This window comes from Rhizobium sp. CBN3 (assembly GCF_030518245.1).
GTDB lineage: Bacteria > Pseudomonadota > Alphaproteobacteria > Rhizobiales > Rhizobiaceae > Rhizobium > Rhizobium aethiopicum_A.
The window spans coordinates 52,798-109,345 of the sequence record NZ_JAULSE010000006.1 but is presented as its reverse complement, the minus strand read 5'-3'; the positions used below and the strand labels follow the sequence as shown (position 1 = coordinate 109,345).

55 protein-coding genes (2 of these 55 running past the window's edge) are annotated in these 56,548 nt (G+C 62.8%); 42 read left to right on the top strand and 13 right to left on the bottom strand.

Annotated features, from left to right (window positions below; all coding sequences use genetic code 11):
- The 6 genes from QWJ46_RS11730 to QWJ46_RS11705 all read left to right on the top strand — a co-directional run.
- Positions 1–120, top strand: partial view of a dihydroorotase family protein gene (locus tag QWJ46_RS11730; protein WP_302751262.1) — the 3' end only. It extends 1,260 nt beyond the left edge of the window; only the last 120 of its 1,380 coding nucleotides appear in the window; its start codon lies beyond the left edge, outside the window; it ends in the stop codon at positions 118–120.
- Positions 117–1,397, top strand: a complete 1,281-nt coding sequence (locus QWJ46_RS11725) for a Zn-dependent hydrolase (RefSeq protein WP_302751261.1) — start codon at positions 117–119, stop codon at positions 1,395–1,397. The genes QWJ46_RS11730 and QWJ46_RS11725 overlap by 4 nt, the downstream gene beginning before the upstream one ends.
- Positions 1,378–2,475 (top strand): DUF917 family protein, encoded by a 1,098-nt coding sequence (locus QWJ46_RS11720; RefSeq protein ID WP_302751260.1) that lies wholly within the window; start codon positions 1,378–1,380, stop codon positions 2,473–2,475. Before QWJ46_RS11725 ends, QWJ46_RS11720 begins: the two co-directional genes overlap by 20 nt.
- Positions 2,476–2,478: 3 nt before the next feature.
- Positions 2,479–2,808 (top strand): TfoX/Sxy family protein, encoded by a 330-nt coding sequence (locus QWJ46_RS11715; RefSeq protein ID WP_064800414.1) that lies wholly within the window; start codon positions 2,479–2,481, stop codon positions 2,806–2,808.
- A gap of 68 nt (positions 2,809–2,876) precedes the next feature.
- Positions 2,877–4,538, top strand: coding sequence for a urocanate hydratase (locus tag QWJ46_RS11710; protein WP_302751259.1), 1,662 nt, complete (start codon positions 2,877–2,879; stop codon positions 4,536–4,538).
- Positions 4,539–4,590: 52 nt separating this feature from the next.
- On the top strand, positions 4,591–4,833 hold the full coding sequence (locus QWJ46_RS11705; RefSeq protein WP_302751258.1) for an antitoxin: 243 nt from the start codon (positions 4,591–4,593) through the stop codon (positions 4,831–4,833).
- 36 nt (positions 4,834–4,869) lie between these two features.
- On the opposite strand, the gene QWJ46_RS11700 is transcribed toward QWJ46_RS11705, so the two are convergent.
- The 3 genes from QWJ46_RS11700 to QWJ46_RS11690 are packed head-to-tail and all read right to left on the bottom strand — an operon-like array spanning position 4,870 to position 7,421.
- Entirely contained in the window at positions 4,870–5,256 is a 387-nt protein-coding gene (locus tag QWJ46_RS11700) for a VOC family protein (RefSeq protein ID WP_302751257.1), read from the bottom strand.
- Positions 5,253–6,482: an MFS transporter gene (locus QWJ46_RS11695; RefSeq protein ID WP_302751256.1), complete on the bottom strand. Its 1,230-nt coding sequence runs from the start codon at positions 6,480–6,482 to the stop codon at positions 5,253–5,255. Before QWJ46_RS11695 ends, QWJ46_RS11700 begins: the two co-directional genes overlap by 4 nt.
- 33 nt (positions 6,483–6,515) lie before the next feature.
- Positions 6,516–7,421: a LysR family transcriptional regulator gene (locus QWJ46_RS11690; RefSeq protein WP_302751255.1), complete on the bottom strand. Its 906-nt coding sequence runs from the start codon at positions 7,419–7,421 to the stop codon at positions 6,516–6,518.
- 124 nt (positions 7,422–7,545) lie between these two features.
- Here QWJ46_RS11690 and QWJ46_RS11685 point away from each other — a divergent pair, with 124 nt between their 5' ends.
- Entirely contained in the window at positions 7,546–8,310 is a 765-nt protein-coding gene (locus tag QWJ46_RS11685; protein WP_302751254.1) for an SDR family oxidoreductase, read from the top strand.
- 308 nt (positions 8,311–8,618) lie between these two features.
- Complete coding sequence (coaBC, locus tag QWJ46_RS11680) at positions 8,619–9,827, top strand: bifunctional phosphopantothenoylcysteine decarboxylase/phosphopantothenate--cysteine ligase CoaBC (protein WP_302751253.1); 1,209 nt, start codon at positions 8,619–8,621, stop codon at positions 9,825–9,827.
- 36 nt (positions 9,828–9,863) lie between these two features.
- Here the strand turns inward: coaBC and QWJ46_RS11675 are convergent, their stop codons facing one another.
- The gene (locus QWJ46_RS11675; protein ID WP_302751252.1) at positions 9,864–10,676 is read right to left on the bottom strand and encodes a class II glutamine amidotransferase; all 813 of its coding nucleotides are present in this window, start codon (positions 10,674–10,676) and stop codon (positions 9,864–9,866) included.
- Between the two features lie 505 nt (positions 10,677–11,181).
- Between QWJ46_RS11675 and QWJ46_RS11670 the strand changes: the two genes are divergently transcribed.
- From QWJ46_RS11670 to QWJ46_RS11640, 7 genes are all read left to right on the top strand, one after another.
- On the top strand, positions 11,182–11,859 hold the full coding sequence (locus tag QWJ46_RS11670) for a FadR/GntR family transcriptional regulator (RefSeq protein WP_302751251.1): 678 nt from the start codon (positions 11,182–11,184) through the stop codon (positions 11,857–11,859).
- On the top strand, positions 11,856–13,145 hold the full coding sequence (locus tag QWJ46_RS11665) for an MFS transporter (protein WP_302751250.1): 1,290 nt from the start codon (positions 11,856–11,858) through the stop codon (positions 13,143–13,145). The genes QWJ46_RS11670 and QWJ46_RS11665 overlap by 4 nt, the downstream gene beginning before the upstream one ends.
- A 104-nt stretch (positions 13,146–13,249) precedes the next feature.
- Positions 13,250–14,782, top strand: coding sequence for a S10 family peptidase (locus QWJ46_RS11660; RefSeq protein WP_302751249.1), 1,533 nt, complete (start codon positions 13,250–13,252; stop codon positions 14,780–14,782).
- Positions 14,783–14,792: 10 nt separating this feature from the next.
- Positions 14,793–15,194, top strand: coding sequence for a GFA family protein (locus QWJ46_RS11655; protein ID WP_302751248.1), 402 nt, complete (start codon positions 14,793–14,795; stop codon positions 15,192–15,194).
- Positions 15,195–15,814: 620 nt separating this feature from the next.
- Positions 15,815–19,351 carry a DUF5801 repeats-in-toxin domain-containing protein gene (locus tag QWJ46_RS11650; protein WP_302751247.1) on the top strand — a complete coding sequence of 1,179 codons (3,537 nt, stop codon included), beginning with the start codon at positions 15,815–15,817 and terminating at the stop codon, positions 19,349–19,351.
- An 82-nt stretch (positions 19,352–19,433) separates the two neighbouring features.
- Positions 19,434–21,158, top strand: coding sequence for a type I secretion system permease/ATPase (locus QWJ46_RS11645; protein WP_302751403.1), 1,725 nt, complete (start codon positions 19,434–19,436; stop codon positions 21,156–21,158).
- An 18-nt stretch (positions 21,159–21,176) separates the two neighbouring features.
- Entirely contained in the window at positions 21,177–22,514 is a 1,338-nt protein-coding gene (locus QWJ46_RS11640) for an HlyD family type I secretion periplasmic adaptor subunit (protein ID WP_302751246.1), read from the top strand.
- 30 nt (positions 22,515–22,544) lie between these two features.
- Here QWJ46_RS11640 and QWJ46_RS11635 read toward each other — a convergent pair whose 3' ends face one another.
- Entirely contained in the window at positions 22,545–24,128 is a 1,584-nt protein-coding gene (locus tag QWJ46_RS11635) for a peptide chain release factor 3 (protein ID WP_302751245.1), read from the bottom strand.
- A gap of 90 nt (positions 24,129–24,218) precedes the next feature.
- On the opposite strand from QWJ46_RS11635, the gene dut reads away from it, so the two are divergent.
- From dut to QWJ46_RS11615, 4 genes are all read left to right on the top strand, one after another.
- Entirely contained in the window at positions 24,219–24,689 is a 471-nt protein-coding gene (gene dut, locus QWJ46_RS11630) for a dUTP diphosphatase (protein WP_302751244.1), read from the top strand.
- Positions 24,690–24,701: 12 nt separating this feature from the next.
- On the top strand, positions 24,702–25,496 hold the full coding sequence (locus QWJ46_RS11625) for a hypothetical protein (protein ID WP_302751243.1): 795 nt from the start codon (positions 24,702–24,704) through the stop codon (positions 25,494–25,496).
- A gap of 12 nt (positions 25,497–25,508) precedes the next feature.
- Positions 25,509–26,312 carry a hypothetical protein gene (locus QWJ46_RS11620; protein WP_302751242.1) on the top strand — a complete coding sequence of 268 codons (804 nt, stop codon included), beginning with the start codon at positions 25,509–25,511 and terminating at the stop codon, positions 26,310–26,312.
- Positions 26,313–26,477: 165 nt separating this feature from the next.
- Entirely contained in the window at positions 26,478–27,377 is a 900-nt protein-coding gene (locus tag QWJ46_RS11615) for a GNAT family N-acetyltransferase (protein WP_302751241.1), read from the top strand.
- A 19-nt stretch (positions 27,378–27,396) separates the two neighbouring features.
- Here the strand turns inward: QWJ46_RS11615 and QWJ46_RS11610 are convergent, their stop codons facing one another.
- Positions 27,397–27,861, bottom strand: coding sequence for an Lrp/AsnC family transcriptional regulator (locus QWJ46_RS11610; RefSeq protein ID WP_184458015.1), 465 nt, complete (start codon positions 27,859–27,861; stop codon positions 27,397–27,399).
- A 111-nt stretch (positions 27,862–27,972) separates the two neighbouring features.
- Here QWJ46_RS11610 and QWJ46_RS11605 point away from each other — a divergent pair, with 111 nt between their 5' ends.
- The 3 genes from QWJ46_RS11605 to cysK all read left to right on the top strand — a co-directional run bounded on the left by QWJ46_RS11605 (position 27,973) and on the right by cysK (position 30,709).
- Entirely contained in the window at positions 27,973–28,872 is a 900-nt protein-coding gene (locus QWJ46_RS11605; RefSeq protein WP_302751240.1) for a DMT family transporter, read from the top strand.
- Between the two features lie 113 nt (positions 28,873–28,985).
- Complete coding sequence (locus tag QWJ46_RS11600; RefSeq protein ID WP_302751239.1) at positions 28,986–29,603, top strand: LysE family translocator; 618 nt, start codon at positions 28,986–28,988, stop codon at positions 29,601–29,603.
- 143 nt (positions 29,604–29,746) lie between these two features.
- The gene (cysK, locus tag QWJ46_RS11595; protein WP_302751238.1) at positions 29,747–30,709 is read left to right on the top strand and encodes a cysteine synthase A; all 963 of its coding nucleotides are present in this window, start codon (positions 29,747–29,749) and stop codon (positions 30,707–30,709) included.
- 371 nt (positions 30,710–31,080) lie between these two features.
- Here cysK and QWJ46_RS11590 read toward each other — a convergent pair whose 3' ends face one another.
- The 5 genes from QWJ46_RS11590 to rsmI form a co-directional block, all read right to left on the bottom strand.
- The gene (locus QWJ46_RS11590) at positions 31,081–32,613 is read right to left on the bottom strand and encodes a YifB family Mg chelatase-like AAA ATPase (RefSeq protein ID WP_302751237.1); all 1,533 of its coding nucleotides are present in this window, start codon (positions 32,611–32,613) and stop codon (positions 31,081–31,083) included.
- A gap of 155 nt (positions 32,614–32,768) precedes the next feature.
- A complete protein-coding gene (gene gshB / locus QWJ46_RS11585) occupies positions 32,769–33,716 on the bottom strand; it encodes a glutathione synthase (protein WP_302751236.1) in 948 nt (315 codons plus the stop codon).
- An 87-nt stretch (positions 33,717–33,803) separates the two neighbouring features.
- The gene (locus QWJ46_RS11580) at positions 33,804–34,307 is read right to left on the bottom strand and encodes a cupin domain-containing protein (RefSeq protein WP_302751235.1); all 504 of its coding nucleotides are present in this window, start codon (positions 34,305–34,307) and stop codon (positions 33,804–33,806) included.
- A 119-nt stretch (positions 34,308–34,426) separates the two neighbouring features.
- Positions 34,427–34,795, bottom strand: coding sequence for a YraN family protein (locus tag QWJ46_RS11575; RefSeq protein ID WP_184458002.1), 369 nt, complete (start codon positions 34,793–34,795; stop codon positions 34,427–34,429).
- Positions 34,785–35,702, bottom strand: a complete 918-nt coding sequence (rsmI, locus tag QWJ46_RS11570) for a 16S rRNA (cytidine(1402)-2'-O)-methyltransferase (protein ID WP_302751234.1) — start codon at positions 35,700–35,702, stop codon at positions 34,785–34,787. Before rsmI ends, QWJ46_RS11575 begins: the two co-directional genes overlap by 11 nt.
- A 259-nt stretch (positions 35,703–35,961) precedes the next feature.
- Between rsmI and dnaN the strand changes: the two genes are divergently transcribed.
- The 8 genes from dnaN (at position 35,962) to QWJ46_RS11530 (ending at position 41,911) form a co-directional block, all read left to right on the top strand.
- Entirely contained in the window at positions 35,962–37,080 is a 1,119-nt protein-coding gene (dnaN, locus tag QWJ46_RS11565) for a DNA polymerase III subunit beta (RefSeq protein ID WP_184457998.1), read from the top strand.
- 51 nt (positions 37,081–37,131) lie between these two features.
- Positions 37,132–38,040 carry a DUF72 domain-containing protein gene (locus QWJ46_RS11560; protein ID WP_302751233.1) on the top strand — a complete coding sequence of 303 codons (909 nt, stop codon included), beginning with the start codon at positions 37,132–37,134 and terminating at the stop codon, positions 38,038–38,040.
- 95 nt (positions 38,041–38,135) lie between these two features.
- Positions 38,136–38,735, top strand: coding sequence for a phospholipid N-methyltransferase PmtA (gene pmtA, locus QWJ46_RS11555; protein WP_184457994.1), 600 nt, complete (start codon positions 38,136–38,138; stop codon positions 38,733–38,735).
- Position 38,736: 1 nt separating this feature from the next.
- On the top strand, positions 38,737–39,318 hold the full coding sequence (locus QWJ46_RS11550; RefSeq protein WP_302751232.1) for a histidine phosphatase family protein: 582 nt from the start codon (positions 38,737–38,739) through the stop codon (positions 39,316–39,318).
- Between the two features lie 6 nt (positions 39,319–39,324).
- Positions 39,325–40,032: an orotidine-5'-phosphate decarboxylase gene (gene pyrF / locus QWJ46_RS11545; RefSeq protein ID WP_184457991.1), complete on the top strand. Its 708-nt coding sequence runs from the start codon at positions 39,325–39,327 to the stop codon at positions 40,030–40,032.
- A 30-nt stretch (positions 40,033–40,062) separates the two neighbouring features.
- Positions 40,063–40,350: a DUF1330 domain-containing protein gene (locus tag QWJ46_RS11540; RefSeq protein WP_302751231.1), complete on the top strand. Its 288-nt coding sequence runs from the start codon at positions 40,063–40,065 to the stop codon at positions 40,348–40,350.
- Between the two features lie 111 nt (positions 40,351–40,461).
- Positions 40,462–41,442 (top strand): complex I NDUFA9 subunit family protein, encoded by a 981-nt coding sequence (locus QWJ46_RS11535; protein ID WP_302751230.1) that lies wholly within the window; start codon positions 40,462–40,464, stop codon positions 41,440–41,442.
- A gap of 316 nt (positions 41,443–41,758) precedes the next feature.
- Complete coding sequence (locus QWJ46_RS11530) at positions 41,759–41,911, top strand: hypothetical protein (RefSeq protein ID WP_041678526.1); 153 nt, start codon at positions 41,759–41,761, stop codon at positions 41,909–41,911.
- 233 nt (positions 41,912–42,144) lie between these two features.
- On the opposite strand, the gene QWJ46_RS11525 is transcribed toward QWJ46_RS11530, so the two are convergent.
- Complete coding sequence (locus QWJ46_RS11525) at positions 42,145–42,942, bottom strand: undecaprenyl-diphosphate phosphatase (protein WP_302751229.1); 798 nt, start codon at positions 42,940–42,942, stop codon at positions 42,145–42,147.
- A gap of 258 nt (positions 42,943–43,200) precedes the next feature.
- Between QWJ46_RS11525 and QWJ46_RS11520 the strand changes: the two genes are divergently transcribed.
- The 9 genes from QWJ46_RS11520 to QWJ46_RS11480 all read left to right on the top strand — a co-directional run bounded on the left by QWJ46_RS11520 (position 43,201) and on the right by QWJ46_RS11480 (position 53,365).
- Positions 43,201–43,893 (top strand): glutathione S-transferase family protein, encoded by a 693-nt coding sequence (locus QWJ46_RS11520; protein WP_064707706.1) that lies wholly within the window; start codon positions 43,201–43,203, stop codon positions 43,891–43,893.
- A gap of 12 nt (positions 43,894–43,905) precedes the next feature.
- Positions 43,906–45,063 carry a tRNA epoxyqueuosine(34) reductase QueG gene (gene queG / locus QWJ46_RS11515; RefSeq protein WP_302751228.1) on the top strand — a complete coding sequence of 386 codons (1,158 nt, stop codon included), beginning with the start codon at positions 43,906–43,908 and terminating at the stop codon, positions 45,061–45,063.
- Complete coding sequence (locus QWJ46_RS11510; RefSeq protein WP_302751227.1) at positions 45,063–45,932, top strand: SDR family oxidoreductase; 870 nt, start codon at positions 45,063–45,065, stop codon at positions 45,930–45,932. The genes queG and QWJ46_RS11510 overlap by 1 nt, the downstream gene beginning before the upstream one ends.
- A gap of 408 nt (positions 45,933–46,340) precedes the next feature.
- Positions 46,341–46,703: a septal ring lytic transglycosylase RlpA family protein gene (locus QWJ46_RS11505; protein WP_085776661.1), complete on the top strand. Its 363-nt coding sequence runs from the start codon at positions 46,341–46,343 to the stop codon at positions 46,701–46,703.
- A gap of 144 nt (positions 46,704–46,847) precedes the next feature.
- The gene (locus QWJ46_RS11500; protein ID WP_302751226.1) at positions 46,848–48,137 is read left to right on the top strand and encodes an RsmB/NOP family class I SAM-dependent RNA methyltransferase; all 1,290 of its coding nucleotides are present in this window, start codon (positions 46,848–46,850) and stop codon (positions 48,135–48,137) included.
- 163 nt (positions 48,138–48,300) lie between these two features.
- Positions 48,301–49,578: an imelysin family protein gene (locus QWJ46_RS11495; RefSeq protein ID WP_302751225.1), complete on the top strand. Its 1,278-nt coding sequence runs from the start codon at positions 48,301–48,303 to the stop codon at positions 49,576–49,578.
- Positions 49,579–49,624: 46 nt separating this feature from the next.
- Positions 49,625–51,163 (top strand): di-heme oxidoredictase family protein, encoded by a 1,539-nt coding sequence (locus tag QWJ46_RS11490; protein ID WP_302751224.1) that lies wholly within the window; start codon positions 49,625–49,627, stop codon positions 51,161–51,163.
- Positions 51,163–52,263, top strand: coding sequence for an imelysin family protein (locus QWJ46_RS11485; protein WP_302751223.1), 1,101 nt, complete (start codon positions 51,163–51,165; stop codon positions 52,261–52,263). Before QWJ46_RS11490 ends, QWJ46_RS11485 begins: the two co-directional genes overlap by 1 nt.
- 4 nt (positions 52,264–52,267) lie before the next feature.
- Positions 52,268–53,365, top strand: a complete 1,098-nt coding sequence (locus QWJ46_RS11480) for a DUF1513 domain-containing protein (protein WP_302751222.1) — start codon at positions 52,268–52,270, stop codon at positions 53,363–53,365.
- Here QWJ46_RS11480 and QWJ46_RS11475 read toward each other — a convergent pair.
- The gene (locus QWJ46_RS11475) at positions 53,347–54,423 is read right to left on the bottom strand and encodes a DUF2252 family protein (protein ID WP_302751221.1); all 1,077 of its coding nucleotides are present in this window, start codon (positions 54,421–54,423) and stop codon (positions 53,347–53,349) included. The genes QWJ46_RS11480 and QWJ46_RS11475 overlap by 19 nt on opposite strands.
- Positions 54,424–54,665: 242 nt before the next feature.
- On the opposite strand from QWJ46_RS11475, the gene QWJ46_RS11470 reads away from it, so the two are divergent.
- The 3 genes from QWJ46_RS11470 to guaA form a co-directional block, all read left to right on the top strand.
- Positions 54,666–55,115 carry a PaaI family thioesterase gene (locus QWJ46_RS11470; protein ID WP_085776653.1) on the top strand — a complete coding sequence of 150 codons (450 nt, stop codon included), beginning with the start codon at positions 54,666–54,668 and terminating at the stop codon, positions 55,113–55,115.
- Positions 55,112–55,750, top strand: coding sequence for a 5'-methylthioadenosine/S-adenosylhomocysteine nucleosidase (locus QWJ46_RS11465; protein ID WP_184457967.1), 639 nt, complete (start codon positions 55,112–55,114; stop codon positions 55,748–55,750). Before QWJ46_RS11470 ends, QWJ46_RS11465 begins: the two co-directional genes overlap by 4 nt.
- Positions 55,751–55,864: 114 nt before the next feature.
- Positions 55,865–56,548: the beginning of a glutamine-hydrolyzing GMP synthase gene (gene guaA / locus QWJ46_RS11460; RefSeq protein WP_302751220.1), read on the top strand. Its footprint extends 879 nt past the window's final position; 684 of the gene's 1,563 nt are visible here — the first part of the coding sequence; its start codon is at positions 55,865–55,867; its stop codon lies beyond the right edge, outside the window.

The following is a 56,548-nucleotide window of genomic DNA, read 5'->3' as shown; positions in this document are numbered from 1 at the left end:
TCCGCCACCTATCTGCGCGGCGAAAAGATCGCCGAGGCCGGCAAGGTGCTGGCCGCGCCCGGAACCGGGCGGTTCGTCCGGCCGCCGCCGCGCCAAGTCATTTCGGGAGCAGGCGCATGAGCCGCAATCTTCCGGTCAATGCCGGCCGGATCGCTGATGATATCGAGGCGCTTGCCGCCATCACCGAGCCTGGGCGCCCTTGGACACGGCGGGCCTTCACGCCGCTCCTTCTAGACGGCCGGGCCTATATCGAGGCGCGGATGAAGGCGGCAGGGCTGGAAACGCGGATCGATGCCGCCGGCAATCTGATCGGCCGGCGCACCGGCAGGAAGCCCTGGCTCGGCACGATCATGGTCGGCTCGCATTCCGACACGGTGCCGGACGGCGGCCGCTTCGACGGCATTGCCGGCGTGGTTGCGGCGCTCGAGGTGGCGCGGGCGCTGCATGACCACGGCCTCGAACTGGACCATGATCTGGAGATTGTCGATTTCCTTGCCGAGGAGGTCAGCATCTTCGGCGTTTCCTGCATCGGCAGCCGCGGCATGACCGGGCAGTTGCCGGAAGCCTGGCTGTCGCGGGCAAGCGGCGGCCTCGATCTTGCCGGCGGCATCGCCCAGGTGGGCGGTGAGCCTGGTGTGCTGGGACAGCAGAAGCGGCCCGATCTGGCAGGCTTCCTGGAGCTCCATATCGAGCAGGGGCCGGTGCTCGAAGCCGAAAGGGAGGATATCGGCATCGTCACGGCAATCTCCGGCATTACCCGCATCGAGATCACCGTCGAGGGGCGGGCCGACCATGCCGGCACGACGCCGATGGACAGGCGGGCGGATGCTCTGGTCGCGGCCTCGCAGCTGGTGCTCGACATCCGCAATGCCGCCGCCGAGCTTGCCAAGAAGCCGGGGCATTTCGCCGCGACGGTCGGCGAGTTCAGGATCGAGCCGAATGCCGCCAATGTCGTGCCGTCGAAGGTCGTGCTGCTGATCGACGGACGTGCGGAAATCCGCGCCGACATGGAGGCCTTCTGCCGCTGGCTCGAGGGCCATGTCGAAAAGCTGGCAACCGCCTATGGCGTTACGATCGAGCCGCCGAATCGGGTTTCCGACAATCTGCCGACGCCAAGCGATGCCGCGCTGCTTTCGACGCTGGAGACCGCTTGCGACCGCGTCGGCGCAAAATACCGGCGCATGGCCTCCGGCGCAGGGCACGATACCGCCTGGATCGCCAAGGTGGCGCCGGCGGCAATGATCTTCGTGCCCTGCCGGGAAGGCCGCAGCCATTGCCCCGACGAATGGGCCGACAATGACGATATCGCGCTCGGCGCTGCCGTGCTTTTCCAAGCGGTGCGCGAGATGGACAAGGATTCGAAGCGGGAGAAGGCCGATGGGACGCATACTGGTTGAGAAGGACGTGGAAGCCGCCGTCAAAGGCGGCTCCGTCTATGCCGCCGGCGGTGGCGGCTGGGCTGAGCACGGGCGGATGCTCGGGCATGCGGCCGTCACCATCGGCAAACCGGAGCTGGTCTCGATCGACGAGTTGAAGGATGACGACTGGGTCGCCACGGCGGCCGCGATCGGCGCGCCGGCCTCCACCACGCCCTGGGAAATGCAAGGCGTCGATTACGTCAAGGCGGTGCAATTGCTGCAGGAGGCGCTCGGCGAAAGGCTTTCCGGACTGATCATCGGCCAGAACGGCAAATCCTCGACGCTGAACGGCTGGCTGCCATCGGCGATCCTCGGCACCAAGGTAGTCGATGCCGTCGGCGACATCCGCGCGCACCCGACCGGCGACATGGGGTCGATCGGCATGGCCGCCTCACCCGAGCCGATGATCCAGACCGCCGTCGGCGGCAACAGGGCCGAGAACCGTTACATCGAGCTGGTGGTGAAGGGCGCGACGGCGAAGATCTCGCCGGTGCTGCGCGCCGCCGCCGATCAGTCCGGCGGTTTCATCGCCAGCTGCCGCAATCCCCTCCGGGCGGCCTATGTCGGCAAGCATGCGGCGCTCGGCGGCATCTCGATGGCGCTTGCGCTCGGCGAAGCGATCATTACGGCGGAGAAGCGCGGCGGATCTGCCGTCATCGATGCGATCTGCAAAACGACCAGTGGACATATCCTCGCCGAAGGCGTCATCAGCCGGAAGGACGTCGTCTATACCAAGGAGGCCTTCGACATCGGCACCATCGCCGTCGGCTCGGGCGATAAATCAGTGACGCTGCATGTGATGAACGAATATATGGCAGTCGATGATGCGGGTGGCGAGCGGCTTGCGACCTTCCCTGCCGTGATCACCACGCTGTCGCCTGAGGGCGAGCCGCTGAGCGTCGGGCAATTGCAGGAAGGCATGCATGTCTTCATCCTGCATGTGCCGATGGATATCATTCCGCTGTCGGCAAGCGTGCTCGACCCGACCGTTTATCCCGTCGTCGAAAAGGCGATGGGAATCGAGATCGCGCGTTATGCGCTGGCAGCGAAGGCCTGAGCCATGGCACGCGATCCCGGCCTTGAAGAACTGCTGCGTGAGGAACTCGGCGATCGTCCCGGCCTCAGCGAAAAATCCATGTTCGGCGGCCGCGCCTTCCTGCTGAACGGCAATCTGCTCTGCGGCGCGCGCAGTGACGGCATGCTGATCCGTCTCGGCAAGGGCAATGATGATTGGGCGCTGGCGCTGCCGGGCGTAATCCGGATGCTGATGGGCGAGCGAGTCATGCACGGCTGGCTGCGCGCCTCCGCCGAGGCTTACGGCGACGATGCCCTGAGACGGCGTCTGCTCGATGCGGCGCTTGCCTATGTGGAATCGCTGCCGGGCAAGTGACCAATTAGCTTCCCCCTTCTCCCCGGCGGGGAGAAGGAAAAAGCAGAGAACCAAGCGAGGAACCCGTGATGCCGAAGGCCAATCCACGCCATCCGAAATTTCCAATTCCCGGCGGGCCGGAGTTGCGCGCCAAGGGCTGGCGGCAGGAGGCGCTGCTGCGGCTGCTCGAAAACGTGCTCGCCGTCGGCGAGGATCCCGACAATCTGATCGTCTATGCCGCGCTCGGCAAGGCCGCCCGCAACTGGGCGGCGCACAAGGGCATTGTCAAGGCGCTGATGGAGATGGATGAGGACCAGACGCTGCTCATCCAGTCCGGCAAGCCGATCGGCCTTGTGAAGACCCATGCCAGGGCGCCCCTCGTCATCATGGCGAACTGCAACATTGTCGGGCAATGGGCAAAGGCCGAAGTGTTCTACGAGCTGCAGCGCAAAGGGCTGATCTGCTGGGGTGGGCTGACGGCCGGCGCCTGGCAATATATCGGCAGCCAGGGCGTCATCCAGGGCACCTACGAGATTTTCATGCGCATTGCCGAACGTCGCTTCGGCGGCGATCTCCACGGCCGCTTCGTGCTGACGGCCGGCCTCGGCGGTATGGGCGGCGCACAGCCGCTCGCCGGCCGCATGACGGGCGCGGCGATCCTCTGCATCGACATCGACCCGGAACGCGCCCGCAAGCGCCAGCAAATCGGCTATCTCCAGGAAATCGCGCCCGATCTCGATACCGCTCTTAAGATAATCGATGCAGCCGTCAAGACGAAGCGGGCGCTGTCCGTCGGCCTCGTCGGCAATGCGGCGGAGGTCTACCCCGAGATCGCCCGGCGCGGCATCGTGCCCGATATCGTCACCGATCAGACCTCGGCGCATGACCTCGTCTATGGCTACGTGCCGAAGGGCATGAGCCTCGATCAGGTCAAAGGCTTGCGCGACGATGGCCAGGGGCAATTGATGGCGGCAAGTCGCGCCTCGATCGTCGAGCATGTGACGGCGATGCTGGAGTTCCAGAAGAAGGGCTCCGAAGTCTTCGACAACGGCAATCTCATCCGCACGCAAGCCCGCGAGGGCGGTGTGACCAACGCCTTCGACATTCCGATCTTCACCGAAGCCTATCTGAGGCCACTCTTTGCCCGGGCGATCGGGCCGTTCCGGTGGATGGCTCTGTCAGGCGAGGAAAGCGATATCGCGGGGATTGACGACCTGCTTATCGAGATGTTTCCCGACAACAAGATCATCACCAACTGGATTCGGCTGGCGCGCGAGCATGTGCCATTCGAAGGCCTGCCGGCCCGCATCGCCTGGCTCGGTCACGGCGAACGCACGCTGCTGGCGCGGCGTGTCAATGCGCTGGTTGCGAGCGGCGACCTCAAGGGCCCGGTCGCCTTCTCCCGCGACCATCTCGATGCCGGCGCCATGGCGCATCCGAATATTATGACCGAGCGGATGAAGGACGGCTCCGATGCGATCGCCGACTGGCCGCTGATCGATGCGATGATGCTCTGCTCCTCCATGGCCGATCTCGTCGTCGTCCATTCCGGCGGCGGCGGCTATGCCGGCTACATGACGAGCTGCGGTGTTACCGTGATCGCCGACGGCACCGATGCCGCCGACGAACGCCTCGACCACGCGCTGACCAACGACACGGCGCTTGGCGTTATGCGTTACGCCGACGCAGGTTACGAGGAGGCGCTCGATGAGGTGGCGAAGAAGGACGTGCCCTATATCGGGCTTGGTTGAACTGGATCAAGAATTGCTACAATAATTGCCATATCTCATCGGGAGCTATGACATGGAAACGGCAAAGATCTTCTGGTCCGGGCGCTCCCAAGCCGTCCGGCTCCCCAAGGAATTTCGCTTCGATGGCGATACCGTCGCCATTCGGCGCCAGGGGCGCGCGGTCATCTTGGAACCAATTTCCGATGGCTGGGAATGGCTTACCGACGTGACCGGCCCTGTCGACTCCGACTTTGCGACAGCGGCTGAAGAACGCCCCGCTCAGCAGGAACGATCCGGATTCGATTTCTGCAAATGAAATACTCGCTGAATACGGATTCGTCATCCTTGCCGTTCACACGATCGGCTCGGAAACCTCGATGAGATTGCCGTCGGGATCCCTGAAATAGACCGAGCGCAAACGTCCTATCGCGCCGGTACGCTCGACCGGTCCCTCGTCGACCGCGACGCCCGCAGTCTTTAGATGGGCAATCACATCGGCCAGCGGCTTTTCGGCGATGAAGCAGAGATCGCCGGAGCCGGGGATCGGATGTTTCGCCTTGGGTTCGAACTCATGGCCGGCCTCATGCAGGTTGATCTTCTGGCTGCCGAATTTCAGCGCCTTGCGGCCTTCCGCGAAGGTTTCGATCGACATGCCGAGGACGCGGGAATAGAAATCGCAGGTGGCTGCGATATCGGCGACGGTCAGCACGAGATGGTCGAGACGGTCGATGCGGATCATGCCTTTCTCCTTGCGAAGTGGTGCGCGACACAGGCTGACATAAAGGCGAGCGCCAGCATGGCAAGGGTGAAGACGACGACGGCTGCCCAGCCTTCGACCGCCCAGAACCAGCCGCTGGCCGAGCCGATCAGGCTGGAGCCGACGTAATAGGCCAGCATGTAGATCGATGAAGCGTGCCCCTTGTTGCCAAGTGCAAGCTTGCCGACAAGGCCACTTGCGATGGAATGGCTCATGAAAAAGCCGGTCGTCAGCACGATGATACCAAGTATGATCGACGGCAGCGAGGCGAAGAGCGTCAATGCACTGCCGGCAGCCGTCAGGGCGAGGCCGAAGAGAAGCACGGGAAAGTGACCGATCCGGTCTCCCAGCAGGCCGCCGGTCGAGGCGGCGCCGATGCCGAAGAGATAGACGGTGAAGATCAAGCCGAGCTCAGTCTGATTGAGGCCGTAAGGCGGCGCCACAAGACGGAAACCGGCGTAATTGTAGATCGTTACGAAGGAGCCCATCGCCAGGAAGGCGATGGCGAAGAGGAAGGGCAGCGCCGGATTTTTGAGATGACCGAGCCAGGCTTTCGCGTGAAAACGCGGATCGAAGCCCGGCCGGCGGACGAAATTCCTTGACGGCGGCAGAAGGGCGATGAAGCCGATCGCCGCGGCAAGTCCGATGGCGCCGACGAGGAAGAGCGCCGGGCGCCAACCAAAATATTCGGCGAAGATGCCGGTGAGCACGCGGCCCGACATGCCGCCGAAGGCCGTGCCGCCGACATAGAGGCCCATGGTGGCACCAAGGCCGCGCGGATCGATTTCTTCGGCAAGATAGGCCATGGCGACGGCCGGCACGCCGCCGAGAACGAGGCCCTGCAGGGCGCGGATGACGAGCAGCAGATGCCAGTCCGGCGCAAACGCGGTAGCGATCGTCAATAGAGCCGCGCCGAGCAGCGATATCGACATCAGGCTGCGGCGACCGATCCCCTCCGAAACGGCGGCAGCGCAGATGATGGCGACGGCCAGAGAGCCGGTGGAGAGCGATAACGACAGCGAGCTTTCGGCCGGGCTGACGGAAAACTCCTGCGAGAAGACCGGCAGGAGCGGCTGCACGCAATAGAGCAGCGAGAAGGTGGAAAAACCGGAGAGAAAGAGGGCGAGGCTGGCGCGGCGATAGGCGGCAGTGCGGCGCGTCAGGTAATGCTTTTCTCCTGTCTTAGCTGTTTGCGCTGGCGGCGACATATTTTCATCCTGATGGCCCTTCGAATTCATGCGTTAACCCGCTGGATCCCAATAGGGCGGGTCCCCGAAGCTCTTCCTCAAGTGATCTGCGATAGCGCGAAGCTTGGCCGAGGGATTTCGACCCTCGGGATGGGCCATATAGATGAATTCGGCCTCCGGCCTGTGACCGACATCGATTTCGGCAAGCCGCCCCTCGCGGATGGCCGGGCCGGCGATGAAGGCCGGCAGCAGGGCGATGCCGAGACCGGCAATCGCGGCATCGCGCAGCATGTCGCCATTGTTGATGCCGAGGGCCGGTTTGGCGCGGACGACGACCGCGCCCTCCGGCGTCTGGAAGCGCCAGTCGGCAACGCCGCGATTGGTGTAGAAGATGCCTCGATGGCGGTTCAGGTCGGCAAGTGACGACGGCATCCCCAAGCGCGCGAGATAATCCGGCGACGCACAGAGAAGACGGCGGCTCGGCGCGAGCTTCCAGGCGACCAGCCGGCTGTCGGCGATCGGGCCGTTGCGGATGATGGCGTCATAGCCGTCCGAGGACGCATCGACGCGGCGATCATCGATGTCGAGCGTCAACTCGATATCGGGATGGTCGGCAAGAAAGGGGTAGAGCGCCGGGCCGAGATGCATGCGGCCGAACGTGACCGGGGCGGCGATGCGGATCGGACCGGACAGCGTGCCGCGCCGCTCGGCCATGTCGGCGGCGGCCTCGTCAATCTCACGCACGATGCGCGCGGCGCGCTCCAGAAATACAGCCCCGTCCTCCGTCATGGTGAGCTTGCGTGTCGTTCGGTGCAGCAGGACCCCTCCTAGCGACTTCTCCAATTCCGCCAGCCTTTCGCTGACGACGGATTTGGAGAGCCGCAGCCGTCTGGCCGCCTCACTGACCGAGCCTGCCTCCGCCACGGCGACGAAAGCCGCAATGCCTTCTATCCTGATCATCGTTCGGTATTTCCGAATTCGAGTTCCTCAATCTGGAGACTAATCCGAACGAAAAGAAAATGCCATCTTCTGGTCAACGAAACGGACGGCAAGGGCCGCCCGCTCGAACATAGGAGATGGAAGCATGAACCGCTTGAACAACAAGGTCGCGATCGTTACCGGCGCAAGCTCCGGCATCGGCCGCGTCACGGCAAAGCTCTTTGCGGCCGAAGGCGCCAAGGTCGTCGTCGGCGCCCGCCGTCAAGCCGAACTCGACAGCCTCGTCGCGGAGATCGAGGCAGAGGGCGGCCAGGCCATCGCCGTTGCCGGCGACGTCCGCTCGGAAGATTATCATAAGGCGCTGGTCGCGGCTGCCGTCACCAACTACGGCAAGCTCGATATCGCCTTCAACAATGCCGGCATCATCGGCGAAGCCGGTCCGAGCACCGGAGTCTCGGAAGCAGGCTTCAGCGAGGCAGTGGCCGTCAATCTCACCGCCTCCTTTCTCGCTGTCAAACATCAGATCGGCGCGATGACGGAACATGGCGGCGGCTCGGTGATCTTCACCTCGACCTTCGTCGGCTACAGCTTCGCCTTTCCCGGCGTTGCAGCCTATGCCGCCAGCAAATCCGGCCTGATCGGCCTGACGCAGGCGCTCGCCGCCGAGTTCGGGCCGCAGGGCGTGCGCGTCAACGCCATCCTGCCGGGCGCCGTCGATACCGATATGTACCGGGACGTGAACGATACGACGGAGAAACAGGCCGCCATCACCAATATGCACGCGCTGAAGCGCGTCGCGACACCTGATGAAGTCGCCCGCTCGGTTCTCTACCTCGCCTCCGACGATGCAAGCTTCGTCACCGGCACGGCTTCGCTGGTCGACGGCGGCATTTCAATCACCCGCAGTTGAGACGGCGGGGGCTGCCGCCATCGACCGGAAAAGACCCCTCCCCAACCCCTCCCCACAAGGGGGAGGGGCTAACACGTTGCACCACTGAGACAGGCATCGGCCTTTCTGCGGATGAGACGATGGAAGGATATGGGCGGCGCGGCATCCAAGCCCCTCCCCCTTGTGGGGAGGGGTTGGGGAGGGGTCTTCGCCGACGCGACCGGCCGCTAATCTCGAGCAGATCCGATGCATGTCGTCCGCGCGATTGCATGTTCTCCGCCAAAGGCTTAGGGTCGGGGTAGGTCAGAAAAGGCAACGGGTAGAAGGCCATGGCTCTCAGCGGCAAACGCATCCTCCTCATCATCTCGGGCGGCATCGCCGCCTATAAGAGCCTGGATCTGATCCGCCGGCTGCGCGAGCGCGGTGCCAGCGTGCGCCCGGTCATGACCAAGGGGGCGCAGGAGTTCGTTACGCCGCTTGCGGTCGGCGCGCTGGCGGCGGACCATGTCTTCGTCGATCTCTTTTCGCGGCAGGACGAACAGGATGTCGGCCATATCAGGCTGGCGCGCGACTGCGATCTCGTGATCATCGCCCCCGCCAGCGCCGATCTGATGGCGAAAATGGCGAACGGCCTTGCCGATGACCTCGCCTCGACCTTGCTTCTGGCGACGGACAGGCCGGTGCTTGCCGCGCCGGCTATGAACCCTCGTATGTGGGCACATCCGGCGACACGGCGCAATGCGGCGAGGCTCAGGGAAGACGGCGTGCGCTTCGTCGGGCCGCTGGCCGGTGAGATGGCCGAAAGCCGGGAGGCGGGGATCGGCCGGATGGCGGAGCCCCTGGAGATCGTCGCTGCGGCCGAAACCATGCTCGACGAGGGAGAAAGGCCGCTGAAGGGACGCAAGGCGATCGTCACGTCAGGACCGACCCATGAGCCGATTGATCCGGTGCGCTACATCGCCAACCGCTCCTCCGGCCGGCAGGGGCATGCGATCGCCGCAGCCTTGGCCAAGCTCGGGGCCGAGGTGACGCTCGTCTCCGGGCCGGTGACGATCGCCGATCCGGTCGGCGTCAATGTCGTCCATGTCGAGCGGGCCGAGGAGATGCGTGATGCCGTGCTGGCGGCGCTGCCGGCCGATATCGCCGTGATGGTGGCGGCGGTGGCGGACTGGCGCGTAGCCTCGGCCGCCGACCAGAAACTGAAGAAACATCCCGGCGAATCCATTCCGACGCTGGCGCTGACCGAGAACCCCGACATCTTGAAGACTCTCGGACATCACACGATGCGGCCGAAGCTGGTGATCGGCTTTGCCGCCGAGACCCAGGACGTGGAAAGCAATGCCAGGGCGAAGCTCGAGCGGAAGGGCGCCGACCTGATCGTCGCCAATGATGTTTCGCCTGCGACCGGCATCATGGGCGGCAGCCGCAACAGCGTCAAACTCATTCGCCACGATGGCGTCGAACAATGGCCAGACCTGACGAAGGAAGAGGTCGCCGAAAGGCTGGCGGCGCTGATCGCCGGACGCTTCCGCGCATAGTCCACCTCGAAAATCGATCCCGTTTTTCGGAAAGGATTATGCTGAGATAGCCATGCGTTGCGATTTGGCTTTGCTCGGCTTTTCCGGACGGAATTCGGCTACATCGATACCGTTTTTGCCGACGATGACCGCGCTGCCATCAGGAATCTCCGCCCAGGCGTCGACATCGTCGTTCAGCGGTTCGGAGACGAGGCAGTAGCCGGCACCGACGGGCGAGGCGTAGAGCGTCGGCGCCCTGCGATCGGTGGCATAGCGGATCGCATAGAGCGACTTGCCGTCGGAGAAGGCGGCGGTGAAGCGCAGCAGGATCGAGCCGATGGTGTTTTCGGCCAGATCTTCGACGAAGCCGATCATATCAGCCATCGCAGCGATCGGCGCCTCGCGCAGGCCGAACTGCAGCGCCAGCAGGAACATCAGCTCGGAATCGGTCGTGCCGCTGCGGGCATTGAACAACTCGTCGTCAAGCGTCGCCTCCATCGGCCGGCGCAAGCGCTCGAAGCCCGATATCTGGCCGTTGTGCATGAATGACCAAGTATCGTGGGTGAAGGGATGGCAATTGTCCCGGCGCGTGCCGCCGCCGGTGGCGGCACGGACATGGGCTAGAAAGAGCGGCGAACGGATCTGCCGCGCCAGGCTCTTCAGATTGCAATCCGACCAGGCCGGCAGGATGTCGCGGTAGCGGCCGGGTTCGGGCCTGTCGCCGTACCAGGCGATGCCGAAGCCGTCGCCATTGGTCGCCGTCTTGGCGCGGGTGGCGCAATGGGACTGCTCGATCAGCGAATGGGCGGGCGAGGATACCAGCTCCTCGAGGTAGAGAGGGTCTCCGCGATAGGCTGCCCAGCGACACATGGCTTTTGCTCCGGAACCCGCGGCATCGGCGGGCATGCTCTAAATTGTCGAACGCCACGGCTAATAACAGCTTAACGCGCGACTGATTTGCAGGCCGATCATGACGGTTTGGTGACCGGGTGAAACTTCAAATTCGGCGAAAGCCTGTGTTCTTTTGTGAACGCGGGTCCGGCCCAGAGGGATGCCTCGAGTGCAATTTCTTCTTGCATCTGACGCGAATCATCCTACCTTTTCTTTTATCAGCAACAGAACGAAAGGAAGGTGATCCAATGTCTAATGAGATTTCGGACCTCGTATCGGGCATGGAAGTGGTGATGAAAGCGAGGCAGCCCTCGCTCTAAGACCCGCCTTCCTGGGGCTGCTTTGACAGTCCAGGCCAGTTCGAGGCCAAACTCATGGAAAGGGTCGCCGTGGCGGCCCTTTTTATTGCTCTGAATTTCCAGCATTGACGGACGATCGGAGTTCTTCTACTCATAAAGTCATCTGATGACTTTATGAGTAGAAGATGCAGGCGCTCAGCAAGACCAATCTCGCCGATGAGGCGATCGAGGCAATCCGCAGCGACATTGTCGGCAAGCGCTGGGCGGTCGGCGACAAGCTGCCGAACGAGGCCTCGCTGTCGGCCACGCTCTCCGTCAGCCGCGGCACGGTGCGCGAGGCGGTGCGGGTGCTTGTCTCCCAGGGTTATCTCGAAACCCGGCAGGGGTCGGGCACCTATGTGCGTTCGACCAGCGACGCCAGCCGGCCGCTGACCATGGCGCGGCGCGCCAGCCTGCGCGATCAGTTCGAAGCGCGCTGCGCGCTCGATGTCGAGGCGGCACGACTGACGGCGATGCGCAAGACGCCGGAGACGATTGCCGAGCTGCGCCGGCTGCTGAATGAACGCGGCAGTTACGCCGGCGGCGATGAAACCGCCTTCATCGAACGGGACCTCGCCTTCCACAAGGCGGTCATCGCTGCTTCCGGCAATCGGGCGATGATCGAAATCTACGCTTTCTTCTCGGCCTCGATCGCCGACACCATTGCGGCAACGCTCGGCAAGGATATTCCCGAACCCGACATGCAGGCGCATGTCGATATCGTCGATGCGATCGACAGCGGCGATCCCGACCAGGCGGATGCGGCGGTGCGCCGGTTCATGGCCCCCGTTCTTGCCGCACTCGACCGAATGATGCTGTCATGAATACACCTTCCAACGCTGCCGCCGTCACGCTTGACGTGGCCGACGAATTGCTGATCGATGCCGAGGCCGGCAGTCTTCCCGCCCAGCAGGCAACGCCGGTGCGGAATGGTGCGGCCAGTTTGCTGCTCGGCGCGAGCCTCGTGCTGATCGCTTTCAACCTGCGCCCGGTCTTTTCGAGCGCCTCGGCGCTCCTGCCGGAGATCCGCTCCGAACTCGGGCTGGGCGCGCTCGGCGCCAGCCTGCTGACGACGCTTCCGGTCGTCTGCCTCGGCCTCTTCTCGCCGCTTGCGCCTCGTCTTGCCCAGCGCATCGGAACCGAACGCACACTGCTCGGCGTTCTCCTGCTGCTTGCGCTCGGCACAGCCTTGCGCGGGCTTTCCTCCGTGCCGCTGCTCTTTATCGGCACGGCCCTTGCCGGTGCCTGCATCGCCGTCGGCAACGTGCTGCTGCCGGGACTGGTGAAGCGGGACTTCCCCACGCGCGCCGCGCTGATGACCGGCTTCTATACAATGGCGCTCTGCGCAGGTGCTGCCAGTGCGGCCGGGCTGACGCTGCCGATCGAACATGCGCTCGGCGGCTCTCTCGGGCGCGCGCTCGCCGCCTGGGCGCTGCCGGCGCTCGCCGTCGGCCTCATCTGGCTGCCGCAGGTTCTTCGCGGCGGCGCCGGAGCAAGGCGAAACGGCTTTCGCCTCGACGGACTCTGGCGGGACCGGCTGGCCTGGCAGGTCACGCTGTTCATGGGGCTGCAATCGGCGCTTGCCTACTGCGTCTTCGGCTGGCTCGTTCCCATCCTGCGCGAACGCGGGCTCGACGGCGTCACGGCCGGGGCGATCGTTTCGCTCTCGGTGATGGTACAGGCGGCCTCCTGCCTCGTCGTGCCGCATATCGCCGTGCGCGGCCGGGATCAGCGATTGATCAATGCCGGCCTCTGCGGCGTTGCCGTCACCGCTCTGCTTGGATTGCTCTTTGCGCCGCTTTCGAGCGTCTGGCTGTGGGCGGTGCTGCAAGGCATCGGCCAGGGCGGACTGATCGCGGCCGCCATGACGACGATCGTGCTGCGCTCGCGCGACCCCGATGTTGCCGCCCATCTCTCCGGCATGGCGCAATGCGTCGGCTATCTCCTCGCCGCAATCGGCCCGTTGATCGTCGGCCTCATCCGCGGCTGGACCGGAAGCTTTTCCTGGTGTGCCGTTCTGTTCGTCGCGCTCGGGCTCGGAGCCGCGATCAACGGCTGGAGAGCCGGCCGAGCACTTGAAGTGAATGTGCACGCGGTTGAGAAAGTCTGAGCCGCCCGCGGCTCTAAGCTCACTGGCCCATCACCATCTCTTGATGCCGGTCGCCAGCCGCGGATGCTACGCTATCTCAGCCTGCATCCGCCGGAGGACAAATCGTGCGCATACGAACCCTGTTTCTGCTCACCGCGTTGATGGCATCGTTGGGGCCTGCCCTTTCCCCGGCCCAGGAAAGCGGCGGGCGCCAGGCCAATGTCGAGCGCAGTGCACGCGACGGCGTGCTGAAGCTGCTGCCAGCCGACTCCGTCACGGAGCACGAGCTGACGGTCGACGGCCGGAAGATCGCCTATACCGCGACCGCCGGCACTCTTGATCTCTTCGGCCAGGATGGAGCGCAGACCGGCGCGATCTTCTACACCGCCTATGTCGCCAAGGGTGCCGGGCCGGATCGGCCGCTGACCTTTGTCTTCAACGGCGGGCCGGGCGCGGCCTCCGCCTTTCTGCATCTCGGGCTGGTCGGGCCCAAAGTACTCGATTTCGGGCCTCAGGCACGCGACGGCGCCCATGCGAAACTCGTCGATAACGAGCATAGCTGGCTCGACTTTACCGATCTCGTGCTGATCGATCCAATCGGCACCGGCTGGAGCCGGACGGCGAAGGCGGACGACGCCTCCAACTATTACAACGTCAACTCGGATGCGCAGAGCATCGCCAAGGCGATCGCGCTCTATGTCGCGCATAACAACCGCTCCAACTCGCCGAAATATCTGTTCGGCGAAAGCTATGGCGGTTTCCGCGCCGCCAAGGTCGCTTCCACCCTGCAGGAAAGCCAGGGCATTGTCGTCGCCGGCGCCGTGATGCTCTCGCCGCTGCTCGAAGGACAGCTGATGTTCGATGCCGACCAGTTCGCGCTGGGCGCGGCGCTCGAGCTGCCGTCGCTCGCTGCAGCCGAACTCGACCGGCACAATGCCTTTGACGAGGAGAAGCAGAGGCAAGCGGAGCGTTTCGCGCTCGGCGATTATTTGACGACGCTCGCCGGCCCGCCGCCGACGGGCGCCGATGCCGCAGCCTTCTATGGCAGGATCGCCGGGCTAACCGGCATTCCGCAAGATATCGTGGCCCGCAACCGCGGCTTTCTCGGCAATTCCTTCGTCAAGCACTCGAACGGCGGCAGCGGCGAGCTGAAGAGCCCCTACGACGCGTCCTTCACAGCGCCCGATCCCTTTCCGGAGTCGGATTACGACCGCGGCGACGACGCCATTCTCGACGGCTTCGCCCGCGCCTATGGCGGCGCCTTTGCCGATTATGCCCGCAACGAGCTCGGCTTCAAAACCGAAATGACCTATTCGCTGCTCGACAGCGATATCAGCCGGCGCTGGGACTGGGGCGGCGGCCGCGGCGGCGGGTCACGCTTCCAGGCGAGCGCCACCGACGACATCAGGCAGCTGCTCGCCTCGGGCACGGCCTTCCATCTGCTGATCGCGCATGGCTACAGCGATCTGGTGACGCCGTACAGCGTCAGCCGCTATGTGGTCGATCACCTGCCGCCGTCGCTCGCCGATGGCCGCGTCGGGCTGAAGCTCTATCACGGCGGCCATATGTTCTACACGCAAGCCGATCAACGAGCCGCCTTCACGGCGGATGCCAAGGCCTTCTATGCTGCACGCCCGGCCGCACAGCCGGCGGATTGAGGAGTTGCCGATGCATATAACGGGAGGATGTCATTGCGGAGCGATCCGCTATCAGGCGGAAATCGATCCGGAGCGGGTCACGATCTGCCACTGCACCGATTGCCAGCGCCTGACGGGCTCGGCCTATCGCGTCACCGCGCCGGCGCAACCACAAAGCTTCACGCTTGTCTCGGGCGAACCACGCAGCTATGCGAAACATGGCGACAGCGGCGCCCTCAGCCGGCAATTCTTCTGTTCGAATTGCGGATCGCCGCTCTACCGCACGGATGGCGAGGGCGGTGCGATCGGCATCCGTCTCGGCGGCATCGACCAGCGGCGGGACCTGACGCCAAAGAAACAGATATGGTGCCGGTCGGCTCTGCCTTGGGCGGAAAATATTCAGCCGCTGCCGCGGTTTGATGGCGAGGACTAGCGCAAGCAGGACGACTTGACCTGAGGAAGGGAGGCGGTAGGCCGAATTAGGTTATCAGCCACCTGGTCAGCATGTTGAGTGCGGGACCATCACGGTGGTGAGCCGCCTGTGGCGAAAGCGCAAGCCAAAGAGCCGCCCTCTGCGAGCGCCGTTCACGCCTTCCACCGGCCTACCCGGAGTGGAGCGACGTGGGTCCGACCGTCGCGCGAACATCAAAACGAAACCCGTTAATATTGCTCCAATTTTAGCTCGAACTGACTAAGTGCATCTAAGATCAATTTATAGTATATATAACTCGAGGGGAGAATCGCGCATACGTCGCGACGGGCTACCGCAATACTCAAGGGATTTCTGCTGAATTTTACAGCCTTGTATTGCATTTCTGTGGACGTAATCTTCAGGGACTCTATTACGACGGCCTTAGGTTGGGACTTTAGTCGTAACGCGTATAGGGACTTTAGTCCTAATACCCTCCAACTGTGAATGAGCTAGTCCTCTCGATCCACCACAATCGCAGTCGATCGAGAGCTCTAGGTTCAATACGCAAGAGGGTGGGCCCGGGATGCAGTTCGGCATCCGGGCTCTGTGACCCTCTGCGAGCTAGCCGAGGGAGAAGCTCCATGGCACTCGATATCACAACTCAAGATCTCATCATTGACGAGACCGCCGGTCTCGACGACGACGACGTCAACCCGGCGCTTGCGCCGCACAACAATGCGACGGTGCAATATCTGTTGAGCCGTGACGCTGCCGGGGGGCTGACCTCGCCAGAGGTCGCCTACCAGAGCAATTTCGTTGTGGCCTCGGCGAGCGCCGGGGAAACCATCACCTCGGTCGTTCTCACCCAGAACGCCTCCGGCACCCCATACTCCACCACGGATGGCGTCAACAGCGGCATTCGCACGGTCGACGGCAATTACATCTGGCTGTTCCAGGATGCGACGCATCCAAACGTCGTGATCGGCGTCATCGGCACCACCAACGCGGCCACCGAGCCGGCCGAGACCGGGCCGCTCGCCTTCTCGCTGGCCCTCCTCAGCACCAGCAACACCAATGCGGACCTCTACACCGTCCAGTACGTGCCGTTGCTCCATCCCGATGCGAACAACGCCGACGACCGCATCGATCTGACGAACAAGGTATTCGCCTCGGTCACCGGAACCACGGTGGTCAATTTCAGCCAGCTTGGCGATGCCCCTTCCGGGCATAACAACTGGTATATTCTCGACGCCGACGCCGCCAGCCCGCAGAAGATCCTGGTGACGGCGCACGACAATGGCGTGCAGACGGAAGTCAATGTCAGCACCCAGGGCCTCGGCGTCGCCTCTCAAGACGTGCGCGAGGGCCGTGAACTTCAGATCGACCTGATTACCGGCGGCATCCAGAGCGCGGGGAAAAGCTTTACCGACACGCCGACTGCGCCCGACTATGGCTCGCACATCGAGAACGTCTCCAGCGCCGGTTTCTCGGTCTCGCAGTCGACGCCGACCAGCAGCGTCGCCGACATGGAGATCCACGCCTATAACAATAACGACAATGCCGAAGGCGCTGCCTTCCCCACGGACGATAACGATACCGAGATCAACATCACCGGCGCGACGTTCAAGCTGAACGGCGTCACAAAAACAGCCGCGGAGCTCGGCATCACGGTCAATGTCGCCGGCACCGGATTGATCCTCGAGAATGTCGGCGAGGGCGTGACGGTCGATTTCACCACCGCGGGCGGCGTTGGCGGAACATTCGACCGCTTCACCATCAAGAATATCGACACCGAGAAAGACTACTTCGACGTCAAGGAAGTGCATTTCGGCGGTGAGGTGAGCAACGCCTATAATGAAGAAGTCGGGTCCTTCATCAACTTCGACGATGACGGGCCCAGCATCACGGCAACCGGCACTCCACCGCAACTGACAGTCGATGAGACCGTCCTGACCACCAACGCCAGCGCCGACTTCTCGACCTTCTTCACCTCCAATGCCGGGGCCGATGGCGGCGCCGCCACCGCCATCACTTATGCGCTCGGCATCAAACAGGGCAACAATGTCAGCGGCCTCACCGATACCGCAACCGGCCAATCCGTGCTGCTCTTCCTCGAAGGCGGCAACGTGGTCGGGCGCGCCGGATCAGCCGCCGGCGCGGTCGTCTTCACCGTCAGCGTCAGCGCCGCCGGCATCGTCACCCTCGACCAGCAAAGGGCGGTCGTCCATACCAATACCAGCAATCCGGACGACAGCACCACCCTGGCGGCCGCCGACCTCGTCACCCTGACCGCCACTATCACCGACCGTGACGGCGACCACGCCCCGGCCACCCACAATATCGGCCAGAACCTCAATTTCGAGGATGACGGACCGACGATCACGGCAGCCGCCACTGCACCGCAAGTGACCGTCGACGAGACCGACCTGGGGACGAACGGCACCGGCAACTTCACTACCGCCTTCACCTCGAATGCGGGCGCCGACGGAGGCGCCGTTGGCGGCGCCATCTCTTATACGCTCGGTATCAATGCGGGGAACAATGTCAGCGGCCTCACCGACACCGAAACCGGCCAGTCCGTGCTGCTCTTCAAGGAAGGCAGCAATGTGGTCGGGCGCGCCGGATCAGCCATTGGCGACATCGTCTTTACCGTCAGCGTCAGCGCTGCCGGCGTCGTCACCCTCGACCAACAACGGGCAATCATCCATGCCATTACCACCGACCCGGACGACAGCCGCACCTTGGCGGCCGCCGACCTCGTCACCCTGACCGCCACCATTACCGACGGTGACGGCGATCACGCCTCGGCCATCCGCAATATCGGCCAGAACCTTAACTTCGAGGATGACGGGCCGACAATCACCAAGCCGTTCGACGGGGATCCGGTTCTCGCGGGCACTCAGCACGAGACCCTAGCCAACGCGCTCAACGCATCGGCAAGCGGCGACTTCGGCTACAACATCGGCGCGGATGTCCACCCGGCTGCCTTCTATACGAATGGTGGCTCTGACTTTGTCGACCAGGATCTCGTGACGAACGGCGTCCAGATCGGGCTGACCGGCACGATCACTGGCGGCGGCGGCGGTAGCCTTCTCAGTTCGAATGTGACGCTCGGCTCGGAGAGCCTGACCTCCGCGACGTTCAACTTCACCTTCACCTATGACAAGGATCCGGCGGACGGCAACCAGGTCGGAACGGCGGGCGGCACCCTCGTCTTCGACAAGGTGGCCGACACCTATACCATCAATCTGACGGACCCGCTCGAAGGCTTCAGCTTCGACGTTCTTCACACCAGCGAGCTCTTATCCAAGCAGCCGACGAGCAATACCGGCCACCCGCAGATCGTGGTGGAAAAACTGCAGGGGGATGTCGTGGGCACGCCGGCTGACGAAGACTTCTACGTGCAGTTCACCGGCAATCTGATCAACAAAGCCAACCCGTTCCGCTTGACCACCGATGGCGAGGGGTCATCCAATGACTCCACCTTCACCGTCGGCGGTCACGAGATGGTCAGCAACAACAACGAAAACTGGGTGTCTGCAACACAGAGCACCAACGGTGTTGCCGGCGACACGATCCAGAAAGACGAACTGCTCACCTTGCGGTTCTTCAACAGCGATGTCGGCATTGTCAACGAGGCCCTCACCCCAACGGCGACCGCCGGCGCGATGGCGATCAAGTTCGACGGCATCGGCAACAGCGAAGACCTGATGCTGATCCTCGACCTGATCGATGGGAACGGCTCCGCGATCACCCGGGCCATGTATGTGTCGAACGCCGACATCTACAAGGCCGGCCAGGTTCCGGCGCCCTACAGCAGCGAGTTCACGCTCGACAATAATGACGGCCTCGTGATCGTCGAGCAGAACGACTACAACGCCGCTGGCGAGACCTACGTACTGCAAGGCGTGCAAATCATGCAGTCGGGCAACGGGATCACCGGCGATGCTACTGCGATCGACCTCATCAGGGCGACCGGCGCCAATGGCGGCAGCAACGCGACCGCCAATCTGGTGAACTTCGACACCACCGATAACGACGTGCTGAAGATCACCGATATCGGCTTTACCTCGACCGTGACCCAGACGCCGGATGCCAATCTCGACTTCGCCTTCAATGTGGTGGACGCCGATGGCGATCAGACAGCGATGCAGCACATCCTTGTCGACGTCGCCTGATAACTGACGAGACGGGGGCAGCCAAGGCTGCCCCCCACTGTCTTTGCATGCGCGTGTAATCTCGTACTCCAGAGACATTATGATGAAAACAAACCAACAGCCCCCTGCCCTCCAGGTGGTGATGAAGGAAGCCAGACGCGCCATCCGACCGCTTCTCTGGTTCAGCGGCGGCATCAACGTGCTGATGCTGACCGGAGCGTTTTACATGCTCCAGGTCTACCACCGCGTGCTGTCCAGCCACAGCCTGGAGACATTGGCGATGCTATCGCTGATGGCGGCCGGCGCGCTGGTGGCGATGGCGGGGCTGGAGGTGGTGCGCGGGCGCCTTCTGGCAACCGTCGGATCCTGGATGAACGCACGCCTGGCGCCGGTGCTGTTGACCGCATCGGTGGAATATGCCGCCTCGGCGCCCGGCCAGGCCAACGCCCGTCCGCTGCGTGACCTCGACCAGGTGCGGAATTTTTTCACCAGCCCCAGCATCTTCCCGATCCTTGACGCGCCTTGGGCGCCGCTGTTTTTCGCCGCCATCTTCTTCATGCACCCCTGGCTGGGCTGGCTGGCGCTCTGCGGCGGTGGAGTGCTTTTCGTGTTGGCCCTGCTCAACGAATGGCTGACACGCAAGCCCTTGACCGAGGCTGCAGGCGCGCAGTCTCGCGCCTATGTCCAGGCCGAGGCGGCGATCCGCAACGCCGAGGTGGTCCAGGCGATGGGCATGTTGAAGCCCCTGCTGGAAGGCTGGAAGCTGCAGCAGGACGAAGCCAACAAAGGCCAGGTCGTTGCCGCCAACCGCGGCGGTATCATTTCCGCCATCGCCCGCTGTCACCGGCTGGCCCTGCAAATGGGCATATTGGGGCTTGGAGCCTATCTCGTTCTTCGCAACGAAGCCTCCCCCGGCATCATGGTCGCCGCCTCGATCCTGATGGGTCGTGCATTGTCGCCGGTCGAACAGGCGATCGGCACCTGGAAGGCAACGGTCGGCGCGCGGGCCGCTTACCGGCGCCTCACCGCCGTTGCAGGCCAGCACCCCGAGGCAACCCCGGTTCTGGCGCTGCCGCGGCCGACCGGGAAGTTCGAGGCCGACAATATCGTGCTTGCCCGACAGGGCGGCGAACATATCCTGAAAGGGATCAGCTTCCATCTCGAGCCGGGTGAATCCATGGCCCTAATCGGCCAGAGCGCGGCCGGCAAGACCAGCTTGGCGCGCATATTGGCCGGCGCCTGGCGCCCATCCGGCGGGCGTGCGCTGCTCGACGGCATGGATGTCGCCCAATGGGCGGCGGAGGACCGTGGCCATCATGTCGGTTACTTGCCCCAGGATATCGAGCTCTTCGCGGGGACGGTTTCCGAAAATATATGCCGCTTTGCCAAACTCAGCCCGGTGATCTTCGACAAGGTCGTCAAGGCCGCGCAGCTGGCAGGCGTTCACGAACTCATCAAAGGACTGCCGAAAGGTTACCTCACGGAGATCGGCGAATCCGGCGCGGTCCTGTCCGGCGGACAGCGCCAGCGCATCGGCTTGGCGCGGGCGCTCTACGGCGATCCGGCACTCGTTATCCTGGACGAACCCAATTCCAACCTCGACCGCGACGGTGAGGAGGCATTGATATCAGCGCTCGGCACGATCAAGGCGGCGGGCACGACCGTCATCCTGATCGCCCATCGACCGAACATCATGGAGACGGTCGACAAGATCCTTGTCCTCAATCGCGGCCAGCAGGATCTCTTCGGTCCACGCGACTATGTCTTCAATGAGCTCGCCGCTCGCGTGCGCAAGGTCGCTCAAATGCCGACGATCGTGGCGAAGTAGCAAGGGAACGTAACCGCCATGAAAAAAGAGATGAAGGTCGTTCCGTTACCCGTTTCGCCGCCCCCGGCACCGGTCCCGCTGCGTCTCACGGGCGTCACTTTTACCGGCTTCGCAATCATGTTCCTGTTCTTCGGCATGGCCGGAGGCTGGGCGACGCTTGCACCGCTGGACAGCGCCGCAGTGGCGCCCGGCCTTGTCAAGGTTGCCGGTGACCGCAAGCTCATCCAGCACCTCGAGGGCGGGATCATTGCAGGATTGACTGCCGCCAACGGCGACATCGTCAAGGCCGGCAAGGTCCTCCTCCAACTCGATGATACGCAGGCGAGGGCAAGGCTAGATCTGGTCCAGAACCGGATCGCAACGCGCGAGGCGCTGGCCGCTCGCCTCAGGGCCGAGCGTGACGGCAAAGCCGAGATCGAGTTCGATCCGGCGCTGCTTGCAAACCCCACCAAATCGGCAAGGGACGCGGTGGCCGCACAACGTGACGTGTTTTCGGCCAAGCACCACAATCTGAAGGACGAGCGAGAGATTCTCAGCCAGCGCCGCCGCCAGACCGAGGAAGAGATAACAGGACTGCAGGAACTCATCGTTACCGAGGACAAGCAGATCGAGGTGTTCGAGGGGGAGACCAGAGATCTTGAGAGCCTCGTCAAGCGCGGCCTGGTCACCCGCGAGCGTTGGCTGCTGCTCAGACGGCAGCAGCGGGAAGTCGAGGGAGAGCGCGCGACCAATGTCGCAGCCATCGCTCGCGCCAGGAGCGCCATGGCCGAGATCGACATGCAGATCGTCAACCTCAACACATTGCAGCTGAACGAGGCCGTCGAGGAGCTGAGCAAGGTCGAGGCGGAACTGTTCGACCTCAGGCAGGAGGAGCGGTCCGCCAGGGACGTGCTTGCCCGCACCAACGTCGTTGCGCCGGTCGACGGCATTATCATGGACCTGAAGGTCCATACGACCGGGGGCGTGGTGAAACCCGGCGAGACCTTGATGACGATCGTGCCGATGGGACAGCAGCTCGTTATCGAGGCGATGGTCAGACCAGAGGATGTCGAGACGATCGCTCCCGGACAGCCGGCGCGCGTCAGTTTCCCGGCCTTTGCCCGTTACAACCTGCCGCCGCTCGACGGTGTCGTGGAGATCGTATCGGCTGACAGGATGGTGGAGGAGCGCAGCGGCGCGCCCTTTTTCGCCGCGACCGTTGTGATCGACCAGAGCGAACTTTCCAAACTGGAGGGCCGTAAACTGCTGCCCGGCATGTCGAGCGAGACGATGATCCGGACAGGTGCCCGCACCGTGCTTTCTTACCTAGCCGAGCCGATCACACAGAACTTCCGCCGGGCGATGCGGGAAAAATAACCGCAGCGCCACGCTTCCAAGAACCACCGATCACGCCGCCTTGGCGGCGTGATATTCCTTGATTGCGACCATCTTGATCGCCGGATAACGCTCCGCCTCGTAACGCAGCGAGAAGGCGTCCTGGGCGAGGAAGACTGGATCGCCGTCGAGGTCGCGGGCGATATCGCCGCGCTTGACGGTGAGGAACTTTTCCAGATCGGCCGGCTGATCGGCGGAGATCCAGCGGCAGACGGAGAAACGTGACATCTCGAAGGAGACCGGCAGGCCGTATTCGGCCATCAGCCGCTCCTTCAAAACATCGAGCTGCAGGGCGCCGACGACGCCGACGATCGCCGGCGAGCCGTCCTCCGGCGAGAACAGCTGCACGACGCCTTCCTCGGCCATCTGCTGCAGCGCTTCCTTGAGCTTCTTCGCCTTCATCGCATCTTCGAGACGCACGCGGCGCAGAATTTCCGGCGAGAAGTTCGGCACGCCCTGGAAGACCAGGGCTTCGCCTTCGGTCAGCGTATCGCCGATGCGGAGCGTGCCATGATTGGGAATGCCGACGACGTCGCCGGCATAGGCGGTGTCGGCGAGCTGGCGCTGCGAAGCGAAGAAGAATTGCGGCGCCGTCAGGCCAAGCTGCTTGCCGGTGCGGGCAAGCCTTGCCTTCATGCCGCGCTCGAGCTTGCCGGAGCAGATGCGGGCAAAGGCGATGCGGTCGCGGTGGTTCGGGTCCATGTTGGCCTGGATCTTGAAGACGAAGGCGGTCATCTTGTCGTCGGTCGCATGCACGGTCCTGGTGTCGGCGACCTGGTCGCGCGGCGGCGGCGCGAATTCGCCAAGCGCATTGATGAGGTCGCGAACGCCGTAATTGCGCAGCGCCGAGCCGAAGAAAACGGGCGTCATATGGCCTTCGAGGAAGGAATCGCGGTCGAAGGGACGGCATGCCTCGATGGCAAGCTCGGTCTCGTCGATGAAGGCCTGCCGTTCGTTTTCCGGCAGCCTGTCGGCGATTGCCCGCGGACCGTTGACCGGCGTGGTCTCGACTTCGGTATCGGAACCACGGGCGGTGCTGTTCGCCAGATGATAGGAGCCGCAGAAGGTTTTCGAGCGGCCGATCGGCCAGGTGATCGGCGCGGTATCCAGCGCCAGCTTCTCTTCGACCTCGTCGAGGATCTCGAAGGGATCGCGGCTTTCCCTATCCATCTTGTTGATGAAGGTGATGATCGGAATATCGCGCATGCGGCAGACTTCGAAGAGCTTCAGCGTGCGCGGCTCGATACCCTTGGCGGCATCGATGACCATGACGGCAGCGTCGACGGCCGTCAGCGTACGATAGGTGTCGTCGGCGAAATCCTCGTGGCCGGGCGTGTCGAGGATGTTGAAGACATTGTCGTTATATTCGAAGGTCATCACCGAGGTGACGACCGAGATGCCGCGTTCGCGCTCGATCTTCATCCAGTCGGAGCGCGTCTGCATGCGGTCCTTCTTCGCCTTGACTTCGCCGGCAAGCTGGATGGCGCCGCCGAACAGCAGCAGCTTTTCGGTGAGCGTCGTCTTACCCGCGTCCGGGTGGGCGATAATAGCGAATGTGCGGCGGCGGGAGACCGCCTCGGCGAGGCTTTCGGCCATAGTGTGAATCCTGTGGAATTGCGGCTTACCTAGCGACTAAAGCCCGGCAATGCAATTGACCTTACCCGCGCACGCGCAAAGTAATGGGCCATGACCATTCATCACGACCTCAGCCCGACACTGAACCTCATCCGCCTGGCCAATGGCGAAGGCCTCGACTTGCCCGCCTATGAAAGCAAGGGGGCGGCCGGCATGGACCTGCGCGCCGCCGTCGCCGACGGCGAACCGCTGACGCTGCCGCCCGGCAAACGGGCGCTGGTGCCGACCGGCTTCATCTTCGAGATCCCCGAGGGTTTCGAGGGGCAGGTGCGGCCGCGCTCCGGTCTTGCCTTCAAACACGGCATCACCTGCCTCAACTCACCCGGCACCGTCGACAGCGACTATCGCGGCGAAGTGAAGGTGCTTCTCGCCAACCTCGGCGAGGAAGCCTTCATCATCGAGCGCGGCATGCGCATCGCCCAGATGGTCATCGCGCCGGTCACCCAGGCGCGAATTGCCGAGATCACCGAGACAAGCGAGACGGCGCGTGGCGCGGGCGGGTTCGGCTCAACCGGCGTTTGATCGACGGTTCGAATGAAGCAGCCGTTTGTGGGGGCGCTTATGCTATTCAAGAGAGCGCCATGGGGCGTGGTTATGGGTCTAGCGGCAGCGCTGACGGCAACGTCAACGCTTGCGATCGATTCAAAAAAGCTCCAATCGATTCGCTCATCGATGTCTTTGGAAGAGATCGTCTCATTTGCCGTCTCAAAATCAACAGCCCCGATCCTCGACATCAACAAAACGATCGAAATGAATATCGCCCTCAATGCGAGGGGTATGGGGAGAAGCGATATTCAAGCTTTGCAGATAGAGTTTTTGCGAGTGTTTTCTGCGATTGGTGCTTACGCTGAAATCGACATCAATTTCGACGCCAGCCAATCGATCGAATATTCAGCTGGAACGCCATATGCCCCTTTCGGTGATCAGAACCGGCGGTCGAATAGCCAGGCAGTTGACGTGTTCGTTGATCGTGATGCGCTCAAGCTGGCAAAATTGGGCCAGATAGCAGTGCACGACATAGACACGCTCCGAAGCAAGCCGGATACGTTGGAATGCTACCATGAGCGCCGGAAAGGATATCCGGCTATCAACGTTATCGTCGATCGCCATATCAATCCTGTAGGTTGCCTTTACACGGTTCTGCTGCAGTCGATCGGCCTAAAGGGACCTTTCGGCGGGGTTGCGGCAACATATCATGCCGGGGAGGTTCCCGGCTTCAGGCGCAATGCCGAAATGGCGGCAGCATATGCCATTCATGAGTGCCGATCTTTCATCGATAAAAAAGATCAGTTTGAGCAATGTATCACAGGAGTTCTGAAGGGGAACTAAGGAGCCGCGGAGTTGCCCAAAATAAGCAGCGTTGACAGGACATTTATGCTATTCGGGAAAGTGCGTTTAGGCGTGATTGGGGGCCTAGCGGCAGCGCTGGTCGCAACACCGATGCTTGCGATTGATTCAGCGAAACTCCAGTCGATTCGGTCGTCCTTCTCCACCGAGGAGGTGGTCGCATTCGCTGTGGCGAAATCGGCAGCACCGATTTTCGACATCGACAAAACCATCGATATGAACATTGCCCTCAACGTGAAGGGCATGGATAGACGCGATATTCAGGCTTTGCAGATCGAGCTTTTGCGCGTGTTTTCTGCGATTGGTGCTTACGCGGAAATCGGCATCAATTTCGACGTCAGTCGATCGATCGATTACTCGCCTGCAACGCCGTATGTGCCTTTCCGGGATCAGAACCGGCCTCCAAACATCCAGACTCTCAACGTGTTCATCGATCGTGATGCGCTTAAATTGGCAAAGTTGGGCCAAATCGCAGTTCACGATGTAGACACGCTTCGGAGCAAGCCAGACACGTCGACGTGCTATCATGAGAGCCGAACGGGAAACCCGGTCATCAATGTCCTCGTCGACCGCGACATCAATCCGGTGGGCTGCCTCTATGGAGTTCTACTACAATCGGTCGGAGTTACGGATGCTTTTGGCCGAGATGCTACGACTTTCAATCCCGGAAGAATTCCCGGGTTTAGGATCAACGCCGAAATGGCGGCAGCATATGCCATTCGCGAATGCAGATCTCTCATCGATAAAAAAGATGAACTTGGGACGTGTTTGAACGGCGTTCTCGGTGAAGGGAAATAAGGAATTCCGGATTGGCCGAGGCTGCTTGCATTCCCTTGCGGTATACCTTCGATCGCGGATTCCTAAAGCGCGTCGCAACAATCTTGGTTCAAGCGGACGCGCTGCCGTCCTTTGCTTTTATACATCTCGTTATTCCCCGCTGCACATTTTGGTGAGACACCTCTGATGGCAAATCGCCTCGACAGCGCCGGCCTGACCTTCCGGCTGGATTACTTCGACGACCCGACCGGCTGGGCGGCCTTGGTCTGTCTGCTCAAGGATATTTTCGGCATCGATATCGGCCCGCTGCAACAGCTTGGCGGCCCCGATCCCAGCAGCATGCCGTTCGGCTGGTTCGATGCCGAGGGCAAGCTTGCGGCCAATATCTCGGCCTTTGCGCTGCCCTTCGTCATCAATGGCAGGGTCGTCCATGCCGCCGGCCTGCAGTCGGGCGCGGTGCGGCCGCAGTGGCGCGGCCGCGGGCTTTATCGCGACCTGACGGTGAAAGCGCTCGACTGGTGCGAGCAGCAGGGCTTCGAGGCCGTCATCCTCTACACCGATAAGCCATCGCTCTACGAGCCCTATGGTTTCCGCTCGATAGCGCTGCACCGCTACGAGGGGGCGGCCCCCGCGCCCTCGACATCAGCCGCACCAGCCCTGCCGCTTTCGGCGGCGAATGCGGATGATCTTGCCCTGCTGCAAGCGCTGCTGAAAGCACGCAGCCCGGTCTCGACGACGCTTTCGGTGACGGCGAATGCAGCGATGTTTCTCATCAATACCCAGCTCGACCCCGATATTCGCGTCAGTTTCCTGGAAGGCGAGCGCGCAGCCATCGCCTGGAAGATGGATGCAGCGGGTCGCTTCAGCCTTGTCGACGTCGTGGCGACGGAAATCCCGACGCTTGCAGCGATCCTCGGCGGACTCGACATCGTCTCCGCCCGCATCGAGGTGCTTTTCCGGCCGGACAAGCTCGGCTGGGCGGGTGATCCGCTACCGCTGCAAAGCGGCACGACTCTGATGCTGCGCGGGCTCGACGATATGACCCCGCATTTTCCGGCGATGCTGTCGCCGATGGCGGATTTCTAAGCGCCGGCTTCGGCCGCCGCTATCTTTTCCGCGAAAGCGGCGGCAGGCGGCGTTTGACAGGCGAAGCTTTGATCATCGCAGTGTTGGTTTCCGCGCGTTCGGCGACCCTGTCGAGGAGACCGTCGAGCTCCGCCATCGATCGGATGACCAGGCGGGCGATGAAACAATCCTCGCCGGTCACCTTGTCGCATTCGACGATTTCGGGGATCTCCTGGATGATGCGCTCGACGATGTGCAGCTGTCCCGGCAGCGGGCGGACCCGCACGATCGCCTGCAGGGGATAACCGACGGCGGCCGGGTCGAGATCGATGGTGAAGGCCTTGATGACGCCGCGCTCCTCCAGCCGGCGCAGGCGCTCGGCAGCACTCGGCGAGGACAGCCCGACCTGCTGCGCCAGCTCCTTGAGCGAGATCCGGGCATTGCCGGCCAGCGCCTCCAGGATAGACTGATCGATATCATCGAGCGATTGTACATCATTAGCCACGTCGATGAATTCTCCTATGATGATTAGGCGAGAACGTCGAATCTCCTTTCCATTCCTATATAAAATTCCCTGCTACCGCAATAATCTCATCTCATAGAAACGGAGGCGATCATGAGCGGCGACATCAAAAGAGGTTCAGTGGAAATGACGGCAGCGATGCTGATCTCGGGGACGATCGGCTGGTTCGTCGTGATGTCGGGTCAACCGGTCAGCGGCGTCGTCTTCTGGCGCTGCCTGTTCGGAGCGATGACGCTGCTCGTTATCTGCGGCGCCCTCGGGCTGCTGCGGCCCGGCATCATCACGCTGCGCGCCTTCGGCATCGCCGTCTTCGGCGGCGTCGCCATCGTCGTCAACTGGCTGCTGCTCTTCGCCTCCTATTCGCATGCGACGATCTCCATCGCCACCACGGTCTACAACACCCAGCCCTTCATGCTGCTGGTGCTCGGGGCACTATTCCTCGGCGAGAAGATCACCGCCGCCAAACTGTTCTGGCTGACGCTCGCCTTTGCCGGCATGGCGGCGATCGTCGAGGCGAAACCTGGGGCCGGCGAGGCATCGGATGGATACGGCCTCGGCATTCTGATGGCGCTCGGTGCGGCCTTCTTTTATGCGCTGGCAGCGCTTGCCGCGAAATGGCTGAAAGGCACGCCGCCGCATCTGATCGCGCTGATCCAGGTCGCAACCGGCATGCTGATGCTGGCGCCGATGACGACGTTTTCGCAGATGCCCGGGGATGCCGGCGGCTGGGCGATCCTGGTGACGATCGGCGTCGTCCATACCGGGCTGATGTATGTGCTGCTTTACGGCGCGATCCAGCGGCTGCCGACCCATCTGACCGGGGCGCTGTCCTTCCTCTATCCGATCGCCGCAATCCTCGTCGACCGGCTGGCCTTCGGCCATGCGCTGCAGCCGATGCAGATCGCAGGAGCGGCGATCATCCTCATTGCCGCCGCTGGCATGAATCTCGGCTGGAGCCCAAGATGGCTGCGGCCGAGGGCGCTCCAGGGCTGAGGTACCGGCAGGCACGCGGGTGCAGGCATTCCTTCTCGTGATGCACCCATCAACGCCGGCGGATTGATGGCACGGCCCGCCTGACATAAAACACCGGAAAGATGGAGCCACAGATGAGCCTTGCCGCCTTGCTTGCCTATGCCGGAGCGTTGTTCATCGCCGCGGCCATTCCCGGCCCCGGCATAACCGCCATCGTCGCCCGTGCGCTCGGCTCGAATTTCCGCGAGACCTTCTTCATGGGTCTCGGCCTGGTGCTTGGCGATATGGCTTATCTCACCGCCGTCATTCTCGGCCTCGCCTTCGTCGCCCAGACCTTCACCGAGGTGTTCATCGCCATCAAGATCGCCGGCGCCCTCTATCTCGGCTACATCGCCTGGAAACTCTGGACGGCAGGGCTGCTGCCGCAGGACATTGCGGCGAAGAAATCCAGCAATATCGGCCTGTCCTTCCTCTCAGGCCTGCTGGTGACGCTCGGCAACCCGAAGACAATGCTCTTTTATGTCGCGCTGGCGCCGACGCTGATCGACATCGGCAATATCAGCCTGCGCGACTATGCGCTGCTGCTTGCTGTCACCTTCGTGGTGCTGATCACCGTGCTCGTGCCCTATATGCTGCTTGCGGCGCGCGCCCGCACCATGTTGAAACAGCCGCGCGCCCTGCAGACGCTGAACCGGGTTGCAGCCGGCATCCTTGCGGGCACGGCGGCCTTCATCGCCACGCGGGCAGCCTGAAATAAACATCCGCCAGGAAACGGTTTTCAAAGCTTATTTTCTCTCCGGCACCCGGCCCGGCGCGAACGCGCTCTGGTCTCATTCCGTCTTTGACCCTATTCTCCTCCTCGATTTGAGGGACCGAAGTCCAAAGGGAGAGAACCATGTCGCATAAACCCGGCCGCGGCCGCATCTATTCCTCGATCACCGAGACCATCGGCGACACGCCGCTGGTGCGCTTCGACAAGCTGGCGCGGGAAAAGGGCGTGGTGGCAAACCTGATCGGCAAGCTCGAATTCTTCAATCCGATCGCTTCCGTCAAGGACCGCATCGGCGTAGCGATGATCGAAAGCCTGGAGTCGCAGGGCAAGATCACATCAGGCAAGACGGTGCTGATCGAGCCGACCTCTGGCAACACAGGCATCGCGCTCGCCTTTGCCGCCGCCGCCAAGGGATATCGGCTGATCCTCACCATGCCGGAAACCATGTCGGTCGAACGCCGCAAGATGCTGGCGCTGCTCGGCGCCGAGCTGGTGCTGACGGAAGGATCGAAAGGCATGAAGGGCGCCATCGCCAAGGCCGAGGAGCTCGCCGCCTCCCTTCCCGACGCCATCATTCCGCAGCAGTTCGAAAATCCGGCCAATCCGGAGATCCACCGGAAGACGACGGCCGAGGAAATCTGGAACGATACCGAGGGCAAGGTCGACATCGTCATCTCGGGCATCGGCACCGGCGGCACGATCACCGGCGTCGGCCAGGTGCTGAAGAGCCACAAGCCCGAGATCCAGATCATCGCCGTCGAGCCTGCCGATTCGCCGGTGCTCTCAGGCGGCAATCCCGGCCCGCACAAAATCCAGGGCATCGGCGCCGGCTTCGCGCCGAAAATCCTCGATACCGGCATCTATGACGAAGTCGTCACCGTGACCAATGACGAGGCCTTCGAACAGGCCCGCCTTGTCGCCCGGCTCGAAGGCGTGCCGGTCGGCATCTCCTCGGGCGCGGCGCTGACCGCGGCGATCAAGGTTGGAAGCCGGCCAGAAAATGCGGGCAAGAACATCGTCATCATCATTCCGTCTTTTGCGGAGCGGTATCTGTCGACGGCGTTGTTTGAGGGATTGGGGAGCTGAGGTTTGGTGTGGCGGCCTTTTCTCCCGCAGTTTGTCATGCAAAATATCGGGGCGCTTCGAGCGTCCCTTCTTTTGTGCCGTCACCTGCATCCCAATCGAAGCGGGACGAAAGTTCTGTGGTAGTCAGTAGTAACGATGGTCGATGTCCCACCTGTGCTAGTTGAATGCAAATGGCCCCGCCAGGGCCATTCGCACCGCCTGCTGCCGGGCAGCGCGCCCGCTATAGTTCGCCGACGGCCATATAATTTCATAATTCCGCAGCGCTCAATGAGGATTTCGCTGAGGGGCAGCCAAGCGCAAACGCGATCGACAAATCGGTGGGCAGCCTGACGACAATCTCTCAAAATATCGGCGCGCATCCGCCCTTCTTCTCACGCAGCCGCCGTCAACCTCTCGCCGGCGATCCGGTAGGAGATCGCTTCGGCAAGATGCAGACGGCCGACCGTCGGTTTGTCGTCGAGGTCGGCTAGTGTGCGGGCAACCTTGAGGACTCGGTGGTAGCCGCGGGCGGAGAATTTCATTTTTTCGGCGGCGTCGCGCAGGAGCTGCAGGCCGCTCGCATCGGGTTCGGCGAGTTTTTCGATCATTGCTGTGGAGCAGCGGGCATTGGTGCTGATATCCCCAGCGCCGGCGCGCTGGAAGCGCTCCCGCTGGAGCTCGCGGGCGCGGGCGACGCGGCGGGCGACGTCGGCGCTGGCCTCGGCCGCCATCGGCCGGATGAGGTCGGCGGCGGAGACGGCGGGCACGTCGATGCGGATATCGATGCGGTCCATCAGCGGGCCGGAGATGCGGGCCTGGTAATCGCTCATGCAGCGCGGGCCGCGGGCGCAGGTGTGACCGGGCTCGCCGGCCATGCCGCAGCGGCAGGGGTTCATCGCCGCGATCAGCTGGAATTTCGCCGGATAGGAGACGCGGTGATTGGCGCGCGCGATGACGCATTCGCCGCCTTCGAGTGGCTGGCGCAGCGCGTCCAGCGCCTGCGGCGTGAATTCGGGAAATTCGTCGAGGAAGAGCACGCCGTGATGGGCGAGCGAGGCTTCGCCCGGGCGGGCGCGCAACCCGCCGCCGACGAGGGCGGCCATGGTGGCGGAATGATGCGGCGTGCGGAAGGGCCGGCGATCGGACAGCTTGCCGCCGGTCAGTTGGCCGGCGATCGAATGAACCATCGAGACTTCAAGCAGTTCGGCGGGCGAAAGCGGCGGCAGGATCGACGGAAGGCGCGACGCCAGCATCGACTTGCCGGAGCCGGGAGGTCCGACCATCAGGAGATTGTGGCCGCCGGCGGCCGCCACTTCGAGCGCGCGCTTGGCGCTTTCCTGGCCCTTGATCTCGGCAAGGTCAGGCAGATTGGCGGCATTGGCGCGGATCGACGCCTCCGGCCGCGACAGCACCTGGGTGCCGCGGAAATGATTGGCAAGAGCGATCAGGCTGCGCGGGGCGAGGATATTGACCTCGGCGCCGGCCCAGGCCGCCTCGGCGCCGCTTTCGGCCGGGCAGATCAGCCCCTTGCCGAGCGCATTGGCGCCGATGGCGGCCGGCAGCGCGCCTGCAATGGCGGCGATCGTGCCATCGAGATTGAGTTCGCCGACGACGACATAATCCGACAGCGCATCGGCGGGAATGGCACCAAGCGCCGCCATTAGCGCCAGTGCGATTGGCAGATCGAAGTGTGAGCCCTCTTTCGGCAGATCGGCGGGCGCCAGGTTGACGGTCACCCGCTTGCCCGGCAGCGCCAGGCCGGAGGCATGAAGGGCGGCCTGCACGCGCTCGCGGCTTTCGGCCACCGCCTTGTCGGGCAGACCGACGATCTGCATGCCGACCTTACCGGGCGCGACCATCACCTGGACCTCGACCGGCACGCCTTCGATGCCCTGGAATGCTACCGTACTGACACGCGCGACCATATGCCCACCCTTGTCCCGCAAACTCTTAGAGACCGCCCCTGTGGCCGTTGAAAGCCAGCGGTTGCAATCTGGCACGGAAGCAGGACTAAAACAAGAACAATAAAAGAACGCAGGCAGATAATCAGTGGTGGGCGCGGTTGTACCCGATCGCAGCCTCAGCCGCGCTTGCGCTCGATCGCGTCCCAGAGCAGGGCCGCGATATCGGCGCCGCCGAACTTCCTGACCTCGCGGATGCCGGTGGGCGACGTGACGTTGATCTCGGTCATGTAATCGCCGATCACGTCGATTCCGACGAGCAGAAAGCCGCGTTCCCTCAGCGCCGGGCCGATGCGGGCGCAGATTTCCTTTTCGCGCGCCGTCAGTTCGGTCGCCTCGGCGCGGCCGCCGACATGCATGTTGGAGCGGCTGTCATGCTCGGCCGGAACGCGGTTGATGGCGCCGGCGAACTCGCCGTCGACCAGGATGATGCGCTTGTCGCCCTTGCGCACGTCGGGCAGATATTGCTGGGCGATGAAGGGCTCGCGGAAGAGCTGGCCGAACATTTCCAGCAGCGAGGAGAGATTGCGGTCGTCGCGGGTGGAATGGAAGACGCCGGCACCGCCATTGCCGTAGAGCGGCTTCAGGATGATGTCGCCCATCTCGTCGCGGAAGCGGCGGATTTCGGCCGGATCCTTGGTGATCAGCGTCTTCGGCATCAGGTCGGCGAATTCCGTTACGAAGATCTTCTCCGGCGAATTGCGCACCCAGGCCGGATCGTTGACGACGAGCGTCTTCGGGTGAATGCGCTCGAGCAGATGCGTCGAGGTGATATAGGCCATGTCGAAGGGTGGATCCTGGCGCAGCAGCACCACGTCCATGGTCGAGAGATCGACGCGCTCGGGCGCGCCAAGCTCGAAGTGATCACCCTTGACGTCGCGCAGCACCATCGGCTCGACGCTGGCAAAGAGCTTGCCGTCGCGGAAGCTCAGGCGCTCGGGCGTGTAATGGAAGAGCCTGTAGCCGCGCGCCTGCGCCTCCAGGCTCATGGCGAAGGTGGAATCGCCTGCGATATTGATGCCGGCGACATGATCCATCTGGACCGCTACATTGGTGATCTTGGCCATTTCCGTCCCTCGCTGAATGCCGGACAGATGTAGGTCGGCCCGGCATCAAACGCAACGGTCATCGAAGGCTTGCGGCTGTCGCAACTTTCAGGCGGCGATGCCCTGGCTGCCGCCGTTGCGCAGCATGTTGCGGAGACGGTAGGCGATTGCCAACGGCTTCGGGAAAGGCTTGCGCAGGAAGGCGACCTTGCGGACGTAATTGTCGACCCGCCAGCTGGCCCAGGTTCCACCTGCGAAAAAGGCGACGTCGCCTGCGCACAGCGTCCGTTCCGTACCGTCCTCGGCGGTGATATGGACCTCGCCTTCGAGGATCATCACTGTCTCGTCCCAGCCGAAATACCAGCGGAATTCGCCCGCGGTGCAGTCCCAGATCGCCGTCAGCGACGCCTCGTCATGGCCGCGCGAATGTTCGGCGGTGCGGGCTTCAGGATTGCCGCTGATGATCCAGTCGGGATTGATCGGCGTCGATTTCAGCGGCAGGTGGTCGCTCGCATGCGCGACGAAGGATTTCCCGGCCGGCTTCAGCGCGACATAAGGCACCGAGCGCGCGGCCATGGCGACCGCGCTTGCAAACATCATCTTCCAGGCCACGCAACAACCCCCAATTCTTAATCCCTACCGCGATGGTGGGTAGCAGAGAGAGGTAAGGAGCTCGTTCAACCCGGGACTAAAATTTTAACAATCCGGAAACTCGATTGGTGCGAAAGCGCTCAGAAGGCATCGGGAAAGTGCCGCGGCAACCGGCCGGGCATGACCGCGATGATATCGTAGCGTTGGGAAAGGCGGGCCTGATCCGCCTGACGGGCGAGCCAGAGATCGCTTGCCGCCCGGATCCGCTTCTGAGCGGCGACGGAGACGGCGTCGATCGCCGCAGCCTCGCCGTACCGGGCCTTCACTTCCACAAAGACTGCGAGATCGCCCTTACGGGCGACGATATCGATCTCGCCGAGCCTGGTGCGGTGGCGCAGCGCCAGGATGCGGTATCCCTTCAGCATCAGGAAGGCGGCGGCGACATATTCCGACATGCGGCCGCGGCGCAGCGCTTTCCGTTTGATGGCGGTAAGGTCTTTATCGCCCATTGCCGCTTTTCATCTCCAGCAGGCGCTGGTAGAGCGCTTTGCGCGGCAGGCCGGTGAGACGGGCGGCCTCGGTCGCAGCCTTTGCCGTCGGCATCGACATCGACAGATCGGCAAGCACGGCGTCGACATCGGCCTCGGACGTTTCGGTCGGCTGCGGCGGACCGACGACGAGGACGATCTCGCCCCTGACGTTTTCCACTTGCTGGTAATGGACGGCGAGTTCGGCCAGCGTGCCGCGGCGGAATTCTTCATAGGTCTTGGTCAATTCACGGCAGACGCAAGCCGGCCGGGCCGGGCCGAGCACATCGGCGGCAGCAAGAAGCGTCGCACCGATGCGATGGGGCGATTCAAAAAAGATCAGCGTCGCCGGGGCTGCGGCAAATTCGCCGAGACGATCGCGGCGCGCCTTGTCCTTGGCCGGCAGAAAGCCGGCGAAGAGGAAGGCGTCGTTCGGCAGGCCGGAACCAACAAGGGCGGCGAGCGGCGCCGAGGCGCCTGGAATGGGAATGACACGGTAACCGGCGGCAATTGCCTGCCGGGCCAGCCGATAGCCGGGATCGGAGACGAGCGGCGTGCCGGCATCGGACACCAGCGCCACCGAGCGGCCGGCTTCGAGCGCCTGGATGAGCCGCGGGCCGGCTTCGTCGGCATTGTGCTCATGATAGGCGAATGGGCGATTCTGGATGCCGTAGCGGTCGAGCAGAACGCGAGTGACACGCGTATCCTCGCATGCAAGCACGTCGGCACCGGCCAGCGTTTCCAATGCGCGCAGCGTGATATCGCCGAGATTGCCGATGGGAGTGGCGACCAGATAGAGCGCCGGCTCCAACGGCCGCGCCGGCACCGCCATGTTGTGCAGGCGGAAGCTTCGCCTCGTGGCGTCCTCGCCGGTGGTTTGCTCGTTCATGCCCTTTGCCTTCGTCCCGCCGGCGCCTTGCCGGTTCATCGGCCTTTATGGGCGAGCGCTGCGGCTTCGGCAAGGGTTGGGATTTCTGTGAGGATTGCTCCGGAAAACCTGAAATGCGAGGGCTTGGCCATCCATGCCTCTTGCCATCCAATGCTGAAGTCTGCCATTTTGCCCGTCCACTCCCCCGACCTAAATCGGGAAAGCATTCTTCGGGCCTTCGATGCGCCCGGGCAGTCACGGTCGAAAGCGGTAGCATCCCATGCGTATTACTATTGAGCGGTCAAACCTTCTGAAATCGCTGAACCACGTCCACCGTGTGGTCGAACGTCGCAACACGATCCCGATCCTGTCCAACGTACTGCTCAAGGCCGATGGCCAGAACCTCGACATGAAGGCGACCGACCTCGACCTCGAAATCACCGAGGCGACGCCGGCAAGCGTCGAACAAGCAGGCGCCACCACCGTTCCCGCTCATCTTCTCTACGATATCGTGCGCAAGCTTTCCGATGGCGCCGAAGTGCTGCTGGCGACCAGCACCGACGGCGGATCGATGACCGTCCAGTCCGGCCGTTCGAAATTCTCGCTGCAGTGCCTGCCGGAATCCGATTTCCCGGATCTGACCGCCGGCACCTTCACGCATTCCTTCAAGCTGAAGGCGACCGATCTGAAGATGCTGATCGACCGCACGCAGTTCGCGATCTCGACGGAAGAGACGCGTTATTATCTGAACGGCATCTTCTTCCACACGATCGAGAGCAATGGTGAGCTGAAGCTCAGGGCGGTCGCGACCGACGGCCACCGGCTGGCCCGCGCCGATGTCGACGCGCCGTCGGGCTCCGAGGGCATGCCCGGCATCATCATTCCGCGCAAGACGGTCGGGGAACTGCAGAAGCTGGTCGACAATCCGGAAGCGATCGTCACCGTCGAAGTTTCCGACGCCAAGATCCGCATGACGATCGGCTCGATCGTTCTGACCTCGAAACTGATCGACGGTACCTTCCCGGATTACCAGCGCGTCATCCCCACCGGCAACGACAAGGAAATGCGCGTCGATTGCACGACCTTCGCCCAGGCCGTCGACCGCGTCTCGACGATCTCCTCCGAGCGCGGCCGGGCCGTGAAGCTGGCGCTGTCCGAAGGGCAGCTGATGCTGACCGTCAACAATCCGGATTCCGGCAGCGCTACGGAAGAAGTCGCCGTCGGCTACGACACGGATGCGATGGAAATCGGCTTCAACGCCAAATATCTGCTCGACATCACCGCGCAGCTTTCCGGCGAGGAAGCGATCTTCCTGCTGGCCGATGCCGGCTCGCCGACGCTGATCCGAGACACCGCCGGTGACGACGCGCTCTACGTCCTGATGCCGATGCGCGTCTGACGGAACGAAGGCGGCCGCTTTCGGTTTTCCTCCTGTCAAACAGGAGGTTCCATGATGAAAAAGACGGGAGCGGTGCGCATCGGCATTTCCGGCTGGACCTATGCGCCCTGGCGCGGGCAATTCTATCCGGAGGGACTGCCGCAGAAGCAGGAGCTTTCCTACGCCGCCCGTCACTTCCGTTCGATCGAGATCAACGGCACCTTCTACGGATTGCAGAAGCCCGAAAGCTTCGGCCGCTGGCGGGACGAAACGCCTGATGATTTCGTCTTTGCGGTCAAGGGACCGCGCTTCCTCACCCATGTGCGGCGACTGAGGGAGATCGAGGCGCCGCTTGCGAATTTCTTCGCCTCGGGCCTGCTCAGGCTCGGCCCCAAGCTCGGGCCGATCCTCTGGCAATTTCCGGCCAACATGGCCTTCGATGCTGATCGTTTCGAAAATTTCCTGGGTTTGCTGCCGCATGATCATGATGCGGCGATCACGCTTGCCAAGCGGCACGACGAGCGTCTCAAACAGCCCTGGCTCAAAAGCGACGGACACCAGCCGATCCGCCATGCGTTCGAAATCCGTAACGACAGCTTCCGCTCAACCGAGTTCATCGAGATGCTCCGGCGATACAAGGCGGCGCTGGTTTGCGCCGACACGGTGAAATGGCCGCTGCTGATGGATATCACCGCCGACTTCCTCTATTGCCGCCTGCACGGCTCCGAACAACTCTATGTCAGCGGCTACGAAGACGAGGCGCTCGATCTATGGGCCGAGCGCATCCGCGCCTGGGCACAGGGCAGAGAACCAGAGAATGCGACGCGAATAGTTGCGCCGCTGCCGGCGCGCGCCAAGGGCCGCGACGTCTATCTTTATTTCGACAACACCGATAAGAAACTTCGCGCCCCTGTCGACGCTGGCCATTTGAGCGAAAGACTTGCCGACCTCATGCCTCATTCCCACCGCAAGGCCGCATGAGCTGTTGATGCCGATGTCCTCGTTGCGAAAATCCTTGTCCCGGGAGCGACAAGCAGCATATTAAGACAGTCGATCAACGTGCGGATGGGTGGAGAATGCGCTTACGGGTCAAGGTGAAGGAACACCTCGGGAAGAGATTTGATGAGGAAATCCGTTTCTTCCGGGGCATGATGCAGGGGCCGAAGACGGTGGGCTCGATCGTGCCGACCTCTTCGATTACCGCCAAGCGCATGGCCAGCGTCATCGACATGCATTCTGGCCTGCCGGTGCTGGAACTCGGCCCGGGCACGGGGGCTATCACAAAGGCCATCCTCGGCCGGGGCGTGAAACCGGAAAATCTGGTCGCAATCGAATATTCGACGGATTTCCACCAGCATCTGCTGCGGACCTATCCCGGCGTGCATTTCATCAATGGCGATGCCTTTGATCTCAAGACCACGCTTGGCGCGCTTGGCGAGCAGACGTTCGATTGCGTCATCTCCTGCATTCCGCTGCTGAATTTTCCGATGGCGATGCGCGTCTCGCTGCTCGAAAGCCTGCTCGACCGCCTGCCGGCCGGCCGGCCTGTGGTGCAAATCTCCTATGGCGCGATTTCGCCGATCGCCGCCAATCCCGATCGTTATCACATTCAGCACTTCGACTTCGTCATGCGCAACATCCCTCCGGCGCAGCTCTGGATCTACCGCCGCGGCTGAGATGTTCGGACTTTATATCACCCACCCGCAAGTCAAGATCGATGCGAATGTTCCCGTGCCGAAATGGGGCCTTTCCGATGTCGGGGCTGCGCGCGCCCGCAAAGCTGCCGAGAGCGGCTGGGCCAAACGGCTGACCCGGATCGTCTCCAGCCATGAGACGAAGGCGATCGAGACGGCCGAAATTCTGGCGAAGGCATCCGGCATCAGGATAGAGATCGTGCATGGCATGCACGAGAACGACCGGTCGGCCACCGGCTTCCTGCCGCCGCCGCAATTCGAAGAGGCGGCCAACTGGTTTTTTGCCCATTCGGAAAAAAGCTTCCAAGGCTGGGAGCGCGCCGTCGACGCGCAGGCCCGCATCGTGGCGGCGGTCAAGGCCGTTCTCGCCACGCATGATCCGGCCGCACCGATCGCCTTCGTCGGTCATGGCGGCGTCGGCACGCTGCTCAAATGCCATCTGGCGGGGCGGCCGATTGCCCGCGACCGCGACCAGCCGGGGGGCGGCGGCAATCTCTATGCTTTCGGCCTTGCGGATCTCGGCCTAACATGCGACTGGACGCCCATCGAAGACTGGCGGGGGTGACTTCACATGGACGCACGCGAGCGGTTGATCGTCGGCCTGGATGTTCCAACGATCGGCGAGGCGGAAAGACTGGTTTCCACGCTCGGCGACGACATTCTCTTCTATAAGATCGGCTATCAGCTGGTCTTTGCCGGCGGCCTCGAATTCGCCCGCGACCTTGCGGCGAGCGGCAAGAAGATCTTTCTCGACATGAAGCTGCTCGACATCGACAACACGGTCGCGTCAGGCGTGGAGAATATCGCCAAGATGGGCATGTCGATGCTGACGCTGCATGCCTATCCGAAGGCGATGCGGGCGGCGGTGGAGGCCGCGGCCGGCTCCGGCCTCTGCCTGCTCGGCGTCACCGTGCTGACCTCGATGGATGCCGAGGACCTTGCCGAGGCCGGTTATAGCCAGGACCCGCACAGCCTGGTGCTCAGCCGCGCCGGACAGGCGCGCGCCGCCGGCATGGGCGGCATCGTCTGCTCGGCGGCGGAGGCGGCCGAGGTGCGGGAGGTCGTCGGTCCCGACATGGCGATCGTCACGCCCGGTATCCGCCCGACGGGCAGCGACAAGGGCGACCAGAAGCGGGTGATGACGCCTTTCGACGCGCTGAAGGCGGGAGCGACGCATCTCGTCGTCGCGCGGCCGATCGTCAAGGCGCCCGATCCGAGGGAGGCCGCCCGCGCGGTTCTCAACGAGATGGTGAGCGCGCTCTGGCCGGCAAACCGCTGACAAGCATTCAACGGCACAAGGGAGAAGACCATGGCCAAGGGATATTGGATCGCCCGCGTCGACGTTCGTAACGCCGAGCGCTACAAGGATTACGTGGCGGCGGCCAAGCCTGCCTTCGAAAAATACGGCGCGAATTTTCTGGCGCGCGGCGGCGCGATCACCGAGCTCGAGGGCAAGGCGCGCGCCCGCAACGTCGTGATCGAATTCCCCTCGATGCAGCATGCCGTCGACTGCTACAACTCGCCGGAATACCAGATCGCCGCGAAAATCCGCCAGGAAGTGGCAGACGCGGAAATGGTCGTCGTCGAAGGCGTCTGAACCACTTCGCATCCGCAAAACTGACGGCGCGATAGGCCTTCCCGTCGCGCCGGGATTCGGCTAAGACGGGAGCCGATACAGCATCCCCCAAAGCCTTTCGAGGAGCCTGCCATGACCCTTGCCAACCTGCCGCCGCTCGTCACCGTGTTCGGAGGGTCCGGCTTCGTGGGCAGGCACGTGGTTCGCGCGCTTGCCAAGCGCGGCTACCGCATTCGCGTCGCCGTGCGCCGCCCCGATCTCGCCGGCTTCCTGCAGCCGCTCGGTAATGTCGGTCAGATCTCCTTCGTGCAGGCGAACCTGCGCTATCGCAACTCGATCGACCGCGCCGTCGAAGGTGCGAGCCATGTCGTTAACTGTGTCGGCATTCTGCACGAGACCGGCCGCAACACCTTCGACGCCGTACAGGAATTCGGCGCCCGCGCGGTTGCCGAGGCGGCACGCAATGTCGGTGCCGGCCTTACCCATATTTCGGCGATCGGCGCCAACGCCAATTCCGATTCGGATTATGGCCGCACCAAAGGCCGCGCGGAAGCGGCTATTCTCTCCATCAAGCCCGATGCGGTGATCTTCCGTCCGTCGATCGTCTTCGGGCCGGAAGACAGCTTCTTCAACAAGTTTGCCGACATGGCCCGCATGTCGCCTGTCCTGCCGCTGGTCGGCGGCGGTAGGACGAAATTCCAGCCTGTTTATGTCGAGGACGTTGCCGAGGCGGTCGCCCGCGCCGTCGACGGCAAGGTTGCCGGCGGCAAGATCTATGAACTCGGCGGACCCGAGGTGCTGAGCTTCCGCGAATGTCTCGAGACGATGCTGAAGGTGACGTGCCGCAAGAACCCGCTGGTGTCCCTGCCCTTCGGTCTGGCTTCGCTGATCGGCAGCATCGCCTCGCTGATCCCCTTCGTGACACCGCCGATCACGCCGGACCAGGTGCGCCTGCTCAAGCGCGACAACGTCGTATCCCCAGAAGCCGAGGCGGAAGGCCGCACATTGAAGGGCCTCGGCATTACGCCGACCATGCCGGCATCGGTGCTCGGCTCCTACCTCGTGCAGTACCGTCCGCACGGCCAGTATACCGGCTCCGGCAAGGCCGCCTGACCATCTTTCCCGAGGAACGATAGCGCCGTCCGCCGATCCCGCGGGCGGCGTTTTGCATTGCCGCAGCACGGCGTCCTTTGCGCGTCCTGAACGGCGTGCGACGCCGCCATGCCGACGCAAGCTCGGCCTGTTTTCCTGCCGGCCATATCGAGCAGCGTTGCATAAAAGGCGCAGCGAAAATTTTGTGGAATTAACGCCAAATTTAGCAGGAACGTTTATTGCTATTTGTCATTCCACTGACTACCAAACCCCGCGTCTTCCAACGGACTCAATGTCTGCGAAGGCGTGCGGCAATCACTGTGAAAGGCATTTCTCAATGGGCAAGTCAATCGCGCTCCTTTTTGCGTGTGCGGCGCTGATTATCATGGCAGGCTCCTTCGTTGCGCCCGGTTCGGTCGCGGCGGTCAAGGGCGACTGCTCGCCGGCCTACGGCGTCGATCCTTGCTCGACGGCTTCGATCAGCCACTGACGAAAAGGCCGGCACCTTGCGCCGGCATCCACAAGACAAGCAGCCGGGAACGCCGAACAAGGCGTTCCGCAACGAAGGCTCGGTATTGCTTGCTTCAAAAGCGGCGACGAGCCTCTTTCCTCTCAAAATAGATTTGAAAACTCGACGCTTGGCGGCAAGCGGGTACTCGTGCGCCAACTTCCGACAGGGCAATGCATTCGCGCCGGGAGTGCGCGAATGCACTTGCAAGTGCCTCAGGCGATCAAGCCGGTCGTGGCCATGCCGAGCAGCAAGACACCGAGAATGATGCGGTAGATGGCAAACAGCGTGAAGCGGTTGCTCCTGATATAGGCGAGCAGCCATTTGACGGCGATGAAAGCGACGATCGTGGAGACCACGAAAGCGATGGCGAGCGCCGTCCAGTCTTCACCTGCCGCGCCGCCATCCTTGAAGGTCTTCAGCAGTTCATAGCCGCTTGCGGCATACATTGTGGGAATGCCGACGAGAAAGGCGAATTCGGTCGCCGCGGCGCGATTGCCGGTGCCGGCCAGCAGGGCGACGAAAATCGTGGCGCCGGAGCGTGACGTTCCCGGAAAGACGCCGGCAACGATCTGGGCGATGCCGACCAGGATGGCGACAAGCCAGGTGATCTGCTTATGCGACGGCCGGCGCGCGGCGGCCCATTCGGCAAAGATCATCCAGATGCCGCCGATGATCAGCGCCCAGGCGATCGGCGTCGCGCTCTCGGGAAGTTCAAAGCCGAGCTTCTTGACGACGAGGCCGAGGATTGCGGTGATGAGAAATGCGACGATCAGCTTGGCGGCATAGTCCCGATTCTCAGGCTCGCGCCAGCCGAGCACCAGATCCAGCAGGCGGCGCCAGTAGATGATGGTGACGGCAAGAATGGCGCCCGCCTGAATGACGATATTGAACATGTCCGACCGGTGGCCGAGCCATTGCTCTGCAATGATGAGATGGCCGGTGCTGGAGATCGGCAGAAACTCGGTGATCCCCTCGATGACACCGAGAATGGCGGCATTGATATAGTCCATAAATTATCTCCGGTTTAAAGATCGTTCGGATCGAGCATTTCCTGCTGGAAATGCTCAGAGCTGCGTCTGAGCCGATCAGGCAGCCGTTATCCTCGTACGCAAGACGTGTGTTTTGTCCCTTGTCAGATGGCGTGAAAGCCGATTCGCTTGTATTGGCCGGGCCAAGCTCCTATAGCTTCAACCAATGAGTCATGACTAAGGCGCTATAAACGAGCTGCCACACAGTCCTGTAACAGCAATCATAAAGCCCGAGTATCGATGCCCACGCTTTATCATCATCCCATGTCCTCCGCATCTCGCTTCGTCCGGCTGATCCTGGCGGAATACGGCTATCAGGCGGATCTGATCGAAGAGCAGACATGGGAGAAGCGCCGCGATTTCCTGGCGCTCAATCCGGCCGGCACACTGCCGGTCTATGTCGACGACAGCATGCGTGCGCTCTGTGGCGCGAGCGTCATTTCGGAATATCTGGACGAGACGCACGGGGTGTTGAAGCGCGACCGGCGGCTGCTCGCCGAGGACCCTTTCCAGCGGGCGGAAATCCGCCGGCTGACCGAATGGTTCATGCAGAAGATGGAAAACGACGTGACGAAGCCGCTCGCCCGTGAGCGTGTCTACAAGTTGCAGATGACCGCCGATCAGGGTGGCGGAGCGCCGGATTCCAAAATTTTACGCACGGCCCGCGCGAATATCCGCCAGCATATGCGTTATCTCACCTGGCTTGCCGGCTCGCGCCAATGGCTGGCGGGAGAGCGAATGAGCTATGCGGATCTCGCCGCCGCCGCCTCGGTCTCGATCCTCGATTATCTCGGCGAGATCGAGTGGGCCGAAGCCCCCGTCGTCAAGGAGTGGTATCAGCGGCTGAAATCGCGCCCCTCTTTCCGGCCGATGCTGACCGAGCGCGTGCGCGGCCTGACCCCCGTTTCACACTATGCCGATCTGGATTTCTGACGAGGGCTCTTCATGCCCGAAGCTTATAGAGACGACAAAGAGCGGCGGCGCCGCGACAATTTGACCGACTTCGTCAGGGCGGAATCTGCGGCCAAGGGCTTCGATCTCTGCCGCATCACGCGCCCTGACGCGATCCCGGAAGCGAAACAGCGTCTCGGTGAGTTCATCGATGCCGGGCGGCACGGGACGATGGAGTGGATGGCGGAGACGCGCGAGCGGCGCGGCGATCCCCTGACCCTCTGGAGCGAGGTGCGATCCGTCGTCGTTTTCGGCCTCAACTACGCCCCGGAAGAAGATCCGCGCGGCATCCTCGACAAGCCCGACAAAGCGGCGATCTCCGTCTATGCCCGCAACCGCGATTATCACGACCTCATCAAGGGCCGGCTGAAAGAGATCGCCACGCGCTTTGCGGCGCGGGCCGGCGCCGATGTGAAGGTGTTCGTCGATACCGCGCCGGTCATGGAAAAGCCGTTGGCGGCGGCGGCCGGTCTCGGCTGGCAGGGCAAACACACCAATCTCGTCAGCCGCACACATGGTTCGTGGCTGTTTCTCGGCACGATGTTCACCACCGCAGATCTTACCGTCGACGCGCCGGAAATCGATCATTGCGGCTCCTGCCGCGCCTGTCTCGACATCTGCCCGACCGCCGCCTTCCCGGCACCCTACCAGATTGATGCGCGGCGCTGCATCTCCTATCTCACCATCGAACACAAGGGGCCGATCGACCCCGACCTGCGGGTGCTGATCGGCAACCGCATTTACGGCTGCGACGACTGTCTCGCCGCCTGTCCCTGGAACAAGTTCGCAAGCTCCGCCTCGGAAATGAAGCTGCGGGCGCGGGAAGAGTTGAAGGAGCCGTCAATCGCTTTTCTGCTGACGCTCGACGACACCGCCTTTCGTGCCTTTTTCAGCGGCTCGCCGGTGAAGCGGATCGGCCGCGACCGTTTCGTCCGCAACGTGCTGATCGCTGCCGGCAATTCCAGCGAGAGGGCGCTCATCGCGCAATGCCGCCTGCTTGCCGACGATGCCTCGCCGGTGGTGCGGGGGATGGCGGTCTGGGCGCTTTCAAGGCTGATGGAGGCTGGCGAATTCTCGGCCTTTGCCGCACAAAGGGCTGATGAGAGCGACGCCGAGGTCTTGAACGAATGGCGCCGGGCAGGAGTGGGCTGATGCATGTGATGATCTTTGGCTGCGGTTATTCCGGCACGGCAATCGCCAAGGCCTTTACTGGCGACGGCGTGCGGGTGTCCGGAACGACCCGTTCGGCAGCGAAGATGGAAGCGCTCCGCCGCGCCGGCGTCGAGGCATTCCTGTTCGATGGCGAGACTATGGAAGAGGAACTCGTCCGGGCTTTGGCCGATGTCACCCATCTCGTGCAGTCGATCGCGCCTGGAAAGGCCGATCCGCTGCTGCGACTGCTCGATAAGGACGGCGCGAGCCTGCTGCCGAGGCTCGAATGGATCGGCTATCTCTCCACCGTCGGCGTCTATGGCGATCACAAAGGCGCATGGATCGACGAGGAAACACCTTGCGTTCCTGTTTCCGGACGCTCGAAGGAGCGGCTCGAGGCGGAAGAGGGCTGGCTGGCAATGGGCGCGCAACGCGGCGTGCCGGCGGCCGTGCTGCGGCTTTCCGGGATTTACGGGCCGGGCCGCAATGCCTTCTGCAATTTGGAAAAGGGCACGGCGCGACGGCTGATCAAGAAGGACCAGGTGTTCAATCGCATTCGCGTCGAGGATATCGGGGCGGCGGCGCGCTTCCTGTCGGAGCGCGGCCTCGGCGGCATCTATAATGTCACCGACGATCGGCCCGGGCCGCCGCAGGACGTGATCGTCGAGGCGGCACGGCTGATGGGTGTTGAACCGCCTCCGGAACAGGCTTTCGAGACCGCCGAACTGACCCCGATGGCACGTTCTTTCTACGGCGAGAACAAGCGGGTTTCCAACGCAAAGCTGAAGGCGGCCGGTTTCGAATTTTCGTTCCCCGATTACCCGATGTCGCTTGCACAGTTGTGGCGGGATGGCCGCTGGCGCGGGTAAACCCGGCCGCTTGAGGTGACCCGGATTATCACCCAAATTGAGTAGGAAATTCCTACTTTTCGCAGTTGGCAGAACAATTCTCGCCGCATATCATGGTTAACAGCCTTTGAATTTGCGCAAATGTGGCGGGAAATATGGCGAAGTCAGAAAAAATATTCCGTGATTTTTGTGAGAGCCGCGAAGTCTAAGGCCTCCTCGGAAAAATCATTTGAATTTTAGCTGATTTCATTGCGTTTTTTCCTCATCCTGCCATACGCGGCAAATTCTCATATTTTATCAATGGCCTGTGAAATATTACAGACTGTAATATTCCGTGATCGCATGCGGCACTTTTCTGCCATTTTTCGACGGATTTAAGCCCCGCCGCCTGCAAGGGCGTCGAGTTCAATAGTTGAGGGATACACCGTTTTGAAGAAAATCAGCCGTTCTATTATCGCTGCCGCAACTATTGCAGCCTGCTCTTCCATGCTTCCGGCGGAAGGTTTTGCTGCAAATGGCTGTGGCGGTGCTTCGTGGTACGCTCTTCACTCCAAAACTGCTTCCGGAGAACGTATGAACCCCGCCGTCTTGACTGCCGCGCATCGTTCGCTTGCATTCGGCACCAAGGTCAAGGTCACCAACCGCAACAATGGCCGCACCGTTGTCGTGCGCATCAATGATCGCGGCCCGTTCATCCGCGGCCGTGTCCTGGATCTGTCGCGCGCCGCCGCACAGAATATCGGCATGGTGAGCTCCGGCACGGCGAAGGTCTGCTACCAGGTGATCAGCTAAGCCCGGAGCTTGAAACCGGCTGCGCCGTCAGCGGCGCTTGCTCTTGTCGCCAATCGCGGTTACCACGCGATTGAAACCTGTAAACAATCCGCCCGGCCTCGGTGTGCGGATCGTTCGCACGGCACGGCAACAGGAGATATGTGAATGCGTCTGGGCGGCCGCCTCGAAGGGGCGATTTCTGTGCTCGCGGACATCGATGCCCGCAAGCGACCCGTCGCCGACGCACTCAAGGACTGGGGCCTCGCCCATCGCTTCGCCGGCTCCGGCGACCGCGCCGCGATCGGCAATATCGTCTACGACGCCTTGCGCATGCGGCTTTCCCATGCCTGGCTCATGGATGACGACAGTGCCTCGGCCATTGCCCATGCCGTCATGTTCCGCCAGTGGGGTTTTACACCTGACAGCCTCGCAGCCGAACTCGCCGACGACAAGTTTGCGCCGGCACGGCTTTCGCCTGACTCCATTTCGGCTTTCCGAAGCCGCTCGCTCGACGATGCGCCCCTGCATGTGCAGGGCGATATTCCGGAATGGGTTCAGCCCTCCTTCGAAGAGTCCTTCGGTGCCGGCTGGCTCGCCGAGGCGCAGGCGCTTGCCGCCCGCCCGACGCTCGACCTGCGCGCCAATATCCTGAAAGCCTCCCGCGACAAGGCCGTCAAGGCGCTCGAAAGGGCCGGCGCGCATGCGGCGAAGATCGCCCGCTACGGCATCCGGATTGCCGCAGGCGAAGGCGCCTCGCGTCTTCCCAACGTGACAGCCGAGCTTTCGTTCCAGAAAGGCTGGTTCGAAGTTCAGGACGAGGGATCGCAGATCGTCGCCGACCTGGTGCTCGCGCGCGACGGCGAACAGATCCTCGATTATTGCGCTGGCGGCGGCGGCAAGACGCTCGCCATGGCCGCCGCCATGCAGAACAAAGGCCAGGTTCACGCCTACGATGCCGACCGCAAACGGCTTGCGCCGATCATCGAGCGGCTGAAGCGGGCGGGCACGCGCAATGTCCAGGTGCATGACGATGCAAGAGGGCTTTCCGGCCTTGCCGGGCGCTGTGACAAGGTGCTGGTCGACGCGCCCTGTACCGGCACCGGCACATGGCGCCGCCGCCCCGATACGAAATGGCGGCTGACGGCGAAGAACCTCGACGAACGCACCGCCCAGCAGCAGGACGCGCTGGCGCAGGCGAGCGGCTTTGTCAAACCGGGCGGCGAACTGATCTATGTCACCTGCTCAGTGCTGCCTCAGGAAAATGAGGAGCAGGTGCGCCGATTTACGGCCGGGAATGCTGATTTTGAGATCGTCAGCGCCCTACCCGCCTGGGACGCGCTCTTCGGCAAGGACGCGCCGCGTCCGCATTCCTCCGATGGCCTGACGGTGACGCTGACGCCAGCCTCGACCGATACGGACGGCTTCTTCTTCTGCCGCATGCAGCGGAAAGCCTGACCCGGCGCGGTTGCCGCTGATTTTCCAGGCGAATGCACTTGAAAAAAGCAGTTCTGCTGCCCCGCGCCATTCTTAAAATCATTCCAAACTAGAGCGTTTGACACCAGTTTACTTTTGCGCGAAGAGACGGAGCCCGACGGAATATCCGTCACAGGAGAGGATTATGAAGCTCAACCGCAAATTCCGCGCAGCCGTGCTGGCGATTGCCCCCGCAGCCCTGCTCGCGCTTCCCGCGCAGGCCGAGACCGATGCTAGCGCCGTGGTGAAACATTATGCCGAGGTGGCGCATGCCAAATACGAGGACTCGCTGACGACGGCCAAGGCGCTCGACGCCGCCATCGACGCCTTCCTGAAAGCGCCGACCGATGAGACGCTGAAGGCCGCGAGGGATGCCTGGATCAAGGCGCGCGTTCCCTACCAGCAGACGGAAGTCTATCGTTTCGGCAATCCTGTTGTCGACGACTGGGAAGGCAAGGTCAATGCGTGGCCTCTCGATGAAGGCCTGATCGACTATGTCGACGCCTCCTACGGCAGTGAGAGCGACGAAAACTCGCTCTATGTGGCGAATGTCATCGCCAACAAGACGATCAAGATCGACGGCAAGGATGTCGACGCCTCGAAGCTGACGCCTGATTTCCTCTCCGGCACGCTCGCCGAAGCCGGCGGCATCGAAGCCAATGTCGCAACCGGTTACCATGCCATCGAATTCCTGCTCTGGGGCCAGGATATGAACGGCACCGGCCCCGGCGCCGGCAACCGCCCGGCAACGGATTACGACCTCAAGAACTGCACGCATGGCAATTGCGACCGCCGCGCCGAATATCTGAAATCCGCATCCACCCTGCTTGTTTCCGACCTGCAGGAAATGACCGACAACTGGAAGCCCGACGGGGCTGCGACGAAGAACGACGAAGCCGATCCGAAGGCCGGCCTCGTCGCCATCCTGACCGGTATGGGTTCGCTCTCCTACGGCGAACTTGCCGGCGAGCGCATGAAGCTCGGCCTGCTGCTGCACGATCCCGAGGAAGAGCATGACTGCTTCTCCGACAATACCTACAACTCGCACCTCAACGACGCGATCGGCATCGTCGCCGCCTATACCGGCAACTATACCCGCGTCGACGGCACCAAACTCAGCGGTCCGTCGCTGCACGACCTCGTGGCCGCCAAGGACAAGGCGCTCGATGCCGAGATGGAAGGCAAGCTCAACAAGACACTCAATGCGATGAACGCCATGGCCAAGCGCGGCGAGACGGTCGAGAAGTACGACCAGATGATCGCCGAGGGCAACAAGGAAGGCAATGCCGTCGTGCAGGCCGCCATCGACGGGCTGATTGACCAGACGAAGTCGATCCAGCGCGTTATTGCCGCACTCGATCTCGGCACGGTTCAGCTTGAAGGTTCCGACAGCTTGGATAATCCTAACGCCGTCTTCAAATAAGCAAAAGGCGGGCCGCTTCGAAAGCCGGAGCGGCCCGAACCCTGAAATGTCGCATGCCCCGGCCCGCCGATTGATCGCCAGCGCAGCGCTCTGCGCCATGCTTGCCGGATTTTCCGCGGCCATTGCCGCCGGTTTCGATCTGCCGACCAAACGAACGGACCTTTCTGAGGCCGATCTCAAACGCGTTGCCGACGTCACGCGGCCGACCAAGGATTTTTCCAAGGCTGAACAATACGAAGCGATGCAGGCCGGTGCCGCAACCTCGATCGATCCTGTCACCGAGGACAGCTTCTCGCATATTTCGGCCAACATCCCCTTCGAGGAAGAGCAGAATTTCAAGCTCGGCAATGCGCTGTTCCGCAAGCTCTGGGTTTCCGCCCCCTCCTCGACGCAGGCCTCCGATGGCCTCGGGCCGCTTTTCAACGCCCGCTCCTGCATGAGCTGCCATGTCAATGACGGCCGCGGCAAACCGCCGGAGGACGGCCCGAGCGCCACCTCGACGTTCCTGCGGCTTTCGCGTGCGGCCAGGACGCCGGAGGAGGAGAAGGCGATCGCGAATGCCGATATCGTCAATTTCCCCGATCCGGTCTATGGCCATCAATTGCAGGACCTTGCCGTCCCCGGCCTTGCCGCCGAAGGCAGGATGGCGATCAGCTATCGCGAGGAAAGGGTGACGCTTGGCGATGGCGAGGTCGTGTCGTTGCGCCGGCCGCATTATACGGCGACGAACCTCGCTTACGGGCCGCTCGACACGGCGACGACCATTTCGGCGCGCGTGGCGCCGGCGATGATCGGCCTTGGGCTGATCGAAGCCATTCCGGAAGCCGATATTCTAGCCCATGCCGATCCTGATGATGCAGACGGCGACGGCATTTCGGGCAAGGCGGCGATCGTGCGCGACCATCGCAGCGGCGAGATCGCGCTCGGCCGGTTCGGCTGGAAGGCGCAGAACGCCACGGTGCGCGATCAGAGCGCGGATGCCTTCACCAACGATATCGGCATCTCGACGCCCGATCAGCCGGATGCGCATGGCGACTGCACCAAGGCGGAAGAGAAATGCCTTGATATGCCGACCGGGGTGCAGAAACGGCTGGGTGCAGAAGAAGCACCAGGACCTATTCTCGACCTCGTGACCTTCTATTCGGAAAATCTCGCCGTTCCGGCGCGGCGCAAGGCGAGCTTCCCGGAGACGCTGCGGGGCAAGCGGATTTTTTACGAAACCGGCTGCATTTCCTGCCATGTGCCGAAATTCGTCACCCGCCGGGAGGCGGGCAACAAGGCGCAATCCTTCCAGCTGATCTGGCCCTATTCCGACTTCCTCCTGCACGATATGGGCGAGGGTCTGGCCGACGGACAGCAGGTCGGTCTTGCAAGTGGACGTGAATGGCGCACGCCACCGCTATGGGGTATAGGACTGACCCGGACTGTCAGCGGACACAGCTTTTTCCTGCATGACGGCCGTGCGCGGGATCTCACCGAAGCGATCCTCTGGCATGGCGGCGAAGCTGAAAAAGCCCGCAACGCATTCTCCTCCCTGTCCAAAGACGACAGGCAGGCCCTGATTACATTCCTGGAGTCACTTTGATGCGCCTTTGGCACCCCCTGCTCTGCTTCACTCTGATCGGCCTCGCCACATCGGCGGCCGCCCAGACCGCCGCTTCTCCGGCAGGGCTCAACGAGGATGCCGTTCCCGCCGTCATGCAGCGCGCCGTCGACGAGGTGATCCGCCCCGGCTATCGCAACATGCAGCAATCGGCCGCCCGGCTGACGACGGCGATGAAGGATCTTTGCGACGGCGGCACGCAGCAGACGCTCGACAAGGCGAAATCCGCCTTCGACGATACGATCCGCTACTGGTCGATCATCGAGATCGTCCAGACCGGACCGGTCATCCAGGACAATCTCTTCGAGCACATCCTGTTTTACCCCGACCGCAAGGGTGTCGGCCTGAAGCAGGTGCAAGCGCTGATCGCGAAGGCCGATCCGAAGGATGCGACGGTCGACGCGATCGCCGGCAAGAGTGTGGCGTTGCAGGGCCTGACGGCGCTCGAATATGTGCTCTACGGCAACGGCTCCGAGGACCTCGTCAAGCAGAAGGGCGGATTCCGCTGCCTTTACGGCGCAGCGGTCGCCGGCAATATCCAGCGTGAGGCCGGCGAAGTCGTCGCTGCCTGGGAAAAACCCGATGGGGTGCAGGCGAGCTGGAAACATCCGGGCCCGCAGAGCAATGATTTCATGGACAACAAGGAAGCCGTGACCGCGCTGCTCGGCATCCTCGTCCACGGTGCGGAGAATGTCCGCGACCAGCGGCTGGAGCAGTTCTATAAGGGCAAGGACACGGCGCCGCGCCCGCGCATGGCCATCTACTGGCGTTCGAAGAACACCTGGAAATCCATGGCCGCCAATTTGGAAGGCCTGCGCACGCTCTGGCAGAAGGCCGGCATGGCCGAGCTTCTGCCAGCGGACAAAAGGTCGGTCGCCGCCTCGATCGACGCGGATTTCAAATCGCTGCTCGACAGCGTGCCGAAGCTCAATCCCGACATCGACGTCGCCGCGAGCGATGCCGAGAAGGCCAAGCTCGACGCGCTGCTTGCCGACAGCCGACAGCTGATCACCAGAATCAGCGACGAATATGGCTCGGCCATCGGCCTTTCGGCCGGCTTTTCCTTTTCGGACGGAGACTGAAGCGATGATGCGAAGCACCACGATCGATCGACGCAGCTTCGTCAAGGCGGCAGGGATCGGCTTCCTTGCAGCTTTGACACCGAGGTCGCTGATGGCCCTGGAGCGCTCGGACGCCGTCTATGCCTCGGGCATTCGCACCGCCGACGGCTCCTTTGCCATCGCGACGGTGACGGAGCGCGGCGAGATCATCGATGAGGTGACGCTTCCCGCCCGAGCGCACGGCATGGCCTTCAGCGCCGCCACCGGCAAGACCGTCGCCTTTGCGCGCCGGCCCGGCACCTATGCGATGATCTTCGATCCGCGGAACAAGGGCGAGCCGGTCGTCGTCAGCTCCCGAGAAGACCGGCATTTCTACGGCCACGGCGTCTTCTCGCCCGATGGCCGCATTCTCTACGCCAGCGAGAATGATTTCGACGGCAATCGCGGCATGATCGGCATCTACGACGCGACCGACCGTTTCACCCGCATCGGTGAATTCGAGACATACGGCATCGGCCCGCACGATATGACCGTTTCCGATGACGGGCACCTTCTCATCGTTGCCAACGGCGGCATCGAGACGCATCCGGACTTCGGCCGCACCAAGCTCAATCTCGGGGCGATGCAGCCATCGCTGGTCCTGATCAATGCCGCGACGGGCGCGCTGATCGAAAAACAAGTGCTGCCGGCCGAATGGTCGCAGCTGTCGACCCGCCACGTCGACCTCGACGGCGAGGGCCGCATCTGGTTCGCCTGCCAGTACGAGGGGCGCCGCAAGGACCTGCCGCCGCTCGTCGGCCATTTCGCCAAGGGCGAGGATCTTTCCTTCGTCGAGTTGCCGGAGGAGACGACGCGCAGGCTTGCCAATTACGTCGGGGCGATCGCCGTCAATCGCAGCGAAGGCCTCGTCGGCATCACCTCGCCGAAAGGCGGCGCCTCGGTGACGATCGACGCGAGGACGGGCAAGGTGCTGGCCGAGACGGCAATTGCGGATGCCGCGGGCATCGCGCCGGCAAGAGAAGGCTTTGCCGTCTCCTCCTATGACGGCGATTTCCTGTCGACCCGCAGCGATGTCGCCTGGGATCAGCATATCGTGCGAATCTCTCAGCCGACGCGCGCATAGGCCTTCTGCTCGCCACTGATCGCCGACGCCGCGGTCCTTGCCGCCTCATGCAGCCATTCGCTCCCGCGCACCCGCAGATCGTCCAGGATCGCCCCCGCCGCAGCCGGATCGTCGGAATGGCAGTTGGCGATCTCAAAGCCCATCAGCTCGAGCATCGTCGGTGCAAGCAGGATTTCCGGGTGCTTGTCGATCTCGATCTTGCGGCTGTTCGGCGAAAGCCGGCGCACGAGAATACGCCCGGAAACTTGATAGTGGGGATCGGCTGAGCGCATCCGGCCGCCGGCGATCTTACCCACACGGATGGTCCCATCCCGCGACCCATGGCAAAGCAACCAGGCTGACGGCACCAGCGCCTTCGCCTCGCGCAGCACCGGCCCGCCCTGCCATTCGGCATAGGCGACGAAACGCGGCCGGCCGAGACTGCCGGTGCCGGCGCGATGCGGTTTCGCCACGAAACCGCCTGAGCCGGGCGGCAATGCAGCGGTAAGCGCCTTGATATAGGTGGGAGGCGCCGGTTTCCTGCCGGGACGCAGCGTCTCGTATTTCTCCCAGAATTCCCGGCGTTCGCCATTCGGCAGCACCGATGCCTTGCGCAGCCATTTGTAGTCGCGCTCAAGGATGACGGGCAGCGGATTTTCAAGACCCCTGCGATAGCCGGTGAGGATCAGTTCGCCGATCACGCGAACGGACGGGCCGTTGTCGCCGCGCGCCAGGATGGCGCTCGCCGCCAGGCGAACGAGATCGAGCGCATAAGGCATGACCGCCGCGTCGTCGAAATCATTGACGCCCCAGACGAGCCGGCCCTCGACATCGCGCCAGGTGCCGAAATTTTCAAGATGCGTATCGCCGACCGCCAGCACTTCAGGCGCGCCGGCGAGGTCCTGGCAGATGTCGAGGATGGTTTCGCACCAGCGCCAATAGGTGGCGCGCAGAAAGACGAACGCATTGCTGCGCATCTTCTTATGCTTTTCCTGCAGGTCCCTTTTGACGAGATCGTCGCCAAGTTCGCCGGCCAGCCAGTTCTCGAAATTCCGCACCGATTGCGATATCGTCGTCATGCCGCTGATGCTCCAGCCTTTCGAGTTTGGATGCGAGAATACGCGCTCCGCGCGAAGCCGCAATCGCCGTTGCACGAGACCGGCGGCGCTGACGACGCAGGCTTGCGCAACGACGGCACGGCGAAAGGTTGCCGCGGCGACACGGTTCGCGGTTTCCGGCGTCGGCCGGGCGGATTTCGGCGACGTCCAGCTTGTCGAATCCGGCCCGCCATGCCACTTTCCCGGCTTCGAGAGGGGTAGCCATGAGCGAGACTGACAGGGGCGATTTCCGCGCGCGAATCCGCCGCAATTTTGCGCGCCAGGCGGCGATGCAGACGATCGGCGCGGAGCTGACACGCGTCGAGCACGGCGTCGTCGAGATCGAGCTTCCCTTCGACGTCAAACTGACACAGCAGCACGGCATCCTGCATGCAGGCATCATTTCGGCGGCGCTGGATTCGGCCTGCGGCTTTGCGGCCTACAGCGTCATCGACCCCGAAGCCTCGATCCTGACGATCGAATTCAAAGTCAACCTCATGTCGCCGGGGCGTGGCGAGCGCTTCCTGTTTCGCGGGGAAATCACCAAACCCGGCTCCACCATTATCGTCGCCGACGGGCGAGGCTACGCAATCAGCGACGGGCCAGCGAAACTGATCGCCTCCATGACCGGAACGATGATGGTCATCCGCGGCAGAGAAGGAATTACAGGATGAAGTTCGAGCTGAAGTCGGTCGCAGGAAAATCCATGCTTTTCGTCATGGCGGCGGAGGCCGAATACGGCTCCTTCCTGCGTTCGCGCATCGAACCCTTAATGACCGGCGTCGGCCCGGTCGAGGCGGCGGTCGCGCTGACCAAGACCCTGGCACGGCTGGATGCGGCCGACGACCTGCCGGATCTCGTGGTTTCGCTCGGCTCGGCCGGTTCGGCGAAACTGGAGCAGACCGAAGTCTATCAGGTGAGCTCGGTTTCCTATCGCGACATGGACGCCTCGCCGCTCGGTTTCGAAAAGGGCCTGACGCCCTTCCTCGACCTGCCGGCGGCGCTCGAGCTGCCGCTGCGCATCCCCGGCATTCCCGAAGCCAGCCTTTCCACCGGCGGCAACGTCATCTCGGGTGCCGCCTATAGCGACATCGAAGCCGACATGGTCGACATGGAGACCTACGCGGTGCTGCGCGCCTGCCAGGGCTACAAGCTGCCGCTGATCGGCCTGCGCGGCATTTCCGACGGTGCGGTCGAACTGCAGCATATCTCCGGCTGGACGGAATATCTGCACATCGTCGACCGCAAGCTCTCCTACGGCGTCGACAGCCTGTTCACGGCGCTGGAGGACGGGGTTTTCTGGTTCTAGCTCTCGAATACGCCGCCCGTCTTGCAAAGGCGCGGGGACAATCGGAACAATAAAAACCCGATGCTGCCGATTTCCCGGATTGCCAGGCGAAGCGCTTTTCTTTAAAGCCTCGCCATGACCCAGACAGCACATCCCGACTCCGTTCTCATCGTCGATTTCGGCAGCCAGGTGACCCAGCTCATCGCACGGCGAGTGCGCGAGGCCGGCGTCTATTGCGAGATCGTTCCCTTCCAATCCGCCGAAGAAGGCTTCAAGCGCCTGCAGCCGAAGGCGGTGATCCTGTCCGGCAGCCCGGCTTCGACGGTCGAAGAGGGATCGCCGCGAGCGCCTCAAATCATCTTCGACAGCGGCCTGCCGGTCTTCGGCATCTGCTACGGTCAGCAGACGATGTGCATGCAGCTCGGCGGCAAGGTCGAAAGCGGCCATCACCGTGAATTCGGCCGCGCCTTTCTGGATGTCGACAAGGACTGCCAGCTGTTCGAGGGCCTCTGGTCCTCCGGTTCGCGCCATCAGGTGTGGATGAGCCATGGCGACCGCGTCACGGCGCTGCCCGATGGTTTCAAGGTGGTCGCCACCTCTTCCAATGCGCCCTTCGCCTTCATCGCAGACGAGAAGCGCAAATATTACGGCGTGCAGTTCCATCCGGAAGTCGTGCATACGCCCGACGGCGCAAAGCTGATCGGCAACTTCATTCACAATGTCGCCGGCATCAAGGGCGACTGGTCGATGTCGGCCTATCGTCAAAAGGCGGTCGAAGATATCCGCAAGCAGGTGGGTGACAAGCGCGTCATCTGCGCG

Excerpts from the sequence above, each read along its gene's own strand:
- dut (WP_302751244.1), top strand. The coding sequence starts at position 24,219 with ATGACCATTCATCACGACCTCAGCCCGACACTGAACCTCATCCGCCTG.
- QWJ46_RS11560 (WP_302751233.1), top strand. The coding sequence starts at position 37,132 with ATGATGAAAAAGACGGGAGCGGTGCGCATCGGCATTTCCGGCTGGACC.
- QWJ46_RS11605 (WP_302751240.1), top strand. The coding sequence starts at position 27,973 with ATGAGCGGCGACATCAAAAGAGGTTCAGTGGAAATGACGGCAGCGATG.
- QWJ46_RS11645 (WP_302751403.1), top strand. The coding sequence starts at position 19,434 with ATGAAAACAAACCAACAGCCCCCTGCCCTCCAGGTGGTGATGAAGGAA.
- QWJ46_RS11710 (WP_302751259.1), top strand. The coding sequence starts at position 2,877 with ATGCCGAAGGCCAATCCACGCCATCCGAAATTTCCAATTCCCGGCGGG.
- QWJ46_RS11695 (WP_302751256.1), bottom strand. The coding sequence starts at position 6,482 with ATGTCGCCGCCAGCGCAAACAGCTAAGACAGGAGAAAAGCATTACCTG.
- QWJ46_RS11495 (WP_302751225.1), top strand. The coding sequence starts at position 48,301 with ATGAAGCTCAACCGCAAATTCCGCGCAGCCGTGCTGGCGATTGCCCCC.
- QWJ46_RS11485 (WP_302751223.1), top strand. The coding sequence starts at position 51,163 with ATGCGCCTTTGGCACCCCCTGCTCTGCTTCACTCTGATCGGCCTCGCC.
- QWJ46_RS11525 (WP_302751229.1), bottom strand. The coding sequence starts at position 42,942 with ATGGACTATATCAATGCCGCCATTCTCGGTGTCATCGAGGGGATCACC.
- QWJ46_RS11650 (WP_302751247.1), top strand. The coding sequence starts at position 15,815 with ATGGCACTCGATATCACAACTCAAGATCTCATCATTGACGAGACCGCC.
- QWJ46_RS11540 (WP_302751231.1), top strand. The coding sequence starts at position 40,063 with ATGGCCAAGGGATATTGGATCGCCCGCGTCGACGTTCGTAACGCCGAG.
- coaBC (WP_302751253.1), top strand. The coding sequence starts at position 8,619 with ATGGCTCTCAGCGGCAAACGCATCCTCCTCATCATCTCGGGCGGCATC.
- gshB (WP_302751236.1), bottom strand. The coding sequence starts at position 33,716 with ATGGCCAAGATCACCAATGTAGCGGTCCAGATGGATCATGTCGCCGGC.
- QWJ46_RS11490 (WP_302751224.1), top strand. The coding sequence starts at position 49,625 with ATGTCGCATGCCCCGGCCCGCCGATTGATCGCCAGCGCAGCGCTCTGC.
- QWJ46_RS11530 (WP_041678526.1), top strand. The coding sequence starts at position 41,759 with ATGGGCAAGTCAATCGCGCTCCTTTTTGCGTGTGCGGCGCTGATTATC.
- QWJ46_RS11635 (WP_302751245.1), bottom strand. The coding sequence starts at position 24,128 with ATGGCCGAAAGCCTCGCCGAGGCGGTCTCCCGCCGCCGCACATTCGCT.
- QWJ46_RS11520 (WP_064707706.1), top strand. The coding sequence starts at position 43,201 with ATGCCCACGCTTTATCATCATCCCATGTCCTCCGCATCTCGCTTCGTC.
- QWJ46_RS11615 (WP_302751241.1), top strand. The coding sequence starts at position 26,478 with ATGGCAAATCGCCTCGACAGCGCCGGCCTGACCTTCCGGCTGGATTAC.
- QWJ46_RS11655 (WP_302751248.1), top strand. The coding sequence starts at position 14,793 with ATGCATATAACGGGAGGATGTCATTGCGGAGCGATCCGCTATCAGGCG.
- pmtA (WP_184457994.1), top strand. The coding sequence starts at position 38,136 with ATGCGCTTACGGGTCAAGGTGAAGGAACACCTCGGGAAGAGATTTGAT.
- QWJ46_RS11685 (WP_302751254.1), top strand. The coding sequence starts at position 7,546 with ATGAACCGCTTGAACAACAAGGTCGCGATCGTTACCGGCGCAAGCTCC.
- queG (WP_302751228.1), top strand. The coding sequence starts at position 43,906 with ATGCCCGAAGCTTATAGAGACGACAAAGAGCGGCGGCGCCGCGACAAT.
- QWJ46_RS11510 (WP_302751227.1), top strand. The coding sequence starts at position 45,063 with ATGCATGTGATGATCTTTGGCTGCGGTTATTCCGGCACGGCAATCGCC.
- QWJ46_RS11700 (WP_302751257.1), bottom strand. The coding sequence starts at position 5,256 with ATGATCCGCATCGACCGTCTCGACCATCTCGTGCTGACCGTCGCCGAT.
- QWJ46_RS11715 (WP_064800414.1), top strand. The coding sequence starts at position 2,479 with ATGGCACGCGATCCCGGCCTTGAAGAACTGCTGCGTGAGGAACTCGGC.
- QWJ46_RS11725 (WP_302751261.1), top strand. The coding sequence starts at position 117 with ATGAGCCGCAATCTTCCGGTCAATGCCGGCCGGATCGCTGATGATATC.
- QWJ46_RS11465 (WP_184457967.1), top strand. The coding sequence starts at position 55,112 with ATGAAGTTCGAGCTGAAGTCGGTCGCAGGAAAATCCATGCTTTTCGTC.
- QWJ46_RS11535 (WP_302751230.1), top strand. The coding sequence starts at position 40,462 with ATGACCCTTGCCAACCTGCCGCCGCTCGTCACCGTGTTCGGAGGGTCC.
- QWJ46_RS11720 (WP_302751260.1), top strand. The coding sequence starts at position 1,378 with ATGGGACGCATACTGGTTGAGAAGGACGTGGAAGCCGCCGTCAAAGGC.
- QWJ46_RS11625 (WP_302751243.1), top strand. The coding sequence starts at position 24,702 with ATGAAGCAGCCGTTTGTGGGGGCGCTTATGCTATTCAAGAGAGCGCCA.
- QWJ46_RS11690 (WP_302751255.1), bottom strand. The coding sequence starts at position 7,421 with ATGATCAGGATAGAAGGCATTGCGGCTTTCGTCGCCGTGGCGGAGGCA.
- QWJ46_RS11705 (WP_302751258.1), top strand. The coding sequence starts at position 4,591 with ATGGAAACGGCAAAGATCTTCTGGTCCGGGCGCTCCCAAGCCGTCCGG.
- QWJ46_RS11470 (WP_085776653.1), top strand. The coding sequence starts at position 54,666 with ATGAGCGAGACTGACAGGGGCGATTTCCGCGCGCGAATCCGCCGCAAT.
- QWJ46_RS11480 (WP_302751222.1), top strand. The coding sequence starts at position 52,268 with ATGATGCGAAGCACCACGATCGATCGACGCAGCTTCGTCAAGGCGGCA.
- dnaN (WP_184457998.1), top strand. The coding sequence starts at position 35,962 with ATGCGTATTACTATTGAGCGGTCAAACCTTCTGAAATCGCTGAACCAC.
- QWJ46_RS11640 (WP_302751246.1), top strand. The coding sequence starts at position 21,177 with ATGAAAAAAGAGATGAAGGTCGTTCCGTTACCCGTTTCGCCGCCCCCG.
- cysK (WP_302751238.1), top strand. The coding sequence starts at position 29,747 with ATGTCGCATAAACCCGGCCGCGGCCGCATCTATTCCTCGATCACCGAG.
- QWJ46_RS11600 (WP_302751239.1), top strand. The coding sequence starts at position 28,986 with ATGAGCCTTGCCGCCTTGCTTGCCTATGCCGGAGCGTTGTTCATCGCC.
- QWJ46_RS11500 (WP_302751226.1), top strand. The coding sequence starts at position 46,848 with ATGCGTCTGGGCGGCCGCCTCGAAGGGGCGATTTCTGTGCTCGCGGAC.
- QWJ46_RS11575 (WP_184458002.1), bottom strand. The coding sequence starts at position 34,795 with ATGGGCGATAAAGACCTTACCGCCATCAAACGGAAAGCGCTGCGCCGC.
- QWJ46_RS11670 (WP_302751251.1), top strand. The coding sequence starts at position 11,182 with ATGCAGGCGCTCAGCAAGACCAATCTCGCCGATGAGGCGATCGAGGCA.
- pyrF (WP_184457991.1), top strand. The coding sequence starts at position 39,325 with ATGGACGCACGCGAGCGGTTGATCGTCGGCCTGGATGTTCCAACGATC.
- QWJ46_RS11475 (WP_302751221.1), bottom strand. The coding sequence starts at position 54,423 with ATGACGACGATATCGCAATCGGTGCGGAATTTCGAGAACTGGCTGGCC.
- QWJ46_RS11590 (WP_302751237.1), bottom strand. The coding sequence starts at position 32,613 with ATGGTCGCGCGTGTCAGTACGGTAGCATTCCAGGGCATCGAAGGCGTG.
- rsmI (WP_302751234.1), bottom strand. The coding sequence starts at position 35,702 with ATGAACGAGCAAACCACCGGCGAGGACGCCACGAGGCGAAGCTTCCGC.
- QWJ46_RS11675 (WP_302751252.1), bottom strand. The coding sequence starts at position 10,676 with ATGTGTCGCTGGGCAGCCTATCGCGGAGACCCTCTCTACCTCGAGGAG.
- QWJ46_RS11550 (WP_302751232.1), top strand. The coding sequence starts at position 38,737 with ATGTTCGGACTTTATATCACCCACCCGCAAGTCAAGATCGATGCGAAT.
- QWJ46_RS11665 (WP_302751250.1), top strand. The coding sequence starts at position 11,856 with ATGAATACACCTTCCAACGCTGCCGCCGTCACGCTTGACGTGGCCGAC.